Here is a 57,671-nt window from a genome sequence, read left to right as displayed (position 1 = left end):
AGCCCCTACCAGATCATACCTGCACCAACACCAGAAGCCGCCGCCCAAAAAGCTGTGGAGCTGGCCCGAACAGGGCATGTGCAGGGGTTGATAAAAGGCAGCCTGCATACCGACACACTCATGCATGCCGTGGTTTCTCCCACCAATGGTTTATGCACCAGCCGCCGGATCAGCCATGTTTTTCTGCTTGCTGTTCCAGGCTATGAAAAACTGCTTTTTGTGACCGATGCCGCCATTAACATCTTCCCCGATCTTTCAACCAAGCGCGATATTGTCCAGAATGCCATAGACCTGCATACGGGGCTTGGGCTGGGAGTGCCCAAAGTGGCCATTCTCTCCGCTGTGGAAGTGATCAACCCCAAAATCCCTAGTACAGTGGATGCAGCAAGCCTGTGCAAAATGGCCGAACGCGGCCAGATAACAGGGGGAATACTCGATGGTCCTCTGGGTATGGACAACGCCATAGACCCAGAAGCGGCCAGAATAAAAAACCTGTCATCCCCCGTAGCCGGGCAGGCGCAAATTCTGGTCACGCCGGACCTGGAGGCAGGCAATATGCTGGCCAAAAACCTGATTTTTATGGCTCAGGCGGACTCTGCGGGCATAGCACTTGGTGCCAAGGTTCCCATTGTGCTGACAAGCCGGGCAGACAGCGTGCAGGCCCGTCTGGCATCCGCCGCGATAGGCGCACTGTATGCCAGACATCTGGCACAACAGAATACCGCGTTTTAAGTCGCCCAGCTTTGCGGAAAACCACCCATGTCAGACGTTGTTCTTGTTTTTAATGCCGGGTCATCCAGTCTCAAGTTCACGGTTTTTCAGATCAGCCAGAACCCGGCCATACACAAACTGATCAAAGGGCGGCTTGAGTATGATGTGGACACATTCCATTTTTTCGCATCCGACCAGAACAACCAGCTCCTTGACCGCGCAACCTACCCACTCAGCCAGAAAAAACCACTCGAGTACCTTCTGGACTGGCTGGCCGACCATGAGCAGGGCCAGCACAACATTGTAGGGGTTGGCCACAGGATTGTGCATGGAGGGCCAGATTTTCTAGCTCCCGTACAGGTTACGCCAGAAATCCTGCGTCAACTGGAAGCCCTGACACCCTTTGCGCCACTCCACCAGCCGCAAACCCTTGCCCCGGTCCATGCCATCATGGCTTACCGGCCAAACCTGCTCCAGATTGCCTGTTTTGATACGGCTTTCCACCGCACCATGCCAGAAATCGCCCGGCTTTTACCGCTTCCTCGCCAGTATGGCGAAAAAGGTATCTGCCGGTATGGCTTCCATGGTCTTTCCTACGATTTTCTAACCCAACGCCTGCACCAGATAGACCCCACACTGGCAAAGGGCCGCACTGTTCTGGCGCATCTGGGCAGTGGCGCCAGCCTGTGTGCATTAAAGGGGGGTAAAAGTATTGAAACCACAATGGGCTTTTCCGCCCTAGATGGATTAATGATGGGCAGCCGCTGCGGAATGATAGACCCCGGCGTACTGCTCTACATGCTGCGGGAAGAAAAAGCGGACTGGAACACTATGGTCAACACCCTGTACCACCAGTCCGGGCTACTTGGGGTTTCTGGCGTATCGTCTGACATGCGCGTTCTGCGCGAGCATATGGGCACGGAGCAGGACCCCACATTGCAAGAACATATTCAGCAGGCTCTTGCCTTGTCCGCCTACCGGATTGTGGAAGAAGTTGGCGCTCTTGCTGCTATTATGGGCGGGCTGGATGGTCTGGTCTTTACCGCCGGCATAGGCGAACACGATGCCCTTTTACGTCAGGATGTCTGTCTGGCTCTTGGCTGGCTGGGTCTCAAGCTGGACCATAAGGCCAATGAGAACCATGCGAGCATCATCAGCAGCCCCGATAGTGCAATCCGCGTGCGTGTAGAACCAACCCATGAGGAACTGGTCATCTGCCAGAACGTCCTGCCCTTTGTGCAGGACACCCCATAACTACCCGGTTATGGGGGCCGGGGCAGGGGGCAGGTTCTTCAGTTTTCGGTAAAGGGTGGAGCGGCTTACACCCAGCAGGCGGGCGGCCGGGGCAATTTTGCCCTGCACCATAGCCAGAGCACCTTCTATGACCGTTCTTTCCGCCTCCTGAAAATCCGGCACACCGGCAGCTCTGGCTCCCAGATCAAAACAGACACTGGCCACCTCCGGGCTGGCTATTCCAAGCATGGAGCGGGCAGCGTAGGTCGCCCCCACCACAATGCGTTTGTCATCCAGAGCGATCATAGGCAGGGATATGCCGTTCCCTTCACCCAGCAGCAAGACTGTCCTGTTCCGGAAGGCTTCCAGAAAACTCCGTCGCTCCAGCCTGCGCGCGGCATCAACCAGCACGGCTTCCATCATCAGTGCCACACGCCCAGAAGGGTCCGAACGGATGGAGCTGGCATCCAGCGCCCCGGCGACACAACCGTCAGGCCCATAAAACGGCACGGCAGAGCAGGTAAGGTATCGTAATTTTGTGCACCAGTGCTGGTCCCGGTGGACGGTCACCGGTTGCCCCTCTACCAGACAGGTGCCTATTCCGTTGGTGCCGGCTACGGCTTCTGCCCAGTTGGCGCCAGGCCAAAGGTGCCAACGGCGGCACCCTTTTTCAAACGGTGGCGCACCACGGCGGGCGACGACAATCCCCGCCGGGTCAGCCAGCAGCACGTTATAATCCAGCGTAGAAACAATACCATGCAGCCGGTCCAGTTCCGGGTCGGCTATTTTCATGGTCACGCCCATGCGCTCGCGTGCCTGCCGCAGTTCGGCCGAGCACAGAATATCCGTATCCAGCGTTGTATCCGTGGGAATGGCATATTGCTCGGCGCAACGACGCCACGAGTTGCGGAGCTGGGGGGATAATCCGGACCACACGCCGGGGGACAAAATGAGTGAGTTCATGTGCGCCTGTCCATCCACAAAAAATGTCTCTGGCGTGTATTACGTTTCGGATATGCGACACTTCGCATTCTGCCTTCTCAAATACACGTGAGCCGAATTATCCGTTGGGTTCACCCTTTGGCATATCTCCCCATAACTGAGCGCATACCCGCTTCGCTCTGTTTTTTCGTGCGGAATGGGACGGAATAATTCCGTTATTTCTTCCAACCCACACGGCAGTATTGCCCGGGGGCAGACATGCAGATTGCACACGATATTCTTCTGCGTTCCTACCGTTCCATGCGGACCATCCGCGATTTTGAGGAACGCCTTCATGTAGAGTTCGCAACCGGAGAAATTCCGGGATTTGTCCACCTGTATTGTGGTGAAGAGGCATCCGCCGTTGGTGTCTGCGCTCATCTGAGCGACACGGACACAATTGCCAGCACGCACCGCGGTCATGGCCACTGTATTGCCAAAGGTGTTGGCGTAGAGGGCATGATGGCCGAAATTTATGGGCGCAAAACCGGGGTATGCCACGGCAAAGGCGGATCCATGCATATTGCGGACCTGTCTCTGGGCATGCTCGGTGCGAACGGCATCGTTGGGGGAGGGCCACCGCTGATCTGCGGTGCTGCCCTTTCGCACAAGGTGCTCAAGGATGGTGGCGTTGCCGTCGCGTTTTACGGTGATGGCGCTTCCAACGAGGGCACCACGCTGGAAAGCCTGAATCTGGCCATGGTCTGGCAGCTACCTGCCGTTTTTGTCTGCGAGGATAACGGCTATGGCGAGGCAACGGGAGCATCCTACGCCTGCGCAGGCACACAAAAAGCGCGCGCCGCAGGCTTTGGCATGCCGTATTTTGACTGCGACGGCACAGATTTTTTTGCCGTGCATGAGGCCGCCGGGCAGGCCATAGCCCATGCGCGCGCAGGCCACGGCCCGGTGATGCTGCATGTTCATCTGGCCCGCTGGTACGGCCATTTTGAAGGCGACGCCATGACCTACCGCGCCAATGGCGAAGTAGCCAGAGAAAGGGCCGAGCGTGACTGCCTGCAGAAGTTCCGCACGCATGTCACAGAGACCAGCCTGCTCGACCTGTCCGCACTGGATGACATTGATACCAGCGTGAAGGACGAAATCGAGGCCGCCGTAAAAGCCGCCAAAAACGCCCCATTGCCTGAACCTGCCGACCTGCAGGCAGACGTTTACGTTTCTTACTGAGCCACGCGCAATACGGAGTATTCTCATGTCCAAAAAAAGCTTCCGTCAGGCCATTAATGAAGCCTTGCGTCAGGAAATGCAGCGTGACCCACGCGTTATTCTCATGGGAGAAGACATTGCTGGCGGGCAGGGTGGTTCTGCTGGCGTGGTAGACGCATGGGGCGGCGTGCTGGGGGTTACCAAAGGGCTTTATACCGAATTTGGTGCCGAACGGGTGTTTGATACCCCCATTTCCGAGGCATCCTATATTGGAGCCGCCGTTGGGGCGGCCGCAACCGGCCTGCGCCCGGTGGCTGAGCTGATGTTTGTGGACTTTGTAGGCTGCTGCCTCGACCAGATCATGAATCAGGCCGCCAAATTCCGCTACATGTTTGGTGGTAAGGCTCGCACACCACTGGTTATCCGGGCCATGTATGGCGCGGGCTTTAATGCGGCGGCACAGCACAGTCAGGCGCTTTACCCGCTTTTTACCCATATTCCGGGGCTTAAGGTTGTTGTCCCCTCATCCCCTTACGAAGCAAAAGGGCTGCTGATCGAGGCAATAAGGGACGATGACCCCGTTATCTTCCTTGAAAACAAGGTCATGTACGATGATGAAGAGGAAGTGCCCGATGAGCCTTATTCCATCCCGTTCGGGGAAGCCAACCTGACGCGGGAAGGCGATGATGTAACCATTGTTGCCTTTGGCCGTATGGTCAATTTTGCCAACGAAGCCGCCGACAGGCTGGAAAAAGACGGCATAAGCTGCACGGTTATAGACCCCCGCACCACATCCCCGCTGGATAGCGCCACCATACTGGAATGTGTGGAAGATACGGGACGGCTGGTCATTGTTGATGAATCAAGCCCGCGCTGCAACATGGCAACCGATGTAGCCGCACTTGTGGCGGAACAGGCGTTTGACGCGCTCAAGGCCCCCATACGCCAGGTTGTGCCCCCGCACACGCCAGTCCCCTTCGCAACCGTGCTGGAAAAACTCTACCTCCCCGATGCGGCCCGCATTGAATCGGCGGTTCGCTCCGTCATGGCCTATAAAAAAGCAAAGCAGGATGCCTGAGCAATGACAGACCTTATCACCCCAATCACAATGCCCAAGTTTGGTCTGGCCATGACCGAGGGAAAAATTACAAGCTGGAACATTCCCTCCGGCGCGCAGGTAGAAGCCGGGCAGGAAATTGCAGACATAGAAACCACCAAAATCACCAATGGCTACGAAAGCCCGGCCTCTGGCACGCTGCGCCGCCAGATTGCAACGGAGGGAGAAACCCTGCCCGTAGGTGCTCTTTTGGGTGTTCTGGCCGAACCTGCCGTGAGCGATGCGGATATTGATGCATTCATTGCCAAGTTTCAGGCTGATTTTTCATCCGACAGTGCTGCTGACACGCAGGCTGATCACGCAGAACCCATTATGGTCAACGTTGGGGATCTGACACTCCGTGTGCAGGAAGCCGGGCAGGGCGATGCGACGCCTGTCCTGTTCATCCACGGTTTTGGTGGGGACCTGGGCAACTGGATGCTCAACCAGAATGCTCTTTCCACCGACCGGCGTACGGTTGCTTTTGACCTCCCCGGCCACGGAGGGTCATCCAAAAACGTGGGAGATGGAACCCCCGCAGGCTTTGCGGCAACAACTGCGGCTTTGCTGGATAAGCTGGAAATAACGAGCGTTCATGTTGTTGGTCACTCGCTCGGAGGGGCTATTGCACTGGAACTTGCCAAAACCTGCCCGCAAAAAGTGGCGTCCCTTTCCCTCATTGCTCCTGCGGGCTTAGGGCAGGGCATTAATATGGATTTTATTGAAGGGTTTATCTCCGCAGATCGTCGCAAAACCCTTGAGCCTGTCCTGAATTATCTGGTGCATGACAAAACCCTGATTTCTCGCAAGATGGTTGAAGACATTATTCGCTTCAAACGTCTGGATGGAGCGCTTCAGGGCTTGCAGACAATTGCCTCCGCCTGCTTCCCCAATGGCAAGCAGGCGGAGGATCTTCGGCCCGTTCTGACCAGTTTTGCTGGGCCAGCCCAGATCATCTGGGGGGAGGCGGACGAGGTTATCTCACCCAATGATGCCAAAAACCTGCCGGATACCATACCCGTAAGCCTGCTCCCCCAGACTGGCCATATGCCACAACTGGAAAAAGCAGCGGACGTAAATGCAGCACTCATAAAGCTAGCAAAATAAGTCACAGCGTCTTTCCCCTTGCAGCTCCATTTTGCTGCAAGGGATTTTGGCCAGCCTTTTAAAACCCTGCCATAGCTTGTTTCTTACAACACGTGCTCTGAGCATTCTGTTCCGGGAATGAGACAGTTTTTATAGCTTGAGGACACAGCCACGTGAGCTCATACGATTTCCAACTATATTATATCTGCTTATTTTATATATCTCTTTTCAAAAGCCCAACCCCATGCAGCGTAACGGTTGGCGATTAGGACTGATTATTCAATAACCCCAACACGCTGCGCCTGTTTTTACAACGGCAGCCTCCTTGATGGAGATCCCTCATGCTGTTTGGCAAAAAGCCGAAACGGCTCCTGCTGACCTTAAGTCTGTGTGGCGCCAGCATGCCTTTATTAACACCCGGGCTCGCCTATGCGGCGGATATTACTCTGGGAATCATTGGTCCACATGAATATGACCTGCCTGTGGACTACAAGCCATTTAACGTATTGGTCCAGTATGGGAATGGGAATGCATCTGGCAACACCTATAACAGCACCGGCCAGCGCGTACCTGCCCATGGAGGAAGCCACACATGGTCCGGGCTTACCAAATACGTGCATTTTCGCACATTTGATGCGCTCCCGCATGTTGGCTTTGCTTTTGAGGTCATCCAATCTGAAAACTATACTCTGGCAGGCGGCACAAATTACGGTGGGCTAGGGGGGACCATTGTGGGGCCTGCTGCGTGGTTTAAACCCAATGCACACAGCACTCTTGGTTTTCAGACATTCCTGCAAACACCTTCTGGTACGCGGGATACTTTGGCCACGGGGTACTGGGCCAATATATCGAGCATTATTTTTGATTATGAATGGAAGCATTTTAGCTTTGACGGCGATGTAGGCACTGTTGTTGGCTCAACAAAACATAAAACTGGCCAACACAGCTATTCGCCCGGCGTCGTTTTTTACAGCAATTTACGCTTTAGCTGGAAAGCAACAAAACTGATCGAGCCATACTTTGCCTTTGACTGGCAGAACGTTGGCGGAACCTATGACCAGAGCATTCATGCAGACCTGAGCAACTCCAACAGCCGGGAAATAGCCCCCGGGCTGGGCGTTATGTTCAATATCAGCCGGACAATCAGTTTCACCACGCGTTACGCACATTCCATAGAAGGCCGCAACACGCCGGAAACAAACGCTTACTACGTGAAGTTCCTCTACCTGTGGCCATAGTACAGAATACCAGCAGACTGGTTCCGGACATTACAGGGCGAGTGTGTCGTAAAGTAGTTTAAAGTTCAGGATAAGAATAACCCCGGCGACAAACCAGGAAAGAACCGCAAAGGGGCGGGAAATGGCAAAAGAGCCCATCATTTTGCGGTCTGAAACAAACAGAACCAGAGGAATGACCGCAAAGGGCAATTGCATGGACAGCACAACCTGACTGGCCATGAGCAACTGACCAACACTGGCGTTACCATACAACACAATGCCGACCATGACCGGAACAATTGCCAGCCCACGGGTTAAAAGCCGCCGTGCCCAGTGTGGCAGTCTGAGATGCAAAAACCCTTCCATCACAATCTGCCCGGCAAGCGTTCCCGTAATGGTCGAATTTGTGCCCGCAGCCAGCAGAGCCAGCGCAAACAGGGTAGAAGCAACCCCCAGCCCCAGAAGAGGGGAGAGCAGGTGGTAGGCATCCTGTATTTCCGCCACATCCTGATGCCCTGTTGTATGGAAGGCTGCGGCAGCAACAATCAGAATGGCGGCGTTAATAAACAGGGCCAGCATAAGCGCGATGGAACTATCCCATGTGGCCCAGCGTATGGCGTCCTTACGGCCCCGCTCCGTCCGTTCATAAGCCCGGCTTTGTACTATGGAGGAATGCAGGTACAGATTATGGGGCATAACGGTCGCCCCTATAATGCCAATGGCAATATAGAGCATTTCGCTATTCGTCAGGATTGAAAGCGAAGGCTTCATACCAGCCAGCACAGCCGCCAATGGGGGAGCCGCGGCTATAAGCTGCACGGCAAAACACAGGGCGATAATGCTTAAAAGCCCGATGATGAATGCCTCCAGATACCGAAACCCACGGTTCATAAGAAACAGCACCAGCAAGGCATCAAGGCTGGAAATTAACGCACCGCCAAGCAGGGGAATATGGAAGAGCAGCTGCAATGCAACCGCGGTGCCAATAACCTCCGCCAGATCACACGCAATAATAGCCAGCTCGCAGGCAACCCAGAGCAACGCATTAAGCGCGGGATGAAAACGTTGCCGGCAAGCCTGAGCAAGATCCAGCCCTGTTGCAATACCCAGACGGGCAGAAAGGGCCTGCAATAAAATAGCCATAAAATTGGATAACAGGATAACAGACAGCAATACGTAGCCGAACCGCGCCCCCCCTTGCAGGTCCGTTGCCCAGTTGCCGGGGTCCATATACCCGACAGACACCATATACCCCGGCCCCACGTAGCTTAAAAAGCGCCGCATCCAATGGGTATCATCCCTCGGCACACGGATACTGGCGAAGGCCTCCGGCAGGGAATGCCGACTATCGGCATGATCGGGATGAAAGACAGGTGGCTGCATTATTTCTGGCACTCAGGCAATCCAGCTTGTGTGGCACAGGCGATGCCCTGCCCAGAGGCACAAGACCAGATTTCGGGAATAAGTACTTTATTGGTCCTCATTCCAGGACTGTGGCAACAGATCTGCCATTGGGCAAGCCCCCAACGCGTTCTTGAACACAACGATTAACCCGTAAAATCCGGCCGGGCTGTGCCCCCATGGTTTATGGTGTGTATACTAACGCGCTACAGGTCACGCCCGACCGCAAGCGAACTGCTTTATTCTGTCAGAAGATACGCCATGACCGTACAGCCAGTTGTCCTTTTCCCCGATCAGCGTTTGCGTGAGGTTGCCATGCCAGTCACCTCGTTTGACAGCACATTGCGCACCCTTGCAACGGACCTGCTGGACACACTCCGCGCTGTTCAGGGGCTAGGCATAACCGGCCCACATATTGGCGTTGGCCAGCGCGTGGTTGTTCTTGATCTGCCAGATTGCGATGAACCGGAAACCTACATTAATCCAGAAATTATCTGGCTGTCCGAAGATACCGTCATGAATGAAGAGGGCAGCATTTCCATGCCAGGCATATCCGCCACAGTTATGCGCCCGGCAAAGCTGAAGGTCCGGTATGCAGACCTGAATGGCCATATGCAGGAGAGGGAGGCAGATGGCCTTCGTAGTGTCTGCTTACAGCACGAGATTGACCAACTGGATGGCGTGTTCTGGCTGCAAAAGCTCTCCAACCTCCGGCGTAACCGCCTTATGGCACGGTACAGAAAACTCCAGCAGCCATGAGCCGGATAGCAAGGAGCAACTAGCCAGCCACACCCGAGTACACATCTGCACCAAGATATTAGCCAGTGCTGATATGCCCTTTGACGCAACGACTGGCGCTGGAAACATATACTTAACATTTTGAGGGGGAGTGGAGGTCCGGGCGGGAATCGAACCCACATACGCGGATTTGCAGTCCGCTACATCACCATTCTGCCACCGGACCAACGGTGTATGGTGGGAGCGTTATGTCCTTTTCTTTCAAATTGGTCAAGCCGTTGTGTTGTGCCAATTTTAAAACAGTATGTCAGACAGACTCCTGCCCATGGTCGGCGCGGGTCAACCGGGTAGATGGCCAATCAGGAGTGTACGCAGCATGAATGCTCATACGGCCACCGCCATGCTTCAAGGAGAACAGTCAATGGATGCAACCCTGTATGCCCAAGCACGCAACCTGATGGTGGACGACCAGTTGCGCCCATCCGAGATTACCGATTCGCGTATTCTGGAGATCATGCGCCACCTCCCGCGTGAGCACTGTGTTCGCCCCGACCTGCGCAATGCGGCTTATGCAGATACCAGCCTGCCCTTGGCGCAGGGCCGTGTTTTGTCACAGCCCCTCCTGACTGCCCGCCTTGTGCAAGCGGCAGAACCAGCTGCCGGGCAGCATGTTCTGGTTGTGGGAGCTTCCACCGGTTACACCGCTGCCCTTTTTGCGCAGCTTGGCCTGCATGTGACCGCACTCGAATCCAATTCCGAACTGGCACAGATCGGGCAGGGGTTCTGTCAGGCTCAGGCCCCGGATGTTGTCTGGCAGCAAGGCGCTCTGACCGAAGGGGCGGCAGACTCGGCACCGTATGACCTGATTTATTTTGATGGCTGCATTGCAACACTTCCTGACTTCTGTGACCGGCAGCTTTCCGCCAAAGGCCGCATTGTAGGTTTGCTACAAAGTGGGTCATCCCTCCCAGAAGCCTTTAGTGCGGTCAGGGAGCCCGGATATTCCAAGCCTTTCAGGCTGACATTCCTGTTTGAAGCACAAGCGCCACTCCTGCCCGGTATGGTGCCTGAACACGCGTTCTCCTTTTAAAAAAGGGACAGATAAGGCGTCTCATTTTCAATCCGTCACAAACTATAAAATGGAATTTAATCTCGCATCGTGGCAAGGAACAGTGCCGCAAACCTATTGCGGTAACTGCAAGCGGGAGCAGCCTCATGCGGCGTATTTGCGAAACCGGCCTGAGCCTGGCGGTCATACTGTGCGGCACAACCGCATGGGCGCAAAAATACGATGGAAGCGGCTCCCCCTCCTTTATCCCGCATACACTGCAGGAATCTCTGGCCGCCGCGTATCTGACCAACCCGACCCTGCAAGCGGCACGCGCCTCGCTCCGCGCCACGGACGAGAGTGTGCCAACCGCCCTTGCAGGCTGGCACCCCACAGTAACCGGGCAGGTCGGCCTTTCTTACTATAACGGGATCAATGATTATCAGGGGGTCGGGCATCCCCGCACGCACCAGTCCCTGCGCCGTTACGATACGCCGGGATATTCAGCGGGTGTTGCAATCAATCAGCCAATTTACACCGGAGGCAAAACCACAGCAGCTACGCATGAGGCCGTTAATCAGGTCATGGCCGCGCGTGCGCACCTGATTTCGGTTGAACAGCAGGTCTTCAAACAGGTCGTCAGTGCCTATGTGGGCGTGATTGAAGACGAACAGCTCCTGCAACTGAACATTAACAATGAACGAGTTTTGCAGCAGCAGCTACGCGCAACCAGTGAACGCTACAGGGTAGGGGAAATTACCCGGACCGACGTTGCTCAGGCGGAAGCCGCCTACGCATCAGCACAGGCGGCACGCCAACAGGCTGAGGGCACATTGCAGACTGCCCAGGCAACATACATGCAGGTTATTGGCATGGCACCGCCCCCTAATCTGGTGCCGCCACAACCCTTGGTCCTACCCGTTAAAAATGAGCAGACCGCCGCCGCACTGGCGGTCAGGAATAACCCCGATGTTATTCACGCACTTTTTACCGAGGCATCGCACAAAGATTCCGTGGGCGTTGCCATGGCTGCCATTCTCCCCAAAGTGTCTGCAACAATGGGGTATCAGCATCAGGTTAATCAGGCCCTGAACAACCAGATCAATGACAGTAAATACGCGGCTCTCAACTTCAATATCCCCATTTATCAGGGGGGATCGGAGTATGCGGCGGTCCGTCAGGCCAAGCAGCTTGCGCAGGAAGCACACCGGGAGGTGGACGTCCAGCGCCGTGCAGCAGCACAGGATGCGGTTTCCAACTGGCAGAAGCTGGTCACTTACCGGGCGTCCATCGCAAGCAATCGGGTTGCGATCAAGGCGGGTACCGTAGCACTGGGCGGGGTAGAGCGGCAGGCCATGGTTGGCACCAGCACAACCCTTTCCGTCCTGCAGCAGCAGGAGAGTCTGTTGCAGGCCCAGGTGGCCCTTGTGCAGAGCCTGAGCAACATGGTCCTGTCCTCTTACAACGTGGCAGCCGCCATTGGACGCCTGACTGCTGTTGATCTGAAGCTGAATGTTCCCCTTTATGATGACAAAGCATACTATAACGCGGTAAAGGATCGGTTATGGGGGTTGAACGATTACGCGCTCAACCAGCCGGGTCGATAATGTTAAGCCAGCAGTGGCAGGGATGTTTGTATGGTGTCGCCTCAGGACTCATCAGAAGAAACAGGTAAATCCGTAGCGGATACCCTGTCTTCCATTCGGCAGGTACTGCATGATGAGCACCTCTCGGCTACAGCAGAACATGCCCCGGAGCCGCAGGATGAACAGGACGACGATGTGCTTGTCCTCTCTCCATCCATGATGGACTCTGCGCAGCAGGGGGAAAAAGAGGCTCCCGCTGCCCCCACCCGTACCACGGATACAGCTCAGGCAGGCGGCAAGGCCGACCTTGTGCAACCGCGGGCCGTGGATCATGATGAAGTATTATCTGTAACGGATCTCAGGCAGATCGAACTTAACAAAAAGGCTGAACATACCATGTCTGGTCCACTGCCCATCCCTTTGAATGACGAAACGGTTTCCGATACCGCCAACTCATTTGCCGTGCTGCAGAAAAGCCTGCAGGAAAAATATCTTAGAGAACATGAGGAGAGAAAAGTGGCTGTCACGCATGAAGGGTCTCTGACGGTTGAAGACATCGTGCGCCAGGAAGTGCGCGTTTTCCTCAAAAAATGGCTTGATGCCCATCTGGCAAGCATTGTGCAGGCTGCTGTACGCAAGGAAGTTGAACGCCTGACGCAGCGCGGTCTGTAAGGTTTTCTTCCCCTCCACCGGCCTGTAACCCTATGGGGGCAGGCCAATGGAGGGGAATCCTGTGGTCTGTTAATTGCTTTGCAAAGGCGGGGGCTAGATGCCTTCCGCCTTTTTTACGTGGTGTGGTTGGATAAATATGCTGAACAAGACTTTTGAGCCTGCACAAACAGAAAACCGGCTGTACGAACTGTGGGAAAGCAAGAAGGCTTTCTCTGCCCAGCCAGCAAGCGACAAAAAACCTTTTACCATCATGATCCCGCCACCCAACGTTACCGGCACCCTCCATATGGGCCATGCGTTAACCATGACCTTGCAGGATACCCTGATCCGCTGGAAGCGCATGCAGGGGTTTGATACCCTTTGGCAGCCCGGCACGGACCACGCCGGCATTGCAACGCAAATGGTTGTCGAGCGCACACTGGCAGCCGAGGGCAAAACAACCCGGCAGGATATGGGCCGCGATGCCTTTATTGAGCGCGTGTGGCAGTGGAAGGAAGAATCCGGCGGGGGCATTACCCGCCAGCTGCGCCGCCTTGGCGCATCGCTCGACTGGCCGCGTGAGCGCTTTACCATGGATGAAGGCCTCTCCCGCGCAGTCAAAGAAGTTTTTGTTTCCCTCTACAAGGATGGTCTGATTTATCGGGACAGACGGCTGGTCAACTGGGACCCCGCATTCCGCTCCGCCATTTCTGATCTGGAGGTGGAAAGCAAGGATGTCGCAGGCAACCTATGGTACATCCGCTATCCGGTTGAAGGGCAGGGCGACGCAACCATTACTGTTGCCACCACTCGCCCCGAAACCATGCTGGGCGACACGGCCGTAGCTGTTCATCCCGAAGATGAACGTTACAAGAGCCTGATTGGTAAATTTGTTCGCCTGCCCCTGACAGGCCGCCTGATCCCGATTGTGGCGGACGAACATTCCGACCCGGAAAAAGGGACAGGTGCAGTCAAAATTACGCCTGCACATGACTTTAATGACTTTGAAGTCGGCCGCAGGCACCAGCTCCCCATGCTCAGCATTCTGGACGAGCAGGCCCGCATTGTGCTGGACGAGATAGAAGAAGAACTCAGCGCGCAGGATGGTCTGGCCGACCCCGCCTTTGTTCGCTCACTTGCTGGCACCACGCGAGAAGAGGCACGCAAGATTATTGTCGCCAAGCTGGAAGAAACCGGCTGGCTGGAAAAAATTGAACCCCATCGGCATCAGGTTCCCCATGCGGAACGCGGGGGAGCTGTAATTGAGCCCCGCCTGACCACCCAGTGGTATTGCGATGCTGGCAAACTGGCGGGGCCTGCCATTGAGGCCATTACCTCTGGCCGGGCCAGCTTTATTCCCAAACAGTGGGAAAATACCTTTTTTGCATGGATGCGTGACATCCAGCCCTGGTGCATTTCCCGCCAGTTGTGGTGGGGGCACCGCATCCCCGCATGGTATGGGCCAGACGGCCATGTGTTTGTTGCCCATGACGGTGAAGACGCGCAGCAACAGGCTCAGGCGCATTACGGCAAGACAGAACCCCTGACACAGGACGAAGACGTACTGGATACGTGGTTCTCGTCTGCACTATGGCCGTTTTCAACGCTTGGCTGGCCGGACAAAACCCCCGAACTCGACCGGTATTACCCAACGGATGTTCTGGTAACCGGCTTCGACATCATTTTCTTCTGGGTCGCCAGAATGATGATGATGGGCCAGCACTTCATGCACGATGTGCCCTTCCGCAACATCTTCATCCACGGTCTGGTGCGCGATGAGCACGGGCAGAAGATGTCCAAAAGCAAGGGCAACGGCATTGATCCGCTGGAGCTGATCGAGGATTACGGCGCAGACGCCATGCGCTTTACCATTTGCGCCCTGACCGGCATTGGGCGGGACGTCAAACTCGGCCGCAAACGGGTGGAAGACTATCGTTCCTTTATTACCAAGCTCTGGAATGCCGCCCGCTTTTGCGAAATGAATGGCGTACGAGCCCCGGTCAACTTTGACCCCACACAGGTCCAATCCCCTCTGGGTCGCTGGATTCTGGCCGAAGCAGCAACCGCCATTGCCGAGGCAACCCGTGCGCTGGATGCCTATCGTTTTGATGAATACGCACTGACCTGCTACCGCTTTGTCTGGAACCGCTTTTGTGACTGGTTCCTGGAATTTGCCAAGCCGGTCTTTAATTCCGCCAATGATCAGGAAGCAGCAGAAATCCGCGCCGTTGCAGGCCATGTATTGGGCGTGATCCTGCGTCTGCTGCAGCCTGTTGTGCCATTTGTAACAGATACACTGTGGCATGAATTCGGCTTTGGTGAGGAAGGCAGCCTGATAGCCGCGCAATGGCCTGAACCCATTGCCCCCACCGGCGCAGACGAAGCCGTGGCAGAATGCGAGCAGATCATTCGCCTGATTACGGAAATCCGCACCGTTCGGGCTGAAATGAACGTTCCGCCGTCACAGACGGCCCCTGTTCTTCTCAAGGATGCAGCGCCACTAACGCTGGAACGCATTGGCCGGTGGCAGGAAGCCATTTGCCGCATGGCCCGCGTAACACAGACAAGCCCGCTTGCCGGGGATATTCCCAAAGGTTCTGCTCAGGCTGTTGTGGATGAAGCTACGGTCATTATCCCGCTGGAAGGGCTGATTGATCTGGCCGTTGAACGAGAGCGGCTGAAAAAAGAACTGTCCAAAGCGGAAGATGAAGTTGCCAAGACCGAAAAAAAGCTTGGGAACGAAAACTTTGTCAGCCGCGCTAAACCAGAAATCGTGCAGGAAATGCGCGATCGTCTGGAAAGCCAGCAGGGTGAATGCGTACGTCTTAAAGCGGCCCTGTCCCGCATAGCCTGAACAAACAGGCCCCACGAACCCAATATATTCGTGGGGCTACCTGACTGAAAGGGATCATACGCATGGCGGAAACAGCAGTGCTGGGGGGTGGTTGCTTCTGGTGCCTGGAAGCCGTTTATCGCCAGATGCGTGGCATAACCTCAGTTGTACCCGGTTATGCGGGAGGCACGGTTTTACACCCCACATACCAACAGGTCTGCTCCGGACAAACGGGGCATGCCGAGGTTGTACAGTTGGAGTGGGACCATGCCGTACTGAGTTACCGCCAGATACTGGAGTGCTTTTTTACACTCCATGACCCCACAACCCTGAACAGACAGGGGCACGACGTTGGAAGCCAGTATCGGTCTGTCATTTTTTATACGTCCCCACAGCAGTGCGACATTGCTCAGGAAGCCATAAGCGGCATCACAAATAGCAATTTATGGGGGGCAAAACCTGTGACCGAAGTGTTGCCACTGGATACATTCTGGCCAGCCGAACCCGAACATCATGATTACTATGCCAAGCACCCGTATGCCGGGTACTGTCAGGCTGTTATTGCGCCCAAAGTCACCAAAGCCCGGCAGGCTCTGGGGGACATGATGTTACGAGCAGGGGAATAACTACTCGCGGCTGTCATCTGGCAGAAAAAAACGGTCGCTCTCTTCATCATAATCGAACAGTTCTGCAAAACGGGTCCAGCCAATAATGGTCTGGAGCGTCTGCCGCGCATAATCGGGGGACATGCAGGCTTCCAGTTCGTCACGGAAGCGCTCGGCTTTAACGCTATGCGTCGGACGTTCATCCAGCAGGGCACAAATCATTTTTACTAGCGGCACATGGTGCCTGAGCGCATGGCCCATAATGGCTTTGCGTTCATCCAGATCACTCAATACAAAATGAACGCCCTCGTTGGTCAGCAGGATGTCTCCATCCTCCAGCTCGGCCAAAGCCAGCAGTTCGAGAGATTCCCCAAGCGGGAACAGGTCATCCAGTTCAAGCTGCAATTTTTCTGCTAGAATCGGCAAATCTGCTCGCCCGTTCAGGGGGGGGGCGGCCAGAGCCTCCATCATGCCGATCATCATGGTGATGGACACAGGCACCAGAGCCCGGAACCCCGGCACCACGGAAGATGCCGCCGAGGAGCGGTGCATCAGATCTGCTTCCGAGATAATTGGCGCGCGCTGCGTCATCAGTGCATAAATATGATCAACCAACTGGCGGAAGGCCGCATCCTCCCGGTTCCGCGGGTGAGGGAAGGGGACAGGCAACACATGGGCAATACGGCCGGGATTGGAAGATGAAATCACAATCCGGTCACACATCAACACGGCTTCTTCAATGTTGTGTGTCACAATCAGCATGCTCTGCACGGGCAGTTTGTTGTCTGACCAAAGCTCGACCAGATCGGTACGCAGGTTTTCCGCGGTTAGAACATCCAGTGCGGAGAACGGTTCATCCATCAGCAGCAGGGCCGGATTAACCACAAGTGCCCGGGCAAGCCCCACACGCTGCTGCATGCCCCCAGAAAGTTCCTTGGGCCATGCATTTTCGTACCCACCAAGGCCGATCAGGTCGATTGCACTTTCCACCAGCGGATCACGCTCGGCAGCGGGCACACCCTTTGCATCCAGGCCAAGAGCCACATTTTCTTCAATGGTCATCCACGGGAAAAGCGCAAAGGACTGAAAAACTATGGCAACATCGGGTGTTGGCCCTTTAAGAGGCTCCCCCTTCCACAGCACCTCCCCCGAGGTAGGGGGGAGCAGCCCGGCAATAATCCGCAACAGTGTGGATTTACCCGACCCGGAACGCCCCAGCAGCCCAACAATTTCACCCGCATGGATCGTCAGGTTCACATCATCAAGCACCTGCACATCCGCGGTGCTATCCTTATGATAGAACTGCCGGACGTTGCGCAGCTCCGCCAGAACTGTCTGTTGCGGCGGAGTACGCCCAGGTTGAGAGGGAAAGACCATTTCAGGTTAATCCGTTCAATTCAGTTTCAGACGGCGAGAAACATAGTCAGACAATGGGCGCCATAAAAAAGCGTTCAAGGCCATCATAAACAGGCACATGGCAACCGCACCAAGGGCTACGGCACTTACATCCCCCCGGGCAGCGGCCATGGCCATAAAGCTGCCAAGACCGCGCACACTCAGCGTGGTCTGCCCCCACTGGAGCCATTCCACAGCAATGGCGGCATTCCATGCGCTGCTGGTTGCAGCCACAAGACCCGCCAGATAGTACGGTAAAATCCCGGGCAACAGTACCTTGCGCCACCACAGGCTACCTGTAACATTCAGGTTACGGGCCGCTTCCAGCAGATCAGACGGGTAAGCACTCGCACCAGCCAGAACACCCAGTGCAATATACCACTGCGCCCCCAGCACAATCAGCGGGGATTGCCAGAACGTGGGCACAAACGGACAAGCCACCAAACCAGCCGCCCATAATGGAAACAGCAGGTTGGCAGGGAAAACAGTGCAATACTGAATAAGCCGCTGCATGCGCCCGGCATAAGGTGATTTAAGCCCCAGCCAGACACCAAGAGGGATCCAGATCAGGGATACCAGCCCCACCATAACAAAAACACGCAGCCCGGTTATGCCACCACACAGGATAACAGAAAAAAGAACAGGCAGACCACAGGCTGCATACAGCAAGGGCCACGCCATAACAGCAGCAAACAGCGCGACCACAACAGCTAAAGCCGCCACAAGCCAGCCACCCCACTGTGTGTTTCCGTCAACCGTATGTTCCTGCACATAACGCGCACCTATGGGCAGGCGGCTGAACCTGCGCGCGGCATTGACGCAGAACAGCACACACAGACGAAACAGGTGCGTACGCCGCAAAAGTTTAAGAAACCAAGGTTCCGCAAGGTGCGGCTCCCCAACCTTGCCAGGTTGAAAGCGCACCGCCCAGGCCGACAGCGGGCGGAACAGAATCTGGTCAAAAACAACAATAATCACCAGCATGCACGCAAGCGCTGCCAGCAAAGCTCCTACATTGCGCTCACACGCCGCTTGCCGGACATAAGAGCCGATCCCTGCAAAAAGCCAGTTATGGCCATCCAGCACCACGCTCTCGGCATATAATGCAGCAAACCAGCTCCCCCCCATGGACAACATGGTTTTGCGCACCAGCGCAGGAATGGCAAAAGGCACTTCCAGCTGCCAGAACTTCTGCCACGATGTCAGCCCGAAGCAGCAGACCACATCTTCCAGTTCAGCTGGAACGCCATAAAACCGCTGGCAGAGAACCTGCACCATGCCCCAGAACTGACTGCACCAGATGGTCATGATCACCACCACCTCGGCCCCTACAGCCTGTGTTGGCATGTGGCTTTGCACAAAGGGCAGAACAAGCAGCGGAATAGCCAGAACAGGAAAAGCCTGCCCAACATCCAGCAATGGCAGCAAGCATTTGGCGGCCCAGCGGCTGCGGAAGATAAGCGCTACACACAACAAAGCCGAAACAAGGGACAAGCCCAGCCCAAGCAGCATGCGGCCTATGGTCTGCACCGCGTAGTCAGGCAGGTACACAAGCCCTAGCGGCAAGGCTTCCACAGCACCAGACAACACGGTGAGATTGGACGGAAGATACGCAACACATAACAGGATAACAGAAAAAACAAGAAACCCGGCAAGCCAGCTCCCATGCCTTTTGCCGCAGGATGCGGGCAGGGAGGAACATAACTCAGGAGAAAATGGAAATTCCTGCTGCCGGTCGCTCATGACGCTCCCGTTCCCGTACTGCCAAACCCTCCCGCCCCGCGCTCGGTTTCATCCAGATTGTCGCATTCAATCCAGGTTGCACGGATAACGGGCGCAATCACAGCCTGCGCAATACGCATGCCGGGCTCTACAACAAACGCTTCCTGCCCTGCGTTCATGACAATCACGCCGATCTCGCCACGATAATCTTCGTCAATGGTTCCCGGCGCGTTTGGCAGGACAATTCCATGTTTAAGGGCCAGCCCGGAGCGGGGGCGTACCTGTAGTTCATACCCGGCGGGGAGGGCGATGCTCAACCCGGTTGGGACAAGCCCCCTCTGCCCGGGTTCAAGCCGCAAGGGAGCATCAAGAGCTGCCAGAAGGTCCATGCCCGCGGCACCCTGCGTGGCATATGCTGGCAGGGGAAGGTCCAGTCCATGAGAAAGTCGCCGAACCTTTATACCTACGGTACCGGACGTTTTTTCAGAGACGGACATGCACTACTCCTTGGATTTGAACCAGATATTGTATCAAGGTTATTCAGAAAGCCAGTCCGTTATACGCGCGGCAAGCTGTTTTGCCACGTCTGCCTTGCTCATTCTGGGCCAGTGTTCAACGTTACTGGCGGTTATCAGCACAACTTCGTTATTCACCCCACCCATATTGCCGGTCTGGGGGCTTACGTCATTCGCCACAATCCAGTCGCACTGCTTGCGCTGGCGCTTGGCGGTAGCGTGCGCGATGACATTTTCTGTCTCAGCCGCAAACCCCACCACCAGCCGGGGGCGGCCCGCACCCGGAGCGGAAAGTTCGGCCAGAATATCGGGGTTGGGCACAAGTTTTATGGCAGGGGCCGTATCGGAGCCGCCGGTCTTTTTTATTTTCTGCCCGGCTTCGTGCTCAGGCCGCCAGTCGGCCACCGCGGCAGTGCATACTGCCACATCAAACGGGCCGCTTCCCATAACCAGAGCCTGCATTTCCCGCGCGGTTTCGCACGCCAGATACGTCACCCCGGCAGGAGCGGGAAGGGATACAGGGCCACTCACCAGAGTAACGCTTGCTCCCATGTCAGCCAAAGCCGAGGCAAGGGCAAAACCCTGCTGGCCGGACGACCTGTTGGCAAGGTAACGCACAGGGTCCAGTGGCTCATGCGTTGGCCCCGCCGTAACCATAATACGGCACCCCGCCAGCGGCCCTGCCTGACATTGCTGCTGGCGAAAAAAAGCCAGAACTGCATCTTTAATTTCAACAGGCTCAGGCATACGCCCCGGCCCAAACTCGCCACAGGCCATGGGGCCACTGGCAGGCGGCAGGATGCGCATACCCCGCTCGGCCAGCAATGCCACATTGGCCTGTGTTGCGGGGTGCTCCCACATGCGCACGTTCATGGCAGGCACAGCCATAACTGGGGCATCTGTTGCAAGGAGCAATGCCCCGGCAAGGTCATCTGCCAGACCACTGGCCATGCGCGCCAGCAAATTAGCCGATGCCGGGCATACAAGCACCAGATCCGCCGAGCGTGAAAGGGCGATATGCCCCATTTCCTGCTCAGCAGTCAGGGAGAACAGGTCCGTGTGCACCGGCTGCCCGCTTAGGGCCTGTAACGTGAGAGGCGTTACAAACTGGCTCCCCCCTTCGGTCAGCACGCACCGGACCTGCATGCCTTCAGCCTGTAGCAGACGCAGCAGTTCCGGGGCCTTGAAGGCGGCAATACTACCGCCAACAATCAGCAGAACCGAGCGGGCAGGGGAGGAAGCAGACATGCCTGATCAGATACGCCAGCCGGAATGGATAGCCGCAATCCCGCCAGACAGGGACTGATAACGCACATGGGACAGACCAGCCTCACGGAACATGTCCGCCAGTGTTTCCTGATCCGGGAACATGCGTATGCTTTCCGCCAGATACTGGTAACTTTCGCGGTCCTTGGCGACCATCCCGCCCATGGCAGGCAACACCTTGAAAGACCATGCATCATAAATAGGAGCCAGCGCGGCAACCTGCACACGCGAGAACTCCAGGCACAAAAAGCGCCCACCGGGCTTGAGCACGCGGCGCGCCTCGCGGATCACGGCCAGTTTGTCCGTGCAGTTACGCAAACCGAAGGCAATGGAAACGCGATCTACAGACATATCGCGCACAGGAATAGCCTCGGCATCCACAACGCAGAAGGAAAGATCGGACACCAGACCACGGTTGAGCGCCCGATCACGCCCGACAGAGAGCATGCTGCGGTTGATGTCGGTCATAACAACAGGACCGCCACCGGCCTTGAGCCAGCCGAACGAAATGTCGCCCGTACCACCAGCGAGATCAAGCAGTGTCAGGCCGGGCTGGGGGCCGAGTTCCGTTACGAATATGCGCTTCCATATTCGGTGGATACCCAGCGACATGATGTCGTTCATCACGTCGTATTGTCCGGCCACGCTGTCGAACACGCCGCGGACGAGGTTTTTCTTTTCTTCCTTCCTGACGGAGCGGAAGCCAAAATCCGTTTCTTCCACAGTTACGTCAGAAGGAGCGGGGGAGGGCGCAAAAGAGTTGTCGGTCATGGGTTTCCTCTATACCCTGCTTTATAGCCATGCCGGAACTCCCCGAAGTAGAAACCGTGATGCGCGGCATGCAGATAGCCCTGCAAGATCGCGTTATTGAACAGACCATTATCCGTCGCCATGACCTGAGATGGCGGATTCCTGCCGTTTTTTCACAGCAGGTTACGGGGTCCACAATCCTGAGCTTTTATCGGCGGGGTAAATATATTCTTATCCGCCTGTCCTGTGGCCAGTCGATTGTGCTGCATCTGGGCATGTCAGGACGGGTGCTGCTCGATTCTCCCAAAACACCCCAACCACACGAACATGTGGTTTTTATAACCGATGACGGCAAACGCTGCGGGTACATAGACCCGCGCCGTTTTGGCATGCTGGACCTTGTGCCCACCCACGAAGAAGACACCTACCGTGCTTTTGTAAAAATGGGGCCCGAACCATTAGGCAACCAGTTCAGCCCGCAAACCCTGCTGGATGCGGGTAAAGGACGACGCACCGCCATAAAGCCCTTCCTGCTTGACCAGCATGTGGTGGCCGGGCTGGGCAATATTTATGTGTGTGAGGCCCTTTACCGTGCAGGCATCGCGCCAACCATACCGGCCTGCGACCTCAAACCCAAAGCAGCGGGGGCACTGGTCCGCGCCATCCGCGCCGTTCTACAGGACGCCATCGCCGCAGGTGGGTCCAGCCTGAAGGACTACGTGCGTCCAGAGGGCGGGCTCGGCTACTTCCAGCACGCATGGCAGGTTTACGACAAAAAGAACCAGCCGTGCCCCAAGTGCCCGGGCACTCCCAAATGCGCCGGTGTGCAACATATGACACAAGCCGGCCGCACGACGTTTTTCTGCCCGCAACATCAGAAAAACGGGTAAAATTCGAGCGTTTGGACCGGAACATGCTTGACTGAAAGCGCATGCGTGCATTACAGCACCGCTTACTCTTTGTGCTGATGGGCCATTGCGGCGCGTTGGCACCTTACTTTTTCTTAGTGCTGGACAGAATAGAAACCCATGGCGAATATCGCTTCGGCGCGTAAGCGCATCCGGCAGACCGCGAAGCGGACTGCCCGTAACACGGCCCGCAAATCCCGCATGCGCACTTTCATCAAGAAAGTTGAAACCGCGATTGAATCCGGGGATCAGGCAGCCGCTCGTGAAGCCCTGCGCGTTGCACAGCCGGAAATCCAGCGTGCAGCCAGCAAAGGCGTTGCACACCACAACACGGTTGCCCGCAAGATTTCCCGCCTGTCTGCCCGTATCAAGGCGCTGGCAGCAGCGTAATCAAGCGATCGGGCGCTCCGTAAGGAGCGCCTATGCGATTGTTTGCAGCAAAGCCGAATCATCAGGCCGATGGTTCGGCTTTGCTTTTTGTATGTGGCCATTCCCTGCCACAATCCTGCCCTGCGACCGGGAAATGCTTTTTCGTTGCCCGCGGGCATGACACTGCTTTATCTTGGTTGGAATACCCTTGAGCAAGCCAGACCAAAAAGAGTATCCACGGTCCTGCTGAGGCAAGGTATACGCATCAGGATAAATTAGCGCCGGCAGCTTGTGTTAGAACACGGAAGCCGTTGAATTTTTTGCGCAGCACATGCGCCTTTAATGACCGCTCGGGAGCAAAAATGACAATCGGAGTGGACGATGACGAAAGCGCCTTTTCCCGACTGGAAGACAATAAAGGGCTTGCGGAATCGTGGCTGCGTATCTGTGGCCGCCTGAAAGGTGAGGTCGGGGAGGTTGAATACCGCACCTGGCTAACCCAGATTGCCCTAGGGCCGATTGATGGCGACGAAATTACGCTCCTTCTGCCCACCCGCTTTTTGCGCGACTGGGTCCGTAGCCAGTACGGAGACCGCCTGAACGAGCTGTGGCATAATGAGATTCCCTCCATTCGGCGGGTTGAATTGCAGGTTGCCCGCCCGGGTGACCCGGCTCCGCTACCCGTCACTGAAGTTGCCGCTGCACCAGCAAGTGCCGCTCCCATCCCCACGGAAGACAACAGCCCGGCAAGCCGCCCGGTTGCCGAAGTGCGCAGCGACCTTGTAACCGCGCTGGACAGCCGATTTACGTTTGACACGTTCGTTGTCGGCAAACCCAACGAATTTGCCTATGCCTGCGCGCGCAGGGTGGCTGAAAAACCCTCCAGCGTCGGCTTTAATCCGCTCTTCCTGTACGGTGGCGTCGGGTTGGGTAAAACGCACCTCATGCACGCCATTGGTGCGGAACTGGTTAAAAGCGGCAATGTCTCGGTGGCCTATATGTCCGCCGAAAAGTTTATGTACCGCTTTATTGCGGCCATTCGCTCCCAGTCCACGATCGAGTTCAAGGAGCAGCTTCGCTCCGTGGATGTCCTGATGATCGACGATCTTCAGTTCCTGATCGGTAAGGATAATACTCAGGAAGAGTTCTTCCATACGTTTAACGCTCTGGTGGATGCCGGGCGGCAGATTGTGGTTTCGGCCGACAAGTCCCCCTCGGACCTGTCCGGGCTGGAGGACAGGCTCCGCACCCGTCTGGGCTGTGGCATGGTGGCAGATATTCACGCCACAACATTTGAACTGCGCATTTCCATTCTGGAAGCCAAGGCAGCTGCATCCGGTGTGGTGGTTCCCGCAAAGGTGCTTGAGTTCCTTGCACACAAGATCACATCCAATGTGCGTGAACTTGAAGGCGCACTGAACCGCCTGATCGCCCACGCCAATCTGTTTGGCCGGCCGGTCACGCTCGAAGCCACGCAGGATGTGCTGCACGATATTCTCAAGGCCCACGACCGGCGTGTGACCATTGAGGAAATCCAGAAAAAAGTGGCTGAACACTGGAATATCCGCTTAACGGATATGTCCTCCGCCCGCCGTGCCCGCAACGTGGCACGCCCGCGTCAGGTGGCCATGTATCTGGCCAAGCAGTTGACCAGCCGCTCGCTACCCGAAATTGGCCGCAAGTTTGGTAATCGTGACCACACCACAGTCATGCACGCGGTTAATCGCGTAACGGAACTGATGGAGCGTGACGCAGCATTTGCAGAAGATGTGGAACTGATGCGCCGCATGCTGGAGAGCTAGAACCAGCACCTTCAAAAAGATTGACGGATAAACGCGGCCTGTTAGTTTTAGAATGGATAAGACGGGTTCCATCTCCGCTCAGGAGTGCAGAACTTGCTGTGCAGGAAAGAGGGATACATGAAGTTTTCGGCAGAGCGCGCAACGCTCCTTAAAGCGTTGGCTCATATCCAGAGCGTGGCGGAAAAGCGTAACACCATTCCCATTCTCGCCAACGTGCTCATGCAGGCTACAAACGGGCAGCTATGCCTGAAGGCCACCGATATGGAAATCGAGGTGGTTGAAACCGTACCAGCCACCATCACGCGGGAAGGGGCCACGACTGCTCCGGCATCCGTGCTGTACGAAATCGTGCGTAAGCTGCCTGATGGTGTTGAAGTTGAGCTCGACCAGACAGACAGCGATGGCCAGCTTCACCTGCGCGCAGGCCGCTATGCCACCCACCTGAACGTGCTGAGCGTTGACGATTTTCCGTCCATGGGGGCAGGGGACTTCCCGCACAAGTTCCAGTTGAATGGTGCTGTTCTGCGTTCGCTGATCGACCGCACCCGCTTTGCCATTTCCACGGAAGAAACACGCTATTACCTGAACGGTATCTTCCTGCATGCTGCAGACATTGACGGCAAACCGCTACTCCGCGCCGTTGCCACGGACGGCCACCGTCTGGCACGGGTAGAAGCAGAAATGCCCGCAGGTGCCGCAGGCATGCCCGGCGTAATCATCCCGCGTAAGACCGTGGCAGAACTGCGCAAGCTGATTGATGAAGCACCGGAAGACATTGCCGTTGCCCTTTCTGAAACCAGAATTCAGTTCACGGTTGGGCCGATCACTCTGACCTCCAAACTGATAGACGGCACCTTCCCCGAATACGAGCGTGTTATTCCGCGCAATAACACGCGTATTTTGCGCGTTGGCAAAAAAGACTTCTCCGATGCGGTAGCGCGTGTGGCTGCCATTAGCCAGGAACGCTCCCGCCCGGTTAAGCTGATGCTCGAACCCGGCCTGCTGACCCTGTCCGCCAGCAGCGCAGAACAGGGGACCGCCAAGGAAGAGCTGGACGACAACCGGATTTCCTATGATTCTGAATCGCTGGAAATCGGCTTTCAGGCCCGCTACCTGAACGATATTACCGATCAGGTGGAAAAAGAGGTCGAGTTCTGCTTTGCGGATAGCGCATCCCCCACCATTGTCCGGGATGTGGATAGCCCATCCGCCTTGTATGTTCTGATGCCGATGCGCGTGTGACAAGCGCCGCACCACGCCTGCACACATCACCCACCTTGTTCGCCAGCAAGGTGGGGCAACCTTCCACACGGTTGCAACTGGCCAGACTGACCCTCTGCCGCTTTCGGAACTACGACCAGCTCACCCTTTGCCCTCAGGCCCCCATTGTTGTGCTGACGGGGGAAAACGGCAGCGGGAAAACCAACCTGCTCGAAGCGGCTTCGCTCCTCACACCCGGTCGCGGCCTGCGCGGCGCATCCCTTGGCCAGTTTGGCCAGAATGGAAGTGCCCATTGGGGGATTTCCTCCCAAATTATGGTTGACGGCGACCCCATGGAACTTGGCACGGGGCTTCAGCCCGGGACCGATACCCCACGCCGCATTTTTCTGCTCAACGGCAAACCCCTTCGTAACCAGAACGCATGGGAAAACCCTTTGGCCGCTGTGTGGCTAACCCCACAGATGGACCGGCTGTTCAGCGAAAGCGCATCTGGCCGACGGCGTTTTCTGGATCGGCTGGTCATGGCCGCTTATCCCCACCATGCGCGCGAACTGGCAGCGTATGACCGCGCCATGAGCCAGAGAAACCGCCTTCTGCAAACCCGCGCCAATGAACCCGTCTGGTTATCCGGGCTGGAGGCCGCCATGGCGCGACATGGAGCATCGGTCACTGCGGCACGGAACGAGACCGTCCGCCAGATCAACCTCTATGCCCAGCAGGATATGGATGCCTTTCCTGCGGTGCAGATCAAACTGCTCTGCGCCATAGCGGACAAGCTTGAGCAGCATCCTGCCTTGCATGTGGAAGATTGGCTCAAGGAACAACTCGCCACATCGCGCATGATGGACCGAGAAAAAGGGCGCACCAGTCTTGGCGTGCATAAGAGCGACTTCGCACTTACCGACCTTAAAAAACAGCTCCCTGCAGCACTGGCCAGCACCGGCCAGCAAAAATCTCTGCTCATCGGGCTTATTCTGGCCCATGCCCGTCTGGTTAGCGACCACAGAGGAACAGCACCGCTGTTACTGCTGGATGAACCTCTGGTCCATCTGGACGAACAGCACCGGTTATCTTTGCAAAAAATTCTACAAAATTTTCAAAGTACTGTGCTCATAACCGGCACGGACCAAGCGCCGTTTGCGCCATTGCAGGGACATGCCGAGTTTGCAACGCTCCGGCAGGGCGCTTTTTTGTCGATCTGCTGACAAAAGGGGCCTTCGGGCGCTGGTCGCAATGCCATGGGCGGAGTATAAGACCACAATGGCTTCCATTCTTTTTTTGCGGAGTGCAGCATTCTTATGACAGACCTCTCTCAGCCTACGCCATCTGCTGGTACCGAAGAGTATGATGCCGCGTCTATCTCTGTGCTGAAGGGGCTTGATGCTGTCCGCAAACGGCCCGGAATGTACATCGGTGATACTGATGATGGTTCCGGCCTGCACCACATGGCATTCGAGATCATTGATAACGCGGTGGACGAGGCGCAGGCCGGGTTTGCATCGCGCTGTGTTCTCACCCTTAATGCAGACGGCAGTGTAACTGTTCGTGATAACGGGCGCGGCATTCCAACCGATATGCACCACGAGGAAGGCATCAGTGCCGCCGAAGTGGTGCTGACCCGCCTGCACGCAGGCGGCAAGTTCAACCAGAACTCCTACAAGGTTTCTGGCGGGCTGCATGGCGTGGGTGCGGCCGTTGTAAACGCGCTTTCGGAATGGATGGAAGTGCGCATCTGGCGCAATGGCCATGAACACTGCATCCGCTTCCATGATGGTGAGCGCGATGCCCCGCTTGAGGTTGTTGGCCCGTCGGCTGAAGAATCCGGCACACAGGTCACTTTCAAGCCCAGCCTGCAGACCTTCCCCAAGATCGAGTTCGACTTTACCATTCTCGAACGTCGGCTCCGCGAACTGGCTTTTTTGAACTCGGGCTTGGAAATTGTTCTGCGGGACGCCCGCGTTACCCCTGTGCGGGAAGAAACATTCTACTATGAGGGCGGGCTGGAAGCCTTTGTAAACTGGCTTGACCGTTCACGTACATCCCTGATCACCCCGCCGATTACCGGCAGTCTGGAAAACCCGGATAATGGGATCAAGGTTGAATTTGCACTGAGCTGGAATGACAGTTTTCATGAAACCATGCTCTGCTTCACCAACAACATTCCTCAAAGGGATGGTGGGGCGCATCTGGCAGGCTTCCGCCAGGCCCTGACACGTGTTGTTGGCAAATATGCTGAAAGCATTGCCAAAAAAGACGCCCAGTCCCTTCAGGGTGAAGACATGCGTGAAGGCTTAACCGCCGTTCTGTCGGTTAAAGTGCCGGACCCCAAATTTTCGTCCCAGACCAAAGACAAGCTTGTTTCCTCCGAAGTGCAGCCTGTGGTGCACGCGGCTGCAGCCGATATTATTGCCCACTGGTTTGAAACCCACCCCAAGGAAGCAAAGACTGTTGTTTCCAAGGTGCTGGACGCTGCATCGGCCCGTGAGGCCGCACGCAAGGCGCGTGAACTGACACGCCGCAAAGGCATTCTGGATGTTTCGTCCCTTCCGGGTAAGTTGGCCGATTGTCAGGCCCGCGACCCTGCCAAAGCTGAACTGTTTATTGTGGAAGGGGATTCCGCAGGCGGCACGGCAAAACAGGGCAGGGACCGGCGCTTTCAGGCTATTCTGCCACTCAAAGGTAAAATCCTGAACGTCGAACGTGCTCGTTTTGACCGCATGCTTGGATCGGCTGAAATTGGCACGCTGATCACCGCTCTGGGCACGGGCATTGGCCGTGGGGAAGTTGATCAGGGTGGTTTTTCCATAGAAAAGCTCCGTTACCATCGCATTGTCATCATGACTGACGCTGACGTGGACGGGTCCCACATTCGTACCCTGCTGCTGACCTTCTTCTTCCGCCAGATGCCTGAACTGATCGAACGCGGTTACCTCTACATTGCCCAGCCCCCCCTATACCGGGCCAAGCGCGGGAATGAAGAAACCTACCTGAAGGATGATGCGGCACTGGAGCAATATCTGCTGGATAAAGCGCTCAGCAATGCAAGCTTTGTCTATGCCGATGGCCGCACGGTCAGCAATACGGAGCTGGAGGCTGACCTGCCGTTTATCCGGCAGGCGTGTCAGGCTATTTCCCGCATTTCCACACGCATTCCCGCGTGGATTGTCGAGCAGGTTGCTCTTGCTGGTGCGCTCAGCGCTGACCTTGAACAGCTCCAGCAGCGCATGCCCGCACTCCAGCAGCGGCTGGATGCGGCGTCTCCCACCACCGAGCGGGGATGGAAGGCCGTTGCCAGCGTGGATGGTGTAGAACTCGCACGCAATGTACGCGGCGTTGGGGAAATGTACCGCATAGACCCCGCCACACTGGCAGGCGCGGATGCACGTTGGCTGACAGCCCAACTGGCACGGTTGCAGAAAGACTTTGAAACCGGCGTTGTGCTGAAGTTTGAAACCACGGAACACCGCCTGAACGGGCCGTCTGACCTCTTTACGCGCCTGCTTGCACAGGGGCGCCGTGGCCTTGCCATTAACCGCTTTAAAGGTCTTGGCGAAATGAACGATGCACAGCTTTGGGAAACCACACTGGACCCCGCCATGCGTACCCTTTTGCAGGTACGCGTTGGGGACGTGGAAGAAGCCGGAGATGTGTTTACAACCCTGATGGGCGATGTGGTTGAGCCACGCCGTGACTTTATTGTGGGTAACGCGCTTAAGGTCGCCAATCTGGACGTCTAAGACGTTCCACTTGCTTACAAAAAAGACGCCATGGCCTGCATGCCGTGGCGTCTTTTTTTATGCGTAATGCCTGTGGCTGTTACCGCCCTTTGATCAGGCTATCTATAGCCCGGAATTGTTTGAGCAAAGCGGGCAACTGGCTGATGGGCAACATGTTTGGCCCATCACTCGGCGCTTTGTCCGGGTCTTCATGTGTTTCTATGAACAGTGCGGCCACACCAATGGCCAATGCCGCACGGGAGAGAATGGGGGCAAACTCACGCTGCCCACCACTTGCAGTCCCCATGCCACCCGGCTGCTGCACCGAATGTGTCGCGTCAAACACCACAGGGAAGCCAGTCTGGGCCATAATCGGTAGGCCCCGCATATCATTCACCAGCGTATTGTAGCCAAAGCTGGTCCCACGCTCGCACAGCAGCACACGCTGGTTACCGGTTGAAGCAACCTTGGCGGCAACGTGCTGCATGTCCCACGGGGCAAGAAACTGCCCTTTTTTAATATTGACTGCCGCACCGGTTTTGCCCGCTGCCAGAAGCAGATCAGTCTGCCGGCACAAAAAAGCAGGAATTTGCAGCACATCCACGGCTTCCGCCACCGGAGCGCATTGCTCTGCCGTATGCACGTCCGTCAGAACAGGCAGAGCATATGTCTGGCGAATATCAGCCAGAATGGCCAGCCCGTCCTTTAGCCCAACCCCTCGTGTACTGGAGAGGCTGGTACGGTTAGCTTTGTCAAACGAGCTTTTATAAATCAGCCCCACACCAGCAGCCTGACAGATCTCTTTAAGAGCTGCGGCTGTTTCCATGGCATGGGCAGCCGATTCAATCTGGCATGGTCCTGCGATCAGCACAAAAGGCAAATTATTCCCAATACTTAGCCCACCAATTTCAATCGGTGCGCCAGTGGCCGGGATCATGCCTGTTTTGCCTTGGCAACAGCAGCCCCCACAAACCCGGCGAACAGGGGATGCGGCGCAAAGGGGCGGGATTTAAGTTCAGGGTGATACTGCACGGCAATAAACCATGGGTGATCAGAGTATTCGACCACTTCTGGCAGAATACCATCTGGGGACAGGCCGGAAAAACGCAGACCCGCTTTTTCAAGCTGATCCTTATAATGGATATTCACTTCATACCGGTGGCGATGACGTTCGCGAATGGTGTTGGTTCCGTAAGCTTCCGCAACACGGGAGCCGGGCACCAGAGTAGCCGGGTAAGCTCCCAGACGCATGGTGCCGCCCAGTTCCCCGCCTTCACTCCGGCGCAAACGTTCATTGCCACGTGCCCACTCGGTCATCAGGCCGACCAGCGGTTCTTCTGTCCGGCCGAATTCGGTGGAGGATGCATCGCTCAAACCGGCAAGATTGCGGGCGCATTCAATAACCGCCATCTGCATGCCAAAACAGATGCCAAGGAACGGAATGCCTTTTTCGCGCGCATAACGAATGGCTTCAATTTTACCCTGAGAACCACGCTCGCCAAAACCACCGGGCACCAGAATGGCATCTGCATGGCCCAGTTTTTCTTCCAGCGTGGCCGGATTTTTTTCAAACTGCTCAGAATCAATCCAGTCGAGTGTCACTTTAACACGGTGGGCAATCCCCCCATGCAGCATGGCCTCATTCAGGGATTTGTAGCTATCGAGCAGGGCTGTGTATTTACCCACCACAGCCACGCGCACTTCCCCTGCGGGGTGGCGCAGGGCGTCCACAATGTTCTGCCAGTTGGAGAGATCGGGCTCTTCAGCATAAGGCAGGTCAAAGTAGCGCAGAACTTCCGTATCCATCCCTTCCGCATGGTAAGAGAGGGGGCAGGCGTAAATCGTATCCACATCCCGTGCGGCAATAACTGCTTCGGGGCGAACGTTACAGAAATTTGCAATCTTGCGGCGCTCGGTCGGGGGGATCGGACGATCACAGCGGCAGAGCAGGATTTGCGGCTGAAGACCTACGTTCTGCAATTCCTTGACCGAATGCTGGGTCGGCTTTGTTTTAAGCTCCCCGGCAGAAGGAATCCACGGCAGCAATGTCAGATGGACCACCATGGTCTGGTCCATGCCCAGATCATTCCGCAACTGACGAATGGCTTCAAGGAACGGTAGGCTTTCAATATCCCCTACGGTTCCGCCAATTTCGACCAGAACGAAGTCCAGATCATCCGTGTTGGCAACCACCACGTCCTTAATGGCATCTGTAATGTGGGGGATGACCTGCACGGTGGCCCCCAGGTAATCTCCACGCCGCTCACGCACGATCACGTCAGAGTATATGCGCCCGGTTGTCGCGTTGTCCTCTTTCGTGGCGTTAACACCTGTAAAACGCTCGTAGTGGCCGAGGTCGAGGTCCGTTTCCGCTCCGTCATCAGTTACGAACACCTCACCATGCTGGTAAGGGCTCATGGTGCCGGGGTCCACGTTCAGGTAGGGGTCCAGCTTGCGCAGGCGGACCTTGTAGCCACGCGCCTGCAAAAGCGCTGCGAGAGCGGCTGAAGCAATGCCCTTGCCTAGAGAGGACACCACACCACCAGTAATAAAGACAAAGCGTGTCATGAGCAGAATTCCTACACGGACTGGAGCGGGTGGAGAAGGATAAACAAACACAATCCACCGCATGCATTGCTGCATGCGGGGGACAAAAACTCATAACCTTCTCTGTAAACCAACCGGATATCAGAGAAGGATGTCAGCATTTTTCAGGGCTTGGGAGCCGCAGGGGGCGCCTGAGTCTGGACTGCAGGCGGAGCCGTAGTTGCCACGGGGGCGGTTTCCGCCGGGGGCTGGGCCAGAATGTCGTGCCCGGCACCGGTTACGCCACCTTTATAGAGCATGGCGAGCAGGAGAGAGAGCAGCATGAACAGCCCTGCCAGCACGGCCGTTGTGCGGGTCAGCAGGTTGGCCGTCCCGCGGCCGGACATAAAGGCGCCCATACCCTGACTGTTACCAATACCAAGGCCGCCACCTTCGCTCCGCTGAATCAGCACAACGCCAATCAGAGCAATGGTGACACAGAAATGCAGGATCAGCAGGGCTGTCGTCATGTCGGGTTCCAGATCAAAGCAACAATGTCAGGCAGCGGATGCTGCGTTGACAATAGAAAGAAATGCATCCGCCTTAAGGCTCGCGCCACCAACCAGTGCGCCCGCAACCTCGGGAATGGAAAGAACGGAAACAGCATTCCCGGCGTTTACGGACCCTCCATACAGGATTTTGATAGTTTTTCCAGCCTCACCAAACTGTCGGACCAATTCGGCACGCAGGAAAGACATGGTCTGGGCTATCTGGTCGGTTGTCGCGGCAAGCCCCGTCCCAATGGCCCAGATGGGTTCGTAAGCCACAATACCGGCAAAACCATCGGGAAGCGAGCCCTTGATCTGCCAGCCAAGCACATCTTCGTACTCACCGCTCTCACGCTGGTCTTCCGTCTCGCCAATGCAGACAATCGGGGTCAGGCCCGCCTTGGTAGCGGCCACGGCTTTTTCACGTACGGTTTCGTCCAGCTCACCGTGTTCCTGCCGCCGCTCTGAATGACCGAGAATCACGTAGCTGACGCCAAGGTCTGCCAGCATGGTGGGGGAAATATCGCCCGTATGCGCTCCGGCAGCATCCTTATGGCAATCCTGCGCACCAAGGCCGATAGGGGAGGCATCCAGCGCTGGCTGCACAAGTGCCAGCTGCGTAAAGGGGGGGCAGACAACCACATCCGGCGCAGTAGCGGGCAGGCCGCTTACCAGCGCCTGTACCAGCGCCTGTGCGTCCTGGCGTGTACCATTCATTTTCCAATTGCCGACAATAATCTGCCTGCTCATACCCTTCCTCCAGTTCCTGTGCTGCCACGCGCTGCATGTGCGTCTGCCATGGCACTGTTGGCAACAGGCTAAACCATACACGCACACTCAGGCGCAAGAGAGGGTTTATACCTTATTGCTGCCCCACAACGGTTAAGTCTGGTCAAGCGGCACACCTCCGCTTATGGTGCCGCCCCAAGATGTGCTGCAATCAGCATAAACCATTTATGATGAGCTGTGGATCCATAGGGTCATGATTTCCTACCTGCGCCGAGTACTTGTTGAATCGTGGCTGGGCCGCGTTGTTGCCATTGTTATTTTTCTGGCCTTTGTCAGCTGGGGTATTGGCGACGTTATTGGCTTCATGAGCGAAGAGACGGATGTGGTGGCCCGGGTTGGCCAGCACCGCATACCCACGCGTGACCTGGCCATGGCCCTGCGCTCTGAAATGCCGACAATCACCCAGCAGATGGGGGTCAAAGACCCTTCTGCCCTGTCTCCCATCATGCAGGGGCAGATTGCGCGCCAGATTTTGCAACGCCTGATTGCACAGGCCGAACTGCTTGAAGCCGCTCGCCAGCTTAAAATCATTGTGCCGGATTCCGCCATCAGGGAGGAAGTGTTTTCCCTCCCTTACTTCAAAGGGCCTACTGGCCAGTTTGACCGCGCCGTGTTCAACCAGCGCCTGAGTGCGCAGGGGTTAAGTGAACAGCAGGTGCTGGACATGATCCGCGACGACCTGACCGTACGCACCCTGCTGCAACCCATGGCGCAGGGGAGCCGGGTCTCCAACATCCTGCTCAAAACTCTGGTCGATTACGGCGCAACCACACGCATGGTGGACCTGATCAGCATTCCCGTTGCAGCACAGCCGGCCCCTCCCGCGCCGGATACGGCAACCTTGCAGCGCTATTATACGAACCATGTGTGGCTGTTTGGCACCCCGGAATTGCGGCATGCACGCATTGTGGTCCTGTCCCCCCAAACCGTGGCGGATACGATTACAATGGATGATACGCAGCTCAAGCGCGCGTATGATGCACAAAGCAGCCACTACAACGTGCCAGAAACCCGCGATATTCAGCTGATCACAGCCACATCCGAATCTGACGCCCAGAAAATTGCCGATGCATGGAAGCTCAAAGGGAGCTGGCAGGCTGCGCAAGGTGCCGTCAAAGGCGCTGCATCGGTGGAAATGCCGGGCGCTCGCCCCACGACCATTCCTTCTGACGTACTCAAGCAGGTTTTGTTTCAGGCACCGCAAGGGCAGGTTACGGGGCCGGTTAAAACCGAAATGGGCTGGTCTGTTTTCCGCGTGACCAAAATCCTGCCCGCGCACAGCACCTCCTTTGCAGATGCCCGGCAGGAAATTTTGCAGCAATACCGGACTGCGGCCGCACCGTCTGTTGTGACCGAACGCCGCCGGCAGTTGCAGGACGCCATTGCTGGCAAAGGGCTGGACGCCATTCCAGATACAATTGGTGCCGCTGCCATTTCCGGCTCACTGGACGCGCAGGGCAATACGGCAGAAAAACAGCCTGCTCCGATTCCGGCTTCGGGCAAGCTGCGCGATGCCATTGTGCATCAGGTCTTTGCCCAGAAAGCCGGAGATCCGCCTAATCTGCTCGAAGGCCCGGATAACAGCTGGTTTGCAGTTGAAGTTGATTCCATAACACCCGCTACCCCCCGCTCGTTTGAGCAGGCAAAGGGCGACGTGCTGGCTGCATGGCAGGCCGATACCCGCCACCACACGGCAGACCAGCAGGCAACGGCCTTGTTTCTGGCAGCCCGCCAGAAGGGAAGCATTGCGGGCCAGACGGCCTCTGGCATTCAGGTTGCCCGTGACATTCCATTCTCCTTCACCAACCCCGGCAAGGCCCTGCCGCCCGAAATTGCCAGCTACATCCCCCGCATGAAGGCGGGGCAGGCTGTTATGGCTGAAAATGCAGATACTTTTTTTGTCGCTGTGGTGACTAAGGTTTTTGTACCCAATCCTCCGGCACCCATTGATGTTCTGCAAAAGCTGAAAAACAACCTGACACAGGCCTATGCTGATGATCTGGCGGCCAGCTATGTGCAGGACCTTAACAAGCGACTGCCCCCGCACATTAACAACGCCGCCATTCAGGCGGCCCTGTCTGCCGCCGGATTTGGGGGACCAGTCCAGTGAACCCGGGCATGAAGGCGCACACGGCGGCATCCCCCAGTAAACAGGACTGCATTGCGGCATGGGAAGCGGGCAGGGGTTCCATTATTTATTCTGTGGAACCTGCCGACCTGCTGACCCCGGTGTCTGCCTATATGCGGCTGGCACATCTGGAAGGTGGCACAGGGCAATATACCTTGCTGCTGGAAAGTGTGGAGGGCGGCGTCACCCGCGGTCGCTACTCCGTTATTGCCCTGCGGCCAGATCTGGTATGGACCTGCCATAACGGCAAGGTCAGCACCAGCACATGCCATAACGGCCTGCCTGCAAAAGCTGTACCAGACGAAGGTACTGCACCACTGGCCAGCCTGCGTGCCCTGATCCACGCGTCCCGCATGGACCTCCCGCCCGAACTCCCCCCCATGATTGGTGGCCTGTTCGGGTATCTGGGGTACGACATGGTGCGCCAGATGGAACACCTGCCAGACGCACCACCAGACGACCTGAACCTGCCAGAATCCATTCTGATGCGTCCGGGTCTGTTTGCTGTTTTTGATACGGTAACGGACGAGCTTATTCTGGCGACCCCCGTCCGCCCCAATGCGGCCGACACGGCACCAGAAGCATGGGAGCGCGCTCAGGCATTGCTCCAACGTGCCAGAGACTGCCTGAGCGGGGCACTCCCATCGGCAGGCATTCCGGCGAATGTTCCAGCCTTTGTCGAACCCACGTCCACGTTCACACATAACGATTTTTGCGCCGCCATCACCCGCATTCAGGACTATATTGCTGCGGGCGATGCGTTTCAGGTTGTGCCAAGCCAGCGTTTTTCAACAGCTTTTGCGCTGCCGTCACTCTCCCTCTACCGTGCACTCCGGCGCATAAATCCGGCTCCTTTCCTGTTCCATCTGGATTTTGGGAGCTTCTCGCTGGTCGGGTCATCCCCCGAGATCCTTGTGCGGCTCAGAGACGGCAAAATGACTGTGCGGCCTTTGGCGGGAACACGCCCGCGCGGCAAAACCGCAGCTGAGGACCTGGCACTTGAGCAGGATCTTCTGGCCGACCAGAAGGAAATCGCCGAGCATCTGATGCTGATTGATCTGGGCCGGAATGACGTCGGGCGCGTATGCTCCCCCGGCTCCGTGAAGGTCACAGAGCGGTTTGTGATCGAGCGGTTCAGCCACGTCATGCATATTTCCTCCAATGTGGAAGGCACGCTCAAGCCTGATCTGGAAGCGCTGGACGCCTTGGTTGCGGCTTTTCCCGCAGGAACCCTGACCGGCGCCCCCAAAATCCGCGCCATGGAAATTATTGACGAGGTCGAACGGACCCGCCGCGCCACCTACGCCGGCTGCATAGGTTATTTTGGTGCAGGGGGGGATATGGACACCTGCATTGGCCTGCGCATGGCCGTTGTCAAAGACGGTTCCATGCACGTGCAGGCAGGTTGTGGGGTTGTGGCGGATAGTGTGCCGGAATCAGAGTATGAGGAAACCCAGCACAAAGCCCGCGCCGTGTTCCGCGCAGCCGAGGAAGCCTTGATAATGGCACGGACAGGCCGCGGATAAACCGCGCCTTTCCGACACGTCATTTGACCCGTGCGCACGAAAAGGTCATCATTCCGCCATGATCCTACTGATCGACAATTATGACAGCTTTACCTTCAACCTGGTCCACTATCTGGGCGAACTGGGTGAGGAGTGCGACGTCCGCCGAAACGATACGCTCAGCGTGGCAGAGGCCATGGCTCTTGCCCCGGACGCCATTGTTCTGTCCCCCGGCCCCTGCTCCCCGAACGAGGCAGGGATCTGCTGTGATCTGATAGCCGCCGCCGCTGGCAAGATACCTGTTTTTGGTGTCTGCCTTGGTCACCAGTCCATCGGGCAGGTGTTTGGGGCGCAGGTTGTGCGCTCTCCAACCCCCATGCACGGCAAAATCAGCCCTGTTTTTCATAACGGGACTGACGTTTTTGAAGGGCTCCCCAGCCCGTTCAATGCAACCCGTTATCACAGCCTGACCCTTGAACCTTCCAGCATCCCAGATGACTTGGAAGTTACGGCATGGACCGCCGATGGCGTGATTATGGGCGTACGGCACAAGCTGCACCCCATCTCGGGCGTACAGTTCCACCCCGAGAGCATTGCATCGGAACATGGGCATGATCTGCTCCGCAATTTTCTGACCCACGCACGGGCATGGACAGCGGGCCTGCTCCATGCCTGAGCCCGCCACTACGATTGGCAGCACGGAAGACCCTGCTTTTTTTTCCGGGGTTCTGCATGCGCTTGCACAACGTAAAAGCCTGAGTGCTGCGCAGGCCGAAGCCGCATTTGGCAGCATTATGGATGGCCATGTTCCACCCGAACGGATTGCCGCTTTTTTAATGGCATTACGCGTGCGCGGGGAAACACAGGATGAGCTTTTTGGCGCTGTAACTGCCCTGCGGCAGCGGATGTACCCTGTCCCCAACGCTCCCGACAACACGATTGATGTCTGTGGCACGGGGGGGGATAATTACGGCACGCTGAATGTTTCCACCGCCGTCGCCTTTGTGCTGGCAGCCCTTGGGGTGCCAGTGGCCAAACATGGCAACAGAGCCATTTCCTCCCTCGCCGGAGCGTCCGACGTGCTGGCGGCTCTGTGCGTGCCATTGTCTTCCAACGCAGAGGTTCTTGCCGAACAGCTTGCGCGCCACCATGTGGTGTTTATGGCCGCACCGCACCACCACCCGGCTATGCGGCACGCGGCTGGTGCCAGAAAAATGCTGGCACTGCCCACGCTGTTCAATCTGGTTGGTCCCATGGTTAATCCGGCTGGTGTCAAACGCCAGCTTATGGGGGTTTTTTCCACCCAGTGGCTCCGTCCGGTTACGGAAGTGCTGGCCCGTCTGGGGTCGGAATGTGTGTGGACGGTCTGCGGCCAGCCGCAGGACGGGCAGGGCGGCATAGACGAAATAACACTGGCAGGCCCTACGCAGGCTTTAGCGCTTGAAAACGGGCAGATTCAGTCCCACCTGATTGAGCCGGACATGGCGGGCCTGCCTTACGCCCCCGTATCCGCCATTAAAGGGGGCGATGCCCGGCATAACGCGCAGGCGCTGGAAGCACTCCTGCGTGGCGCACACGGGGCGTACCGTGATACGGTTCTGTTGAACGCGGCATTTGCGCTGCATGTTGCCGGTCAACAGACTGTCCTGCACAATGGCCGGATTGACCCGGCCAGCCTCAGGAACAGTGTGGCAACCGCCGCACGCTCACTCGACAACGGCACTGCCCTTGCGGTGCTTAATGGTTTACGTGCATCACGTTCGGATGCACACGCCGGAGACATGACAGGACAATCATGAACGATACATCCTCCACGTCCACTGTAGCTTCCGCTGCCGTCACACCTGACTGCAAAGTAGATGAACTGCCAGACGTTCTGGCCCGCATCTGTGCGCGGACACGGCTGGAAGTGGAACATCGCTCCACGCTGCACCCCTTAAAGGAAGTTGTAGCCAAAGCGCAGGAAACCAAGGAAGCCCCTCGGGGCTTCGGTCGTGCGCTCAAGGAAAAAGCCGCTGACCGCGCCGTGGGCCTGATTGCCGAGATCAAGAAGGCATCTCCGTCTGCGGGTATCTTGCAGGAAGAATACGACCCCGCGCGGATCGCCCTTGCCTACGAACAGGCCGGGGCAGCCTGCATTTCCGTGCTGACGGAAAGCTCATGCTTCCACGGTGCAAACGAGGATCTGGCAACAGCCCGGGCCGCCTGCGCGCTGCCAGTCCTGCGCAAGGACTTTATTCTCGACCCGTGGCAGGTTTACGAAAGCCGGATGATCGGTGCTGACTGCATCTTGCTGATCATGTCCATTCTGACAGATGAAATGGCGCTGGAACTGGTTGATCACGCCAAGGGTCTGGATATGGACGTTCTGGTGGAAGTGCATGATGAGGACGAACTGAACCGCGCACTGGCGCTGGACACGTTCCTGATCGGTATTAACAACCGTAACCTCAAGACTCTGACAACAGACATCAACACCACCAGCCAGCTTGCCCCTCTGGTGCCGCCTGACCGGATTATCATCTCCGAAAGCGGGATTAAAACACACGAAGAAATTGCCCAGCTTGCCTCTATTGGGGTCACGGGCTTTCTGGTCGGTGAAACGCTGCTCCGCCAGCCAGACCCCGGAGCTGCTGCACGCACATTGCTCGGACTGAAGTAACAGTGCGCGAACAGCCCCTGACCCATCTGGATTCATCCGGGCATGCCCGGATGGTGGATGTATCCGATAAGGACGAGACCTTCCGCAAGGCCATTGCGGCAGCAGAAGTGCATATGCAGCGCCACACGCTGGATCTGATTGTCTCGGGCTCCATGCCCAAAGGGGATGTGCTGGCAACAGCCCGGATTGCGGGGATTATGGCCGCAAAAAAAACGGCTGATGTTATCCCCCTGTGCCACCCGTTGCGCCTGACATCTGTCACGCTTGATCTTGTCGCTACAGATGACAAAATCGAGATCACTGCGGCTGTTACAACAAAAGACGCAACCGGAGTGGAAATGGAGGCGTTGACTGCGGTATCTGTCGCGGCCCTCACACTCTATGACATGTGCAAGGCCGTTGACCGTAGCATGCGCATCGACAATATCCGGCTACAGCACAAAAGCGGTGGCAGATCAGGAGAATATAACGCCAAATAACCAAGGTGCCCTGATCAGACGGCATTTTTTTATGCAAAAAACACGATAAAATGCTCGAACCGACCAGTCCCCTGGCCGCCAAGACATTACGTTATAAGACGCATTTACCTATGTATCGTAGAGGGTCCATACATGGAAACAACATCTGAGCAGGTCGGCGCAGTCGGTGGCAACGGCCCATCACTGACCCGGGAGCAGTTTCTAACAGCTTATCACGACATGCTGCTGATCCGCCGGTTTGAAGAAAAAGCCGGGCAGCTTTACGGCATGGGGCTGATCGGGGGGTTCTGCCACCTTTACATCGGGCAGGAAGCCGTTGTGGTTGGCATACAGATGTGCCTCAAGGACGGGGACAAGCTGATCACCTCCTACCGCGACCATGGGCAGATGCTTGTCGCAGGTATGACCCCGCGGGGCGTTATGGCTGAGTTGACCGGCCGCGCCACGGGCTATTCGCATGGCAAGGGCGGTTCCATGCACATGTTCTCGCGCGAGAAGAACTTCTATGGCGGGCATGGTATTGTTGGTGCACAGGTAGCACTTGGCATTGGTCTGGCTTTCGCCAACAAATATCGCGGCACGGATGAAGTTTCTGTTGCGTATTTTGGGGATGGCGCAGCCGGGCAGGGGCAGGTTTACGAAAGCTTCAATCTGGCCGCCCTGCACAAGCTGCCCTGTATTTTTGTCATCGAAAACAACAAATACGGCATGGGTACTGCAATCGAGCGGGCTTCGGCTTCCCATAACCTGTACAAAAATGGCGAGCCTTGGGGCATTCCCGGCGTGCAGGTGGATGGCATGGATGTTGCTGCCGTGCATGCCGCCGCAGCTCAGGCCGTGGCACACTGCCGCGCGGGCAAAGGCCCTTACATTCTGGAAATGATGACCTATCGCTACCGTGGTCATTCCATGTCCGATCCGGCCAAATACCGCACGCGTGAGGAGGTTGATCTGGTCCGCAAGACGCGTGACCCGATTGAACACGTCAAGCATATCCTTCTGGACGCCGGGGTTGAAGAAGCCACGCTCAAAGCCATGGAAGCCGAAATTAAAGCCGTCGTGAACGACTCAGCCGAATTCGCGCAGACCAGCCCGGAACCTGATCCTTCTGAACTTTATACGGACGTTGTGCTGGAGGCCTGAGCAGATTATGGCGACTAAAATTTTAATGCCCGCCCTTTCCCCCACCATGACAGAAGGCAAAATTGCCCGCTGGCTGAAAAAGGAAGGGGACACCATTACCACCGGCGACGTGCTGGCCGAGATCGAAACCGACAAGGCCACAATGGAAATTGAAGCCATTGAAGACGGTATTCTTGGTCGTGTGCTGATCAACGAAGGGGTTGAAGGTGTTGCCGTAAACACCCCCATAGCCATTGTGGTTGAAGACGGTGAAGCCGTGCCCGAAGCCGACACCGTAAGCGATGCGCCCACCACCAGCGCTCCCGCACCGGCAGCAGCCAGCACGGCATCCCCTGCAACCGCGCCCGCAACACCCCTGAGCCCGACCGAACCAGAGCAGGACTGGGGTGAAACGCGGGAAATTACCGTGCGTGAAGCCCTGCGCGATGCCATGGCAGCAGAACTACGCCGCGATGAAGACGTGTTCCTGCTGGGTGAGGAAGTCGCCGAATACCAGGGTGCTTACAAAATCTCGCAGGGGCTGTTGCAGGAGTTTGGCGAAAAACGCGTGCTGGACATGCCCATTACCGAGCATGGCTTTACCGGCATGGCCGTTGGCGCAGCCCTGACCGGGCTTAAACCTGTTGTCGAGTTCATGACCATGAACTTTGCCATGCAGGCCATTGACCACATTATCAACTCCGCTGCCAAAACGCTGTATATGTCCGGCGGGCAGATGGGGTGCCCCATTGTGTTCCGTGGCCCTAACGGCGCTGCCGCACGCGTGGGTGCCCAGCATTCGCAGTGTTACGCAAGCTGGTACGGCCATGTGCCAGGACTTAAAGTTGTAGCCCCGTGGTCCGCAGCAGACGCCAAGGGGCTACTGCGCGCTGCTATCCGTGACCCGAACCCAGTGATCGTGCTGGAAAATGAGATTCTTTATGGGCAGAAGTTCCCTTGCCCGATTGATGAAGATTTCATTCTGCCCATTGGCAAGGCAAAGATCGAACGGGCTGGCACCGATGTCACCATCGTTGCTTTTTCCATTGCTGTAGGTACAGCGCTGGATGCGGCGGCCGAACTTGCCAAGCAGGGGATTGAGGCCGAAGTGATCAACCTGCGCAGCATTCGCCCGCTGGATACAGCCACAATTGTCAACAGCGTGAAAAAGACCAGCCGCCTTGTCACGGTGGAAGAAGGCTGGCCGTTTGCTGGCATTGGCTCCGAAGTGGCCATGCAGGTTATTGAACATGCCTTTGACTGGCTGGATGCCCCCCCCGTGCGCGTTGCCGGTGAAGATGTGCCCATGCCATTTGCAGCCAATCTGGAAAAACTGGCCCTTCCACAGTCTGAGCACGTGGTTAAAGCCGTGCGCAGCCTGATCTGAGGTGATGAAAGATGGCAATTGAAATTCTGATGCCCGCCCTCTCTCCCACCATGACAGAGGGTAAGATTGCCCGCTGGCTGAAAAAAGAGGGCGATACGGTTAACAATGGCGATGTGCTGGCCGAAATCGAAACCGACAAGGCCACAATGGAAGTAGAAGCCATTGAAGATGGCATTTTTGGCCGCATCCTTGTTCCCGAAGGGACCGAGGGGGTTGCGGTCAATACGCCCATCGCCATTATGGTGGAAGAAGGGGAGGCTGTGCCGGACTCTGCCGCACCGCCCGCCACCAGCGCAGCATCTGCACCGGCCCCCGCACAGGCGGCTGCTGTAGCACCAGCCAGTGCACCGGTTGCCCCGGCGGCTGCATTGCAGGCCTCTCGCCCGGCCAACCGCATTGTTGCCTCCCCGCTTGCTCGCCGCATTGCCGCTGCAAAAAATGTGGATCTATCTACGCTCAAGGGAACAGGGCCTAACGGACGCATTGTCAAACGCGATGTGGAAGCGGCTGCCGCACAGCCAGCGGCCGCTCCCAAACCCGGCCAGCAGGCAAATGCACCTCTTCCCACGGGCGCAAGCCGTACGGTGCCGCACACCACCATGCGCAAGGTGATTGCCCGCCGGTTGAGTGAAGCCAAGGCGACCATTCCGCACTTTTATGTTTCCATGGATGTGGAACTTGATGCGCTTATGGCATTACGCTCACAGCTCAATGCCCTGTCTCATGATGAAGGGCAGGACGCGTTCAAGCTGTCGGTTAATGACATGCTGATCAAGGCGGCGGCTCTTGCGCTCAAGCAGGTGCCCGAAGTCAACGCCTCCTTTACGGAAGACGCCATGATCTTGCATGAAGATGCGGATATTTCCGTGGCGGTTTCCCTTGATGATGGGCTGATTACCCCCATTGTGCGGGCTGCTGACCGCAAAAGCCTCAAGCAGATCAGTCAGGAAGCCAAATCTCTGGTTTCCCGCGCCAGAGCAGGCAAGCTGAAGCCCGAAGAGTTTCAGGGCGGTACGTTCTCCATTTCCAATATGGGGATGTTCGGCGTCAAGGAATTCGCAGCTATTGTGAACCCCCCGCAGGCCGCCATTCTGGCCATTGCCGCTGGCAAAAGACAGCCTGTTGTGAGTGGTGACGAGATTAAAGTGGCAACAGTCATGACTGTAACACTCTCGGTCGATCACCGTGCGGTGGATGGGGCCATGGCGGCCAAGTGGCTCTCGGCCTTCCGTAACATTGTGCAGGCACCTCTGGCTCTTGTTCTGTAACGCAGCCTTTTGCGGGAGAAATTTGGCATCATGAGCCAGACAGATTTTGATGTGATCGTCATTGGTGGCGGGCCGGGTGGGTATGTTGCCGCCCTACGCGCTGCCCAGCTTAAACTCTCCGTTGCGGTGGTTGAAGCCCAGCATCTTGGTGGCATCTGCCTTAACTGGGGGTGCATCCCCACCAAGGCGCTGCTTCGGGCATCGGAAATCAATCATCTGCTACACGACCTGCCGGCCTATGGGTTTAAGGCCGATGGTGTAAGCTTTGATTTTAAAAAAATTGTTGCCCGCTCCCGGGCTGTCTCCAAGCAGTTGTCCACAGGGGTTGCGCATCTGCTTAAAAAGGCCAAGGTTCCGGTTTTTGACGGCCATGGCAAGCTGGACGGCACATTGGCCAACGGTCGCCGCAAAGTGCTCGTCAGCAAGGATGGAGCAACCCCCACCACGCTCACCGCCCAGCACGTTATTCTGGCAACCGGTGCGCGCGCACGGGTGCTGCCGGGGCTGGAGCCGGATGGTCAATTCATCTGGTCCTACAAGGAAGCCCTTGTGCCAGAAACCATGCCCAAAAGCCTTGTGGTTATTGGCTCTGGCGCTATTGGCACCGAGTTTGCATCCTTCTACCGCAATATGGGTGCGGACGTAACGCTGGTGGAAGTTGCCGAGCGCATTCTGCCCGTAGAAGATGTTGAAATAAGCCAGCTTGCACGCAAAGCCTTTGAAAAACAGGGCATTCGGGTGCTGACCAGCGCCAAGATCGGCACGTTGCAGAAAACGGCAACCGGGGTCAGCATTCCCGTTACCGTCAATGGTAAAGCCGATACATTGGTTGCCGAACGGGTTATTTCTGCCGTTGGTATTGTTGGCAATGTGGAAAAAATCGGGCTGGAAGGGACCAAAATCCAGGTCGATCGGACGCATGTGGTCACAGATGCGCTTTGCCGCACGGGCGAGCCCGGCGTGTACGCTATTGGCGATCTGGCCGGTGCGCCATGGCTTGCCCACAAGGCCAGCCATGAAGCCGTGATGTGTGTAGAGGCCATTGCGGGCAGAAAAGTCCACCCAATTGACCCGACCAAAATACCCGGCTGTACCTACTGCCGCCCGCAAATTGCCTCCGTTGGTTACACGGAAGCAAAGGCGCTGGAGGCTGGTTACAAGGTACGTGTTGGCCGCTTCCCGCTTATTGCCAATGGTAAAGCCCTTGCCATGGGTGAACCGGACGGGCTGATCAAAACGGTTTTTGATGCCCAGACTGGCGAGCTGCTTGGCGCACACATGATTGGCGCGGAAGTGACTGAAATGATTCAGGGGTACGTTATTGCCCGCACAGGGGAACTGACGGAAGCGGAACTGGCTGAAACCATTTTCCCGCACCCCACCATTTCTGAATCCATGCATGAGGCCGTTCTTGCGGCCTATGATGGCGCTTTGCACTTTTAGTCTTTTGTTTTCAAAAGGGTAGGGCATCAATCTCGCGGGTTTGATGCCCCATTCCCGGTTATCGCCTCTCCAACACCTTGACGTGCATGCAGGGGCATTCCAGTTCTATCTGCACTCTTTGGGTATAAATGGGCGAAGTCATGTCTACTCGTGTCGAGATTGATCATCGAAAAGGTGGGACAAGCCGGATACGGCACCCCGAAAAAGCCCATCGGCCGGACAACCCCATTGCCCGCAAGCCGGAGTGGATACGGGTTAGAGCACCCAACCACCCGACGTACCACGAAACACGAACCCTCATGCGTGACAACAAGCTGGTCACTGTATGTGAAGAGGCCGCATGCCCCAACATAGGGGAGTGCTGGTCACAGCGCCACGCTACCATGATGATCATGGGGGAAATCTGCACCCGTGCGTGCGCATTCTGCAATGTCAGCACCGGCTTGCCTCATGCTCTGGATGACGGCGAGCCTGAACGCGTGGCAGAAGCCGTAGCCAAGCTGGGCCTGCGCCATGTGGTGATCACTTCTGTTGACCGGGATGATCTGGCCGATGGGGGAGCGCAGCATTTTGCGCGTGTCATTGCTGCCATACGCGCGACATCCCCCGACACGACCATTGAAATCCTGACACCGGATTTTTTGCGTAAAGACAAGGCTCTGGAAGTGGTTGTTAAAGCCCGCCCGGACGTGTTCAACCATAATCTGGAAACCGTGCCACGCCTTTACCCCACCATCCGGCCCGGCGCGCGGTATTACCAGTCCATGCGCCTGCTGGACCGGGTCAAGCAGCTTGACCCTTCCATTTTCACCAAATCCGGGCTGATGCTGGGTTTGGGTGAAGAAAAAATGGAACTCGCTCAGGTCATGGATGACCTGCGCATTGCTGATGTGGATTTTATCACAATGGGGCAGTATTTGCAGCCCACGGTCAAGCACGCTGCCGTTGCACGCTTTGTAACACCGGAAGAATTCGAGGAATACGGCACCATGGCGCGCGTAAAAGGGTTTTTGCAGGTCAGTTCAAGCCCCCTTACGCGCTCTTCCTACCATGCCGACACAGATTTTGCGCAGCTGCGCGAAGCACGCAACAAGCGCCTGAAGGAGGCCCTGTAATGCCTAAACACGCAGAGACGCGTGTTCTGCCCTATCGTCCCGACCAGATTTTTGATCTGGTTGCGGACGTTGCACACTACCCCGCCTTTTTACCCTGGTGTGTTGCCGCACGCCTGCGCAGCCGCACCGAAACAGAACTTGTTGCCGACCTGACCATAGGCTTTGGTCCGTTCAGGGAGAGTTTTACCTCCCGTGTGACACTGGACCGTCCGTCCACCATTACCGTGCGTTACGAGCGCGGGCCGTTCCGCTACCTGCGTAATGTGTGGAAGTTCACGCCCCATGCCAATGGCTGTCAGGTCGATTTTTTTGTCGATTTCGAGTTTAACTCCCGCATTCTGCAAGCGGCTATTGGTGTAGTCTTTACCGAGGCAACCCGTCTTATGGTTTCCGCTTTTATCAAGCGTGCCAAAGAGGTTTATGGCCCTCCCGTACTACAGGCTGGCACCGCCACTCCAGCCGCTCTTTCAGGCCAGAAAACAGCAACCTGAACCATACCACCATCACGCAGAACCCAGAGTTTGAACACAGGGGACAACCGCATGCCCATACTGTTTTATCTGCTTCTGCTTGGTGGAATACTGGCGCCAGTTGCACACACCATGGCAGACACACTGCCAAAACAAACAGAGCGCACAGCCCTAACGGATCAGCCTCATGGCGGGAGCGTAACAGCGGATGCGTTAAACGCTCAAAGTCTGGCACATATACAGCGCGCCCAGCCTGTCCAACCGGCCGCCACTCCTGCATTGCCAGATGGTACCATAGCCAAAGGCACAGGGGTTATGGCACCGGATTTACAGGAAGCCCCTATTTATAACCCGGCAGACAGACGATAACCCGTTACAGATGAACCAAGCGGGCAGAAACAAGCCTTAAAGCGTGCAACACGGCCTGCTCACGCACCTGTACCCGATCCCCGGAGAATATCTGCTGGTCCGCGCGAGTTGGGCCTCCACGCAGCGCAGTGGCAAACCAGACCAGCCCCACAGGCTTGCCCACACTCCCGCCTCCTGGCCCCGCAATGCCGGAAATAGACACAGCCACACAGGCACTGGAGCAGGCGTTCAACGCGCCCTCAGCCATCTGCTCTACCGTTTGTGCACTCACCGCGCCATGGGCCGCTAATGTGCTGGCCTGCACGCCCAGTACTGCCTGCTTCATGCCGTTGGAGTAGGTGACAAAGCCACCTTCGGTCACATCTGAAGACCCGGCAAAATGCGTTAATGCTCCAGCGACCAGCCCGCCCGTGCAGCTTTCAGCCGTAACAACCCGCAGTTCTGCTGCGCGCAACAGAGCCAGAACACGTTCGGCTTCGGCCAGAACCGCAGGGCCATACTCTTCTGTCTGTTCGCGCATGTTCAACCCTTTTTAGTTCCGTGCCGTCCATACTTTGCGTAGTGCGTGCACACAGCCTGCACTGGCAACCCCGGCCAGCACATCATCCCCCATAACGCCAATAGCATCATGCCGCCTGTCCAGCGTACCTATGGGGCCGGGCTTGGTAATATCAAACACGCGGAACAGCCCAAACGCCACAATGGGCCATAACAAGCGGTGCTTGGCTTTGGTTGCTTCTTCGCTCTGGTCACTATCGGGTAAACAGGCCAGCAGGGCGATCCACATACCCGCCACTTCATCAATCACAATCCAGCTGTGGTCTTCCCCTTTGCCCGCCCGTGCTGTGGCCCACCACCCCACAACGGTTGCCGCTACAGCAGCACAGGCCAGCGTGCGGGGCCGCTTTAGCAAGGGTAGCCCAACCAGCAAGGCGGCAAAGGAGCCAACGGTGCCGGGGGCACGGGGGGACAGGCCACAGCCTCCAAACGTTGCGATCAAACGGGCAGGGGTCATTCCGGTGTTCCCAATGCTTTGTAAACAATCATGTTTTCCCATACACGCTGCACGTAGTTACGTGTTTCGCCATAGGGAATGTTTTCCACCCAGTCGATCATCTGCTCCATTTGCCCCCCATTATGGGCGGGATCGCCTGCCGTGGTCAGCCATTTGGCCAACCGGGTAGGCCCTCCATTATAGGCGGCAGCCATATACGGCACTATGGGGCCAAACCGATCCTGCAAATGGAGCAGGTAGGCCGTACCCAGTTGCATGTTGTTTTGTGCATCCCGCAGCCCCACAGCCGTAGCGGCAGATGGCGCTACCCCAGCAGCCCGCACCATATCCGCCGCAGTAGAAGGCTTGATCTGCATAAGGCCGATTGCATTGGATGGGCTTACGGCATCGGGGTTAAAGCTGCTCTCCTGCCGCATGAGGCCCATAACAAAATCTTGGGGCAAACTGCTCTGTGGCGGCGTGTAGGGCAGGGGCCAGCCCGAACGTAGCATAAACACACCATCCCGCCCGGCATGGCGTGCTACGGTAACGGCAATATCGGGCACCCCCAGACGCAACGCCAGAGACGAAAGCGCCTGACGTTGCGGTGTTTGTGTGACCTGTTTTTCAAACAGGTTCAAAAAATCACGCGTATGGTCTTTATCCCCCATGGCCGCCAGCCGAAGAGCCGCCAGCAGCAGGTCATTGCCTGTTGGTAGTGTCTCTTCAGAAGACGGGGGCAGTGCGTTATCCGCACTCCTGAGGTTTTGCACGATCAGTGCAGGCACCTGCTCCGGTTCCAGCAGGGCATTGGCCTGACCTGCCAGCGTTGCTGCTGCCATTTGACCGTAATAGGTGCCGGGGTAAGCGCTAGCACGCGTCCAGTCCGCCTGAGCCGAGGCCATATTGCCGACAGAAGCCCGGGCACGGCCAAGCCAGTAAAACCCACGGCTGCGCGTAATGAGCGACGAAGATTCTGTAAGCTGACGAAAAAAGTCCTCTGCGGTTGCGGCATCATGCTGCATACGCAGAGCAATCCACCCGCTCAGGAACACAGCGTCCAAACGGCTTTCACCCTGGGCGATTGTGTCATTCGCCACGGCAAAGGCATCCCCAGCCCGATTCTGCTGGATCAGCTCACGGGCCAGCCCATCCCGCTCGCGCCAGAACAGCTTGGAGCGGGTTGTCCGTTCGGCCTCAACGGCTCCTGCTTTCCATAGAGCAACGGCTTCGTCATAGCGTTGCTGCTTGCGCAGCCAGCGGGCCAGATCCAGCACAAGCCACGGGTCGGCACGCGCGGAAGAGGGCAGGGCATCAAACTGGGATTGTGCCGTTGGGTCATTGTTTCTTAATGCCAGCCGGGCCTGCGCCAACGGCTGCCTGCTGGCGGAAAGATAAGGCAGGGTTTGCTGGGCAGCATTGACCAGACCAGACCGTTCCTCCCGGTCAAAACGTAACCATGAACTCTGGGGGGTAAGGCTTGCCCCAAACGTACTGGCCAGCGTAGTTGCTGCTACAGGTGTGTCGTTCCCATTGGTCCATGCGGTTACAGCCTCGGCCGCAAGCTGCTGCTGGAGGGGTTTATCATCTGGTAGCTGCGTAGCGCACTGCACCAATGCCGGAGCATAAGTCAGTTTTTGGCTGTGGCACAAACAGGCCAGCACCTGTGTATCTGTCTCGTTTGCCAGAGCCTGTTGCATACGCAGGACCAGCACCGACCAGCGTGGCCACACACTGCCGGATTGTAAAAAATCGGCATAATCCTGAGCACTTGCATGTGCAGGCCCGACAAGACGGAGCCATGTATCCAGCCGATCGTTCAGGTTACCTACCGGCAAGGCATTGCGGGTGGGCGCACCATCACTTGCTCCGGCACTTTCCTCAGGTGCGGATACCTGCTGGGCAGATGGACCGGAGCAGGCGGTCAGGGAAAACCCGACCAGAGATACTGCGGCAACAAGCTGCCGCCGCCATGAAGGGTAAGAACGGGTCATACCCGAAATTCAACGGGTTTTTTGCAATTTAGCAAGTTCTTTTGTCAGGCAGGGGCGGCCTGCCTGACACACCTGCGTCAGGCTCAGGACAGGTGGCCCCAAACCTCTCCACCGCCACTAACAATCAGTTCCACGGCAACGCCCAGCACAACCAGCAGCCCCACCCACGAAATCCACTTATAACGCTCAAGCAGCCGCGCAATCAGGGAGGCCGCAAGCCCCATGAGCACAACAGACAGGGCCAGCCCCATAACCAGAATACCGGGGTGTTCACGTGCAGCCCCGGCCACGGCCAGCACGTTATCCAGACTCATCGACAAATCAGCGATCAGGATTTTGATAATGGCCGAACGCAGGCTGCCCGGTGCGCTGCCCGCTGCCCCATCAGCAGCGTTGGCGTGCTGCATTTCGCGGTACATGCGCCAGCAGACCCATAGCAGGAGCAGGCCGCCGGCCAGTGTCAGGCCAACAATGCTCAACAGCTTGACCGCTACAAGTGCCAGCAGCACCCTGATGACCGCAGCCAGCCCCACACCGGCCCAAATGGCCTTGCGCCGCTGTGCCCCGCCAAGGGAGCGTACGGCCATACCAATGACAACTGCGTTGTCCCCGGCCAGAGTCACATCAATCAGCACAACCTGCAAGAGGGCGGCAACTGCCGGAAAACTGGCAGAATCAAATAGGTTGGCCACAATAACTCCGATTCCAGAACACGCATTGAATGGCGCGTATTTCTGGCACACAGCAGAAAATGTCAAAGTTTTCCGCATTGCGGGCAGACGACATGCGCGAAATCCGCTAGAGAGGCGCCACCTGTCTGACGTTTAAACTGTTCTGGTTAAGGAATTCGCGTTATGGTGCCGCGCTATACCCGCCCCGTCATGGCCGCAATCTGGTCCCCTGAAAACCGCTATCGAATCTGGTTCGAGATCGAAGCTCTGGCCTGTGAAGCCATGGCAGAATACGGGACGGTCCCCAAGGAAGCCGCCAAAGTGGTCCGCGAAAAAGGCAACGCCGCCATGGCTGCTTTTTGCGATGCAGACCTCGCCCGGATTGACGAGATCGAAGCCGAAACACGGCATGACGTTATTGCGTTCCTGACATGGCTGGCAGAAAAGGTTGGCCCAGAAAGCCGGTTTGTCCATCTGGGCATGACCTCCTCGGACGTGCTGGACACCTGCCTTGCCGTGCAGCTTGTGCAGGCCACCGACCTGCTGCTCAAGGATCTGGACGAAACTCTGGCCGCCCTTAAGGCACGTGCGTTTGAACACAAACACACCCTGACCATTGGCCGCAGTCACGGCATTCATGCCGAGCCCACGTCTTTCGGCCTCAAGATTGCTGGCCATTACGCCGAGTTCGCCCGGAACAGAACCCGCCTTGAAACCGCACGGGCCGAAATTGCCACCTGTGCCATTTCCGGCGCTGTGGGCACATACGCCCATCTTGACCCGCGTGTGGAAGCTTACGTGGCCGAACGCCTTGGCCTGCAGGCCGAAGCGGTTTCCACCCAGGTTATCCCGCGTGACCGCCATGCTGCATTCTTCTGCGCTCTTGGCGTTATTGCCAGCGGCATTGAGCGGCTTGCAACGGAAGTCCGCCACCTGCAACGCTCCGAAGTGCGCGAAGCGGAGGAATTCTTCCATCCGGGGCAGAAGGGCTCTTCCGCCATGCCGCACAAGCGCAACCCCGTGCTGACCGAAAACCTGACCGGCCTTGCCCGTCTGGTGCGTGCAGCGGTTATTCCGGCACTGGAAAACGTGGCTCTGTGGCACGAGCGTGACATCAGCCACTCCTCGGTCGAGCGTAACATCTGCCCCGATGCCACCATCGGGCTGGATTTTGCTTTGGCCCGCCTGTCCGGCATGATCTCCAAGCTTGTGGTGTACCCCGACCGTATGGCCGCGAATATCGAAAGCCTTGGCGGCGTGGTCCATTCGGGCGAAGTGCTGCTGGCACTGGCAAAAGCTGGCCTGTCGCGCGAGGATGCCTACCGTATTGTCCAGCGCAACGCGATGGCAACATGGACCAAGCTGGGCACGCCTGAAGGCAAAACGTTCCGCGAAAATCTGGCTGATGATGCCGAAATTTCGGGTCGCATTCCCGCCGATGTGCTGGATGCCGCCATGGACAGCCGCCAGCACCTGAAGGCACTGGACTTCCAGTTTGAAAAAATCTTCGGTGAAACTGGCCCCAAACAGTAACCGCCAGCCCGGTTTGCACAGGCTGTATCCTCCACGCGGGAAGCCTGCTATGAACACGGAAGCAATAAAGGGGTGAACCACCAGTCTGGTTCCCCCGTTTTTTGGGGCGGTCACCCAACCGCCCGCACACATTTCGACAGGTAAGGATCATTATGGCCCGTCGCCGCCAGCTTTATGAAGGTAAAGCCAAAATCCTCTTTGAAGGTCCGGAACCGGGGACCCTTGTGCAATACTTCAAGGACGATGCCACGGCTGGCAATGGTGCCAAAAGCGGTGTGATTACCGGCAAAGGTGTGCTCAACAACCGCATTAGCGAACACCTGATGCTGCGTTTGCAGGAAATCGGTATCCCCACCCACTTTATCCGCCGCATCAACATGCGTGAGCAGCTGGTAAAGGAAGTGGAGATCATCCCGCTTGAGGTGGTCATCCGCAATGTTGCCGCTGGCAGCATTTCCAAGCGCTTCAACATCCCCGAAGGCCAGCGCCTGCCGCGCCCGATTGTTGAGTTCTATTACAAGAACGACGAACTCGGTGACCCGCTGGTATCGGAAGATCACATTATCGCATTCGGCTGGGCCTGCCCGCACGATCTGGAAGATATTACGGGCATGTCCATGCGCGTGAACGACTTCCTCTGCGGCCTGTTCAGCGGCATTGGCATCCAGCTCGTGGACTTCAAGCTCGAGTTCGGCCGGTGCTGGGAAGGTGAGGACATGCGTATTGTTCTTGCTGACGAAATTTCGCCTGACAACTGCCGCCTGTGGGACCTTCACACAAACGAAAAGCTCGACAAGGATCGCTTCCGCCGCGATCTGGGCAACGTGAAGGAAGCTTATCAGGAAGTTGCACGCCGCATGGGCATCCTGCCGGAAAACGGCGCCGGGGGTGACATGAAAGGCCCAGAAACAGTTCAGTAACCCCTACGGGTACTTTGGGAGTTTGAGAATGAAAGTACGTGTAACCGTCATGCTTAAGGACGGCGTTCTGGACCCGCAGGGAAAGGCCATTGGTCACGCACTGCACACACTGGGCTTTGAAGGCGTGCAGGATGTGCGCGTTGGCAAGGTCATAGAGCTGGAACTGCATGGTGTAAAAGCCGAAGAAGCGCACGAAAAAGCGGGCGAAATGGCCCGCAACCTGCTCGCCAACCTGGTTATCGAGGACTACTCGGTAGAGGTTGTGGCATGAAGCGCCTCGCCCTGATCGCCCTTGCCGGTGTGCTGGCGGTCCCCACTGTGGCACATGCCCAGCGGCTGGCCCCCATGAAGGCGGGCGCACTTGGCAAGATGTGCTCCAGTTCGGCCTCACGCACCACGTGCGATGCCTATCTGAGCGGCCTGACCGATGGCGTGACCCTTGCCCAGATCAACGCACACAATACGGGCGATGCCTCCGCCCCCACGAGCTTTTGTGTGCCGGCAAGCGAAGACATTGCCGCCATCCGCACCAAGGTGCTCACCTGGCTGAAAGCGCATTCCGACTCTCTGGGCAAACCAGTGGGCGAGAGCGTTTTTACCGCCCTGCATGACTCTTATCCGTGTGACGTGAAAAAATGAAAGCAGCGATTGTCGTATTTCCCGGCACGAACCGGGAACGAGATATGGCCATTGCCCTGCGGCGCGTAACCGGGCAGGCCCCTCGCATGATCTGGCACCATGAGACAGATCTGAGCGGTGTGGATCTGGTCGTGCTGCCCGGTGGCTTCAGCTATGGTGACTACCTGCGTTGTGGCGCAATGGCCGCACATTCCCCCATCATGGGGGCCGTGCGCGACTTTGCCGCCAAAGGCGGGCATATTCTGGGCGTGTGCAACGGCTTCCAGATCCTGACCGAGAGCAACCTGCTCCCCGGCGCACTCCTGCGGAATGCGGACCTGCGGTTCCTCTCGCAGGACTGCCATCTGCGCGTGGAGGTTGAAGGCACTCCCTTTACCCGGCGCTGGAAAAAGGGCGACATCTTCCGCACGCCGCTGGCACATGGGGATGGCAACTACACAGCCGATGCCCAGACCCTTGCCGTGCTTGAAGGCGAAGGCCGCGTTGCATTCCGCTACGCCGATGCCAAGGGTCGTGTGTGCGCGGATGACAGAACAAGCAACCCCAACGGCAGCGTGAACAGCATTGCCGGTGTTCTGAGCGAAAACAAACGTATTTGCGGCATGATGCCCCACCCCGAGGATCTGGTTGATCCGCTGATGGGGGGCGAGGATGGTCTGCCGCTGTTTGAAGGTCTGGTGGAGGCTCTGGTCCGGTGAATAAGCCTGTAACCGTTGATGAATCCCTGGCGCGTGAATTCGGCCTGACGGGCGAGGAATACGGCCGTGTTCTGTCTATCATGGGCCGTACGCCCAGCCTGACGGAACTGGGTGTTTTTTCCGTCATGTGGTCGGAACACTGCTCCTACAAATCCTCCCGCAAATGGCTGCGTGGCCTGCCCACCAAGGCTCCCTGGGTTATCCATGGGCCGGGTGAAAACGCAGGTGTTGTGGATATCGGGCAGGGTTATGCCGCCATCTTCAAGATGGAAAGCCATAACCACCCTTCCTTTATCGAACCCTATCAGGGTGCAGCTACAGGCGTTGGCGGCATTCTGCGTGACGTGTTCACCATGGGTGCACGCCCCATTGCCAACCTGAACGCCCTGCGTTTTGGCAGCCCGGAAAACCCCATTACCCGCCGGATTGTGGATGGCGTGGTGCGTGGGATTGGCGGCTATGGCAACTGCGTGGGTGTGCCGACAGTCGGGGGGGAAATCAACTTCCACCCGGCATATGACGGCAACCCGCTTGTTAACGCCATGACCGTGGGCATTGCCCGGCAGGACCGTATTTTCCTGTCCGCAGCAGCCGGTGTTGGCAACCCTGTTGTCTATGTTGGTTCACGCACAGGGCGGGACGGGATCCATGGTGCCACCATGTCTTCCGCCGAGTTTGATGAAGACGCGCTTTCCAAGCGCCCGACCGTGCAGGTTGGCGACCCCTTCATTGAAAAACTGCTGATCGAAGCCTGTCTGGAACTGATGGCAACAGATGCCATTGTTGCCATTCAGGACATGGGTGCAGCGGGCCTGACCTCTTCCGCCGTGGAAATGGCTGGCAAAGGTGGCGTGGGTATCGAGCTTGACCTCGATGCCGTGCCCCAGCGCGAACCCAACATGACCGCATATGAGATGATGCTTTCTGAAAGTCAGGAACGCATGCTCATGGTCCTGCGCCCTGACCGGACAGAACTGGCACGCCAGATTTTTGAAAAGTGGGAACTGGACTTTGCCATTATCGGTCACCTGACCGAAACCGGCCATATTGTGATCAAGCACAAAGGCCAGCTTGAAGCAGACATTCCGCTTGAACCTCTGGCAGATGAAGCCCCGGTTTATGACCGTCCTTCCATCGCCCCGGAAAAACCTGCAGAGCTGGGCAGTGTTCACGCACCGCTCTCGCTTGATGCCATGCTGCTCCAGCTTGTAGCCTCGCCCGATCTGGCGTCGCGCGCATGGGTCTGGAACCAGTATGACAGCACCGTTGGGGGCCAGACCGTCCGCCGCCCCGGCGCTGCGGATGCCGCCATTGTTAAGGTAGAAGATACGCAGCTCGGTCTTGCACTGACAACGGATTGCACGCCGCGCTACTGTCAGGCGGACCCGCGCACAGGTGGCGCACAGGCCGTGGCTGAAGCATGGCGCAATATTACGGCAACCGGCGCACGCCCTCTGGCGGTGACGGACAACCTGAACTTCGGCAACCCTGAAAAGCCGGAGATCATGGGCCAGTTCATTGCGGCCCTCGAGGGTATGGGAGAGGCCTGCAAGGTTCTCGACTTCCCCATCGTGAGCGGTAACGTCTCCCTGTATAACGAAACCCGTATGCCCGACGGCACAACTCAGGCCATTCTGCCAACTCCCGCTATTGGTGGGCTTGGTGTGCTTGATGATGTGTCCTCTGCCGTGGGTCTTGGTATGCAGCCTGACAGTGACCTGGTGCTGATTGGCGCGACCAAGGGTGAACTTGGCCAGTCCATCTGGCTGCGCGAGATTCTGGGGCGTGAAGAAGGCGCACCACCAAAGGTTGATCTGGCAGCAGAAAAGCGGAACGGGGATTTTGTCCGGGCCGAAATTCAGGCAGGCCAGATTAGCGCATGCCACGATATCGCCGATGGCGGTATTCTGGTTGCCGCGGCCGAAATGGTCATGGCATCCGGCACAGGTTGCGAACTGGAAAGCCCGGATTCCGGCATCCGCCCGGAAGCCTTCTGGTTTGGTGAGGATCAGGCCCGTTACCTTGTGTGCGTTGCCGATGCCCAGTCTTTTTGTACCAAAGCCGCACAGGCCGGGGTGCCTGCACGCCTGATGGGTCGCTCCGGTGGAAATGATTTGATTCTTCCCAGCGGCGTCACCATATCTGCAGCACGCCTTAAATCAGCGCATGAAACCTTTTTTCCTGCGCTGATGGACCAATAGGGAAGGGACAGCACCATGGCCATGTCCGCCACAGAACTTGAAGCTTATATTCTGAAGGCGTTCCCCGATGCCCAGATCAAGATTGATGATCTGGCGGGAGATGGGGATCACTATTCCTGTTCAATTGTAAGCGAAGCTTTTCGTGATGTTCCACGCGTAAGGCAGCATCAGCTCGTTTACAATGCGCTGGAAGGAC

The 57,671-nt window shown here is 57.0% G+C and carries 53 protein-coding genes and 1 tRNA gene (2 of these 54 running past the window's edge); 38 read left to right on the top strand and 16 right to left on the bottom strand.

The window, feature by feature from the left end; translation table 11 throughout:
- Together HK20_RS05195 and HK20_RS05190 are read left to right on the top strand one after the other, a co-directional pair.
- Window positions 1–732, top strand: partial view of a bifunctional enoyl-CoA hydratase/phosphate acetyltransferase gene (locus HK20_RS05195; protein WP_198943882.1) — the 3' portion only. It extends 252 nt beyond the left edge of the window; the window shows 732 of its 984 coding nt (coding positions 253–984); its start codon lies off the left edge, out of view; it ends in the stop codon at window positions 730–732.
- Between the two features lie 27 nt (window positions 733–759).
- Entirely contained in the window at window positions 760–1,965 is a 1,206-nt protein-coding gene (locus HK20_RS05190; protein ID WP_086646006.1) for an acetate/propionate family kinase, read from the top strand.
- Here HK20_RS05190 and HK20_RS05185 read toward each other — a convergent pair whose 3' ends face one another.
- Window positions 1,966–2,907: a helix-turn-helix domain-containing protein gene (locus HK20_RS05185; RefSeq protein ID WP_086646005.1), complete on the bottom strand. Its 942-nt coding sequence runs from the start codon at window positions 2,905–2,907 to the stop codon at window positions 1,966–1,968.
- A 237-nt stretch (window positions 2,908–3,144) separates the two neighbouring features.
- Between HK20_RS05185 and HK20_RS05180 the strand changes: the two genes are divergently transcribed.
- From HK20_RS05180 to HK20_RS05165, 4 genes are all read left to right on the top strand, one after another.
- Window positions 3,145–4,110 carry a thiamine pyrophosphate-dependent dehydrogenase E1 component subunit alpha gene (locus tag HK20_RS05180; protein ID WP_086646004.1) on the top strand — a complete coding sequence of 322 codons (966 nt, stop codon included), beginning with the start codon at window positions 3,145–3,147 and terminating at the stop codon, window positions 4,108–4,110.
- A gap of 25 nt (window positions 4,111–4,135) precedes the next feature.
- Entirely contained in the window at window positions 4,136–5,167 is a 1,032-nt protein-coding gene (locus HK20_RS05175) for an alpha-ketoacid dehydrogenase subunit beta (RefSeq protein WP_086646003.1), read from the top strand.
- Window positions 5,168–5,170: 3 nt separating this feature from the next.
- Window positions 5,171–6,292: an acetoin dehydrogenase dihydrolipoyllysine-residue acetyltransferase subunit gene (locus tag HK20_RS05170; RefSeq protein WP_086646002.1), complete on the top strand. Its 1,122-nt coding sequence runs from the start codon at window positions 5,171–5,173 to the stop codon at window positions 6,290–6,292.
- Window positions 6,293–6,672: 380 nt separating this feature from the next.
- Complete coding sequence (locus HK20_RS05165; protein WP_086646069.1) at window positions 6,673–7,509, top strand: transporter; 837 nt, start codon at window positions 6,673–6,675, stop codon at window positions 7,507–7,509.
- Between the two features lie 30 nt (window positions 7,510–7,539).
- Here the strand turns inward: HK20_RS05165 and HK20_RS05160 are convergent, their stop codons facing one another.
- A complete protein-coding gene (locus HK20_RS05160) occupies window positions 7,540–8,871 on the bottom strand; it encodes an Nramp family divalent metal transporter (RefSeq protein ID WP_086646001.1) in 1,332 nt (443 codons plus the stop codon).
- A 279-nt stretch (window positions 8,872–9,150) separates the two neighbouring features.
- On the opposite strand from HK20_RS05160, the gene HK20_RS05155 reads away from it, so the two are divergent.
- The gene (locus HK20_RS05155) at window positions 9,151–9,648 is read left to right on the top strand and encodes a peptide deformylase (RefSeq protein WP_086646000.1); all 498 of its coding nucleotides are present in this window, start codon (window positions 9,151–9,153) and stop codon (window positions 9,646–9,648) included.
- Window positions 9,649–9,779: 131 nt separating this feature from the next.
- On the opposite strand, the gene HK20_RS05150 is transcribed toward HK20_RS05155, so the two are convergent.
- Window positions 9,780–9,853 (bottom strand) — tRNA-Cys (locus HK20_RS05150).
- A 195-nt stretch (window positions 9,854–10,048) separates the two neighbouring features.
- Here HK20_RS05150 and HK20_RS05145 point away from each other — a divergent pair.
- From HK20_RS05145 to msrA, 5 genes are all read left to right on the top strand, one after another.
- Window positions 10,049–10,717, top strand: a complete 669-nt coding sequence (locus tag HK20_RS05145) for a protein-L-isoaspartate O-methyltransferase (protein WP_086645999.1) — start codon at window positions 10,049–10,051, stop codon at window positions 10,715–10,717.
- A gap of 125 nt (window positions 10,718–10,842) precedes the next feature.
- A complete protein-coding gene (locus tag HK20_RS05140; protein ID WP_086645998.1) occupies window positions 10,843–12,282 on the top strand; it encodes a TolC family outer membrane protein in 1,440 nt (479 codons plus the stop codon).
- 30 nt (window positions 12,283–12,312) lie between these two features.
- Entirely contained in the window at window positions 12,313–12,933 is a 621-nt protein-coding gene (locus HK20_RS05135; protein ID WP_086645997.1) for a DUF2497 domain-containing protein, read from the top strand.
- 136 nt (window positions 12,934–13,069) lie between these two features.
- Window positions 13,070–15,766, top strand: a complete 2,697-nt coding sequence (locus tag HK20_RS05130; RefSeq protein WP_086645996.1) for a valine--tRNA ligase — start codon at window positions 13,070–13,072, stop codon at window positions 15,764–15,766.
- A 62-nt stretch (window positions 15,767–15,828) separates the two neighbouring features.
- Window positions 15,829–16,371 carry a peptide-methionine (S)-S-oxide reductase MsrA gene (gene msrA / locus HK20_RS05125; protein ID WP_086645995.1) on the top strand — a complete coding sequence of 181 codons (543 nt, stop codon included), beginning with the start codon at window positions 15,829–15,831 and terminating at the stop codon, window positions 16,369–16,371.
- Here msrA and HK20_RS05120 read toward each other — a convergent pair whose 3' ends face one another.
- Genes HK20_RS05120 through HK20_RS05100 form a run of 5 tightly spaced genes read right to left on the bottom strand, consistent with a single transcriptional unit; the run spans window position 16,372 to window position 22,019 of the window.
- Complete coding sequence (locus HK20_RS05120; protein ID WP_086645994.1) at window positions 16,372–17,727, bottom strand: nitrate/sulfonate/bicarbonate ABC transporter ATP-binding protein; 1,356 nt, start codon at window positions 17,725–17,727, stop codon at window positions 16,372–16,374.
- A gap of 15 nt (window positions 17,728–17,742) precedes the next feature.
- On the bottom strand, window positions 17,743–19,488 hold the full coding sequence (locus tag HK20_RS05115; protein WP_086645993.1) for an ABC transporter permease subunit: 1,746 nt from the start codon (window positions 19,486–19,488) through the stop codon (window positions 17,743–17,745).
- A complete protein-coding gene (dut, locus tag HK20_RS05110) occupies window positions 19,485–19,964 on the bottom strand; it encodes a dUTP diphosphatase (protein ID WP_086645992.1) in 480 nt (159 codons plus the stop codon). Before dut ends, HK20_RS05115 begins: the two co-directional genes overlap by 4 nt.
- 39 nt (window positions 19,965–20,003) lie before the next feature.
- Entirely contained in the window at window positions 20,004–21,230 is a 1,227-nt protein-coding gene (coaBC, locus tag HK20_RS05105) for a bifunctional phosphopantothenoylcysteine decarboxylase/phosphopantothenate--cysteine ligase CoaBC (RefSeq protein WP_086645991.1), read from the bottom strand.
- A gap of 6 nt (window positions 21,231–21,236) precedes the next feature.
- The gene (locus HK20_RS05100; protein ID WP_086645990.1) at window positions 21,237–22,019 is read right to left on the bottom strand and encodes a class I SAM-dependent methyltransferase; all 783 of its coding nucleotides are present in this window, start codon (window positions 22,017–22,019) and stop codon (window positions 21,237–21,239) included.
- 29 nt (window positions 22,020–22,048) lie between these two features.
- Here HK20_RS05100 and mutM point away from each other — a divergent pair, with 29 nt between their 5' ends.
- From mutM to gyrB, 6 genes are all read left to right on the top strand, one after another.
- Window positions 22,049–22,888 carry a bifunctional DNA-formamidopyrimidine glycosylase/DNA-(apurinic or apyrimidinic site) lyase gene (mutM, locus tag HK20_RS05095; RefSeq protein ID WP_086645989.1) on the top strand — a complete coding sequence of 280 codons (840 nt, stop codon included), beginning with the start codon at window positions 22,049–22,051 and terminating at the stop codon, window positions 22,886–22,888.
- A 138-nt stretch (window positions 22,889–23,026) separates the two neighbouring features.
- Entirely contained in the window at window positions 23,027–23,296 is a 270-nt protein-coding gene (rpsT, locus tag HK20_RS05090) for a 30S ribosomal protein S20 (RefSeq protein WP_086645988.1), read from the top strand.
- A gap of 341 nt (window positions 23,297–23,637) precedes the next feature.
- Complete coding sequence (dnaA, locus tag HK20_RS05085) at window positions 23,638–25,077, top strand: chromosomal replication initiator protein DnaA (protein ID WP_086646068.1); 1,440 nt, start codon at window positions 23,638–23,640, stop codon at window positions 25,075–25,077.
- Window positions 25,078–25,194: 117 nt separating this feature from the next.
- The gene (dnaN, locus tag HK20_RS05080; RefSeq protein WP_086645987.1) at window positions 25,195–26,319 is read left to right on the top strand and encodes a DNA polymerase III subunit beta; all 1,125 of its coding nucleotides are present in this window, start codon (window positions 25,195–25,197) and stop codon (window positions 26,317–26,319) included.
- Window positions 26,320–26,369: 50 nt separating this feature from the next.
- A complete protein-coding gene (gene recF / locus HK20_RS05075) occupies window positions 26,370–27,503 on the top strand; it encodes a DNA replication/repair protein RecF (RefSeq protein ID WP_086646067.1) in 1,134 nt (377 codons plus the stop codon).
- A 93-nt stretch (window positions 27,504–27,596) separates the two neighbouring features.
- On the top strand, window positions 27,597–30,035 hold the full coding sequence (gyrB, locus tag HK20_RS05070; protein WP_086645986.1) for a DNA topoisomerase (ATP-hydrolyzing) subunit B: 2,439 nt from the start codon (window positions 27,597–27,599) through the stop codon (window positions 30,033–30,035).
- Window positions 30,036–30,114: 79 nt separating this feature from the next.
- Here gyrB and kdsA read toward each other — a convergent pair whose 3' ends face one another.
- The 4 genes from kdsA to tpiA all read right to left on the bottom strand — a co-directional run bounded on the left by kdsA (window position 30,115) and on the right by tpiA (window position 33,838).
- Complete coding sequence (gene kdsA, locus HK20_RS05065) at window positions 30,115–30,951, bottom strand: 3-deoxy-8-phosphooctulonate synthase (RefSeq protein ID WP_086645985.1); 837 nt, start codon at window positions 30,949–30,951, stop codon at window positions 30,115–30,117.
- A complete protein-coding gene (locus HK20_RS05060; RefSeq protein ID WP_086646066.1) occupies window positions 30,948–32,582 on the bottom strand; it encodes a CTP synthase in 1,635 nt (544 codons plus the stop codon). Before HK20_RS05060 ends, kdsA begins: the two co-directional genes overlap by 4 nt.
- Before the next feature lie 143 nt (window positions 32,583–32,725).
- Window positions 32,726–33,070, bottom strand: coding sequence for a preprotein translocase subunit SecG (secG, locus tag HK20_RS05055; protein ID WP_086645984.1), 345 nt, complete (start codon window positions 33,068–33,070; stop codon window positions 32,726–32,728).
- A 27-nt stretch (window positions 33,071–33,097) separates the two neighbouring features.
- On the bottom strand, window positions 33,098–33,838 hold the full coding sequence (gene tpiA, locus HK20_RS05050) for a triose-phosphate isomerase (protein ID WP_086645983.1): 741 nt from the start codon (window positions 33,836–33,838) through the stop codon (window positions 33,098–33,100).
- Between the two features lie 232 nt (window positions 33,839–34,070).
- Here tpiA and HK20_RS05045 point away from each other — a divergent pair, with 232 nt between their 5' ends.
- From HK20_RS05045 to HK20_RS04985, 13 genes are all read left to right on the top strand, one after another.
- Window positions 34,071–35,987, top strand: a complete 1,917-nt coding sequence (locus HK20_RS05045) for a SurA N-terminal domain-containing protein (RefSeq protein ID WP_086645982.1) — start codon at window positions 34,071–34,073, stop codon at window positions 35,985–35,987.
- A gap of 8 nt (window positions 35,988–35,995) precedes the next feature.
- On the top strand, window positions 35,996–37,531 hold the full coding sequence (trpE, locus tag HK20_RS05040) for an anthranilate synthase component I (protein WP_086646065.1): 1,536 nt from the start codon (window positions 35,996–35,998) through the stop codon (window positions 37,529–37,531).
- 58 nt (window positions 37,532–37,589) lie between these two features.
- Entirely contained in the window at window positions 37,590–38,186 is a 597-nt protein-coding gene (locus tag HK20_RS05035) for an aminodeoxychorismate/anthranilate synthase component II (RefSeq protein ID WP_086645981.1), read from the top strand.
- A complete protein-coding gene (gene trpD / locus HK20_RS05030) occupies window positions 38,179–39,309 on the top strand; it encodes an anthranilate phosphoribosyltransferase (RefSeq protein ID WP_086645980.1) in 1,131 nt (376 codons plus the stop codon). Before HK20_RS05035 ends, trpD begins: the two co-directional genes overlap by 8 nt.
- Window positions 39,306–40,172, top strand: coding sequence for an indole-3-glycerol phosphate synthase TrpC (gene trpC, locus HK20_RS05025; protein ID WP_086645979.1), 867 nt, complete (start codon window positions 39,306–39,308; stop codon window positions 40,170–40,172). Before trpD ends, trpC begins: the two co-directional genes overlap by 4 nt.
- A 2-nt stretch (window positions 40,173–40,174) precedes the next feature.
- On the top strand, window positions 40,175–40,651 hold the full coding sequence (gene moaC / locus HK20_RS05020) for a cyclic pyranopterin monophosphate synthase MoaC (protein WP_086645978.1): 477 nt from the start codon (window positions 40,175–40,177) through the stop codon (window positions 40,649–40,651).
- Window positions 40,652–40,783: 132 nt separating this feature from the next.
- Window positions 40,784–41,794, top strand: a complete 1,011-nt coding sequence (pdhA, locus tag HK20_RS05015; protein ID WP_086645977.1) for a pyruvate dehydrogenase (acetyl-transferring) E1 component subunit alpha — start codon at window positions 40,784–40,786, stop codon at window positions 41,792–41,794.
- A gap of 7 nt (window positions 41,795–41,801) precedes the next feature.
- Complete coding sequence (locus tag HK20_RS05010) at window positions 41,802–43,160, top strand: pyruvate dehydrogenase complex E1 component subunit beta (RefSeq protein WP_086645976.1); 1,359 nt, start codon at window positions 41,802–41,804, stop codon at window positions 43,158–43,160.
- Window positions 43,161–43,171: 11 nt separating this feature from the next.
- Complete coding sequence (locus HK20_RS05005) at window positions 43,172–44,428, top strand: pyruvate dehydrogenase complex dihydrolipoamide acetyltransferase (protein ID WP_086645975.1); 1,257 nt, start codon at window positions 43,172–43,174, stop codon at window positions 44,426–44,428.
- A gap of 30 nt (window positions 44,429–44,458) precedes the next feature.
- The gene (lpdA, locus tag HK20_RS05000) at window positions 44,459–45,871 is read left to right on the top strand and encodes a dihydrolipoyl dehydrogenase (protein WP_086645974.1); all 1,413 of its coding nucleotides are present in this window, start codon (window positions 44,459–44,461) and stop codon (window positions 45,869–45,871) included.
- Between the two features lie 140 nt (window positions 45,872–46,011).
- A complete protein-coding gene (gene lipA / locus HK20_RS04995; RefSeq protein WP_086646064.1) occupies window positions 46,012–46,986 on the top strand; it encodes a lipoyl synthase in 975 nt (324 codons plus the stop codon).
- The gene (locus HK20_RS04990; protein ID WP_086645973.1) at window positions 46,986–47,477 is read left to right on the top strand and encodes a type II toxin-antitoxin system RatA family toxin; all 492 of its coding nucleotides are present in this window, start codon (window positions 46,986–46,988) and stop codon (window positions 47,475–47,477) included. Before lipA ends, HK20_RS04990 begins: the two co-directional genes overlap by 1 nt.
- Before the next feature lie 51 nt (window positions 47,478–47,528).
- A complete protein-coding gene (locus tag HK20_RS04985) occupies window positions 47,529–47,825 on the top strand; it encodes a hypothetical protein (RefSeq protein WP_086645972.1) in 297 nt (98 codons plus the stop codon).
- A 4-nt stretch (window positions 47,826–47,829) separates the two neighbouring features.
- Here the strand turns inward: HK20_RS04985 and HK20_RS04980 are convergent, their stop codons facing one another.
- From HK20_RS04980 to HK20_RS04965, 4 genes are all read right to left on the bottom strand, one after another.
- On the bottom strand, window positions 47,830–48,345 hold the full coding sequence (locus HK20_RS04980) for a CinA family protein (protein WP_086645971.1): 516 nt from the start codon (window positions 48,343–48,345) through the stop codon (window positions 47,830–47,832).
- A gap of 12 nt (window positions 48,346–48,357) precedes the next feature.
- Window positions 48,358–48,840, bottom strand: a complete 483-nt coding sequence (locus HK20_RS04975) for a phosphatidylglycerophosphatase A (protein WP_086645970.1) — start codon at window positions 48,838–48,840, stop codon at window positions 48,358–48,360.
- Window positions 48,837–50,813 carry a lytic transglycosylase domain-containing protein gene (locus HK20_RS04970; protein WP_086645969.1) on the bottom strand — a complete coding sequence of 659 codons (1,977 nt, stop codon included), beginning with the start codon at window positions 50,811–50,813 and terminating at the stop codon, window positions 48,837–48,839. The genes HK20_RS04975 and HK20_RS04970 overlap by 4 nt, the downstream gene beginning before the upstream one ends.
- A gap of 83 nt (window positions 50,814–50,896) precedes the next feature.
- On the bottom strand, window positions 50,897–51,505 hold the full coding sequence (locus HK20_RS04965) for a YjbE family putative metal transport protein (protein ID WP_233129079.1): 609 nt from the start codon (window positions 51,503–51,505) through the stop codon (window positions 50,897–50,899).
- A 162-nt stretch (window positions 51,506–51,667) separates the two neighbouring features.
- Here HK20_RS04965 and purB point away from each other — a divergent pair, with 162 nt between their 5' ends.
- The 7 genes from purB to HK20_RS04930 form a co-directional block, all read left to right on the top strand.
- Window positions 51,668–53,017 carry an adenylosuccinate lyase gene (purB, locus tag HK20_RS04960; RefSeq protein WP_086645967.1) on the top strand — a complete coding sequence of 450 codons (1,350 nt, stop codon included), beginning with the start codon at window positions 51,668–51,670 and terminating at the stop codon, window positions 53,015–53,017.
- A 152-nt stretch (window positions 53,018–53,169) separates the two neighbouring features.
- Entirely contained in the window at window positions 53,170–53,937 is a 768-nt protein-coding gene (gene purC / locus HK20_RS04955; RefSeq protein ID WP_086645966.1) for a phosphoribosylaminoimidazolesuccinocarboxamide synthase, read from the top strand.
- 28 nt (window positions 53,938–53,965) lie between these two features.
- Complete coding sequence (gene purS / locus HK20_RS04950; RefSeq protein ID WP_086645965.1) at window positions 53,966–54,208, top strand: phosphoribosylformylglycinamidine synthase subunit PurS; 243 nt, start codon at window positions 53,966–53,968, stop codon at window positions 54,206–54,208.
- A complete protein-coding gene (locus tag HK20_RS04945) occupies window positions 54,205–54,576 on the top strand; it encodes a Rap1a/Tai family immunity protein (protein ID WP_086645964.1) in 372 nt (123 codons plus the stop codon). The genes purS and HK20_RS04945 overlap by 4 nt, the downstream gene beginning before the upstream one ends.
- Window positions 54,573–55,274, top strand: coding sequence for a phosphoribosylformylglycinamidine synthase subunit PurQ (purQ, locus tag HK20_RS04940; protein WP_086645963.1), 702 nt, complete (start codon window positions 54,573–54,575; stop codon window positions 55,272–55,274). The genes HK20_RS04945 and purQ overlap by 4 nt, the downstream gene beginning before the upstream one ends.
- Window positions 55,271–57,475 carry a phosphoribosylformylglycinamidine synthase subunit PurL gene (gene purL / locus HK20_RS04935; RefSeq protein ID WP_086645962.1) on the top strand — a complete coding sequence of 735 codons (2,205 nt, stop codon included), beginning with the start codon at window positions 55,271–55,273 and terminating at the stop codon, window positions 57,473–57,475. The genes purQ and purL overlap by 4 nt, the downstream gene beginning before the upstream one ends.
- 15 nt (window positions 57,476–57,490) lie before the next feature.
- Window positions 57,491–57,671, top strand: partial view of a BolA/IbaG family iron-sulfur metabolism protein gene (locus HK20_RS04930; protein ID WP_025825210.1) — the 5' portion only. Its footprint extends 50 nt past the window's final position; 181 of the gene's 231 nt are visible here — the first part of the coding sequence; it begins with the start codon at window positions 57,491–57,493; its stop codon lies off the right edge, out of view.

The organism is Acetobacter sp. DsW_54, from assembly GCF_002153575.1.
Taxonomy (GTDB): domain Bacteria; phylum Pseudomonadota; class Alphaproteobacteria; order Acetobacterales; family Acetobacteraceae; genus Acetobacter; species Acetobacter fabarum.
This window is presented reverse-complemented; position numbering and strand designations above follow the sequence as displayed.

Excerpts from the sequence above, each read along its gene's own strand:
- trpD (WP_086645980.1), top strand. The coding sequence starts at position 38,179 with ATGCCTGAGCCCGCCACTACGATTGGCAGCACGGAAGACCCTGCTTTT.
- HK20_RS05100 (WP_086645990.1), bottom strand. The coding sequence starts at position 22,019 with ATGACCGACAACTCTTTTGCGCCCTCCCCCGCTCCTTCTGACGTAACT.
- trpC (WP_086645979.1), top strand. The coding sequence starts at position 39,306 with ATGAACGATACATCCTCCACGTCCACTGTAGCTTCCGCTGCCGTCACA.
- dnaA (WP_086646068.1), top strand. The coding sequence starts at position 23,638 with ATGACAATCGGAGTGGACGATGACGAAAGCGCCTTTTCCCGACTGGAA.
- lpdA (WP_086645974.1), top strand. The coding sequence starts at position 44,459 with ATGAGCCAGACAGATTTTGATGTGATCGTCATTGGTGGCGGGCCGGGT.
- kdsA (WP_086645985.1), bottom strand. The coding sequence starts at position 30,951 with ATGATCCCGGCCACTGGCGCACCGATTGAAATTGGTGGGCTAAGTATT.
- HK20_RS05145 (WP_086645999.1), top strand. The coding sequence starts at position 10,049 with ATGGATGCAACCCTGTATGCCCAAGCACGCAACCTGATGGTGGACGAC.
- pdhA (WP_086645977.1), top strand. The coding sequence starts at position 40,784 with ATGGAAACAACATCTGAGCAGGTCGGCGCAGTCGGTGGCAACGGCCCA.
- HK20_RS05130 (WP_086645996.1), top strand. The coding sequence starts at position 13,070 with ATGCTGAACAAGACTTTTGAGCCTGCACAAACAGAAAACCGGCTGTAC.
- HK20_RS04970 (WP_086645969.1), bottom strand. The coding sequence starts at position 50,813 with ATGACCCGTTCTTACCCTTCATGGCGGCGGCAGCTTGTTGCCGCAGTA.
- HK20_RS04945 (WP_086645964.1), top strand. The coding sequence starts at position 54,205 with ATGAAGCGCCTCGCCCTGATCGCCCTTGCCGGTGTGCTGGCGGTCCCC.
- HK20_RS05045 (WP_086645982.1), top strand. The coding sequence starts at position 34,071 with ATGATTTCCTACCTGCGCCGAGTACTTGTTGAATCGTGGCTGGGCCGC.
- HK20_RS05135 (WP_086645997.1), top strand. The coding sequence starts at position 12,313 with ATGGTGTCGCCTCAGGACTCATCAGAAGAAACAGGTAAATCCGTAGCG.
- HK20_RS05060 (WP_086646066.1), bottom strand. The coding sequence starts at position 32,582 with ATGACACGCTTTGTCTTTATTACTGGTGGTGTGGTGTCCTCTCTAGGC.
- secG (WP_086645984.1), bottom strand. The coding sequence starts at position 33,070 with ATGACGACAGCCCTGCTGATCCTGCATTTCTGTGTCACCATTGCTCTG.
- rpsT (WP_086645988.1), top strand. The coding sequence starts at position 23,027 with ATGGCGAATATCGCTTCGGCGCGTAAGCGCATCCGGCAGACCGCGAAG.
- HK20_RS05180 (WP_086646004.1), top strand. The coding sequence starts at position 3,145 with ATGCAGATTGCACACGATATTCTTCTGCGTTCCTACCGTTCCATGCGG.
- trpE (WP_086646065.1), top strand. The coding sequence starts at position 35,996 with ATGAAGGCGCACACGGCGGCATCCCCCAGTAAACAGGACTGCATTGCG.
- HK20_RS05175 (WP_086646003.1), top strand. The coding sequence starts at position 4,136 with ATGTCCAAAAAAAGCTTCCGTCAGGCCATTAATGAAGCCTTGCGTCAG.
- msrA (WP_086645995.1), top strand. The coding sequence starts at position 15,829 with ATGGCGGAAACAGCAGTGCTGGGGGGTGGTTGCTTCTGGTGCCTGGAA.
- HK20_RS05035 (WP_086645981.1), top strand. The coding sequence starts at position 37,590 with ATGATCCTACTGATCGACAATTATGACAGCTTTACCTTCAACCTGGTC.
- HK20_RS05165 (WP_086646069.1), top strand. The coding sequence starts at position 6,673 with ATGCCTTTATTAACACCCGGGCTCGCCTATGCGGCGGATATTACTCTG.
- purC (WP_086645966.1), top strand. The coding sequence starts at position 53,170 with ATGGCCCGTCGCCGCCAGCTTTATGAAGGTAAAGCCAAAATCCTCTTT.
- HK20_RS05140 (WP_086645998.1), top strand. The coding sequence starts at position 10,843 with ATGCGGCGTATTTGCGAAACCGGCCTGAGCCTGGCGGTCATACTGTGC.
- gyrB (WP_086645986.1), top strand. The coding sequence starts at position 27,597 with ATGACAGACCTCTCTCAGCCTACGCCATCTGCTGGTACCGAAGAGTAT.
- HK20_RS05190 (WP_086646006.1), top strand. The coding sequence starts at position 760 with ATGTCAGACGTTGTTCTTGTTTTTAATGCCGGGTCATCCAGTCTCAAG.
- tpiA (WP_086645983.1), bottom strand. The coding sequence starts at position 33,838 with ATGAGCAGGCAGATTATTGTCGGCAATTGGAAAATGAATGGTACACGC.
- HK20_RS04990 (WP_086645973.1), top strand. The coding sequence starts at position 46,986 with ATGCCTAAACACGCAGAGACGCGTGTTCTGCCCTATCGTCCCGACCAG.
- HK20_RS05010 (WP_086645976.1), top strand. The coding sequence starts at position 41,802 with ATGGCGACTAAAATTTTAATGCCCGCCCTTTCCCCCACCATGACAGAA.
- mutM (WP_086645989.1), top strand. The coding sequence starts at position 22,049 with ATGCCGGAACTCCCCGAAGTAGAAACCGTGATGCGCGGCATGCAGATA.
- coaBC (WP_086645991.1), bottom strand. The coding sequence starts at position 21,230 with ATGTCTGCTTCCTCCCCTGCCCGCTCGGTTCTGCTGATTGTTGGCGGT.
- dnaN (WP_086645987.1), top strand. The coding sequence starts at position 25,195 with ATGAAGTTTTCGGCAGAGCGCGCAACGCTCCTTAAAGCGTTGGCTCAT.
- HK20_RS05155 (WP_086646000.1), top strand. The coding sequence starts at position 9,151 with ATGACCGTACAGCCAGTTGTCCTTTTCCCCGATCAGCGTTTGCGTGAG.
- HK20_RS04975 (WP_086645970.1), bottom strand. The coding sequence starts at position 48,840 with ATGACCCCTGCCCGTTTGATCGCAACGTTTGGAGGCTGTGGCCTGTCC.
- HK20_RS04985 (WP_086645972.1), top strand. The coding sequence starts at position 47,529 with ATGCCCATACTGTTTTATCTGCTTCTGCTTGGTGGAATACTGGCGCCA.
- HK20_RS05005 (WP_086645975.1), top strand. The coding sequence starts at position 43,172 with ATGGCAATTGAAATTCTGATGCCCGCCCTCTCTCCCACCATGACAGAG.
- HK20_RS05120 (WP_086645994.1), bottom strand. The coding sequence starts at position 17,727 with ATGGTCTTTCCCTCTCAACCTGGGCGTACTCCGCCGCAACAGACAGTT.
- purS (WP_086645965.1), top strand. The coding sequence starts at position 53,966 with ATGAAAGTACGTGTAACCGTCATGCTTAAGGACGGCGTTCTGGACCCG.
- purB (WP_086645967.1), top strand. The coding sequence starts at position 51,668 with ATGGTGCCGCGCTATACCCGCCCCGTCATGGCCGCAATCTGGTCCCCT.
- HK20_RS05170 (WP_086646002.1), top strand. The coding sequence starts at position 5,171 with ATGACAGACCTTATCACCCCAATCACAATGCCCAAGTTTGGTCTGGCC.
- dut (WP_086645992.1), bottom strand. The coding sequence starts at position 19,964 with ATGTCCGTCTCTGAAAAAACGTCCGGTACCGTAGGTATAAAGGTTCGG.
- HK20_RS04980 (WP_086645971.1), bottom strand. The coding sequence starts at position 48,345 with ATGCGCGAACAGACAGAAGAGTATGGCCCTGCGGTTCTGGCCGAAGCC.
- HK20_RS05115 (WP_086645993.1), bottom strand. The coding sequence starts at position 19,488 with ATGAGCGACCGGCAGCAGGAATTTCCATTTTCTCCTGAGTTATGTTCC.
- purQ (WP_086645963.1), top strand. The coding sequence starts at position 54,573 with ATGAAAGCAGCGATTGTCGTATTTCCCGGCACGAACCGGGAACGAGAT.
- HK20_RS05185 (WP_086646005.1), bottom strand. The coding sequence starts at position 2,907 with ATGAACTCACTCATTTTGTCCCCCGGCGTGTGGTCCGGATTATCCCCC.
- lipA (WP_086646064.1), top strand. The coding sequence starts at position 46,012 with ATGTCTACTCGTGTCGAGATTGATCATCGAAAAGGTGGGACAAGCCGG.
- HK20_RS05160 (WP_086646001.1), bottom strand. The coding sequence starts at position 8,871 with ATGCAGCCACCTGTCTTTCATCCCGATCATGCCGATAGTCGGCATTCC.